The 52,005-nt window shown below is 59.8% G+C and carries 57 protein-coding genes and 2 tRNA genes; 20 read left to right on the forward strand and 39 right to left on the reverse strand.

The genetic code is table 11. The features are described 5' to 3' along the window. Window positions 1–234: 234 nt before the first annotated feature. From MF6394_RS29230 to MF6394_RS29250, 3 genes are all read right to left on the reverse strand, one after another. Window positions 235–471 (reverse strand): hypothetical protein, encoded by a 237-nt coding sequence (locus MF6394_RS29230; protein ID WP_003188310.1) that lies wholly within the window; start codon window positions 469–471, stop codon window positions 235–237. An 867-nt stretch (window positions 472–1,338) separates the two neighbouring features. Further along, entirely contained in the window at window positions 1,339–1,548 is a 210-nt protein-coding gene (locus MF6394_RS29240) for a hypothetical protein (protein ID WP_050516308.1), read from the reverse strand. A gap of 463 nt (window positions 1,549–2,011) precedes the next feature. After that, the gene (locus tag MF6394_RS29250) at window positions 2,012–2,821 is read right to left on the reverse strand and encodes an AraC family transcriptional regulator (protein ID WP_044271350.1); all 810 of its coding nucleotides are present in this window, start codon (window positions 2,819–2,821) and stop codon (window positions 2,012–2,014) included. A 162-nt stretch (window positions 2,822–2,983) separates the two neighbouring features. Here MF6394_RS29250 and ddlA point away from each other — a divergent pair, with 162 nt between their 5' ends. Continuing rightward, window positions 2,984–4,078, forward strand: a complete 1,095-nt coding sequence (gene ddlA / locus MF6394_RS29255; protein WP_078468081.1) for a D-alanine--D-alanine ligase — start codon at window positions 2,984–2,986, stop codon at window positions 4,076–4,078. An 85-nt stretch (window positions 4,079–4,163) separates the two neighbouring features. Here the strand turns inward: ddlA and MF6394_RS29260 are convergent, their stop codons facing one another. The 5 genes from MF6394_RS29260 to MF6394_RS29280 all read right to left on the reverse strand — a co-directional run bounded on the left by MF6394_RS29260 (window position 4,164) and on the right by MF6394_RS29280 (window position 8,547). After that, complete coding sequence (locus MF6394_RS29260) at window positions 4,164–4,880, reverse strand: polyphenol oxidase family protein (protein ID WP_047712529.1); 717 nt, start codon at window positions 4,878–4,880, stop codon at window positions 4,164–4,166. A gap of 27 nt (window positions 4,881–4,907) precedes the next feature. Beyond that, on the reverse strand, window positions 4,908–6,737 hold the full coding sequence (ggt, locus tag MF6394_RS29265; protein ID WP_078468082.1) for a gamma-glutamyltransferase: 1,830 nt from the start codon (window positions 6,735–6,737) through the stop codon (window positions 4,908–4,910). Between the two features lie 36 nt (window positions 6,738–6,773). After that, window positions 6,774–7,553: a PhzF family phenazine biosynthesis protein gene (locus MF6394_RS29270; RefSeq protein WP_078468083.1), complete on the reverse strand. Its 780-nt coding sequence runs from the start codon at window positions 7,551–7,553 to the stop codon at window positions 6,774–6,776. Window positions 7,554–7,681: 128 nt separating this feature from the next. Further along, a tRNA-Met gene (locus MF6394_RS29275) sits at window positions 7,682–7,758 on the reverse strand. Window positions 7,759–7,995: 237 nt separating this feature from the next. Further along, window positions 7,996–8,547 carry an RNA polymerase sigma factor gene (locus tag MF6394_RS29280; protein ID WP_047712531.1) on the reverse strand — a complete coding sequence of 184 codons (552 nt, stop codon included), beginning with the start codon at window positions 8,545–8,547 and terminating at the stop codon, window positions 7,996–7,998. Window positions 8,548–8,811: 264 nt separating this feature from the next. Between MF6394_RS29280 and sctW the strand changes: the two genes are divergently transcribed. From sctW to sctU, 11 genes are read left to right on the forward strand one after another with little or no spacing between them, the layout of a single operon-like run. Further along, on the forward strand, window positions 8,812–9,873 hold the full coding sequence (sctW, locus tag MF6394_RS29285; protein ID WP_078468084.1) for a type III secretion system gatekeeper subunit SctW: 1,062 nt from the start codon (window positions 8,812–8,814) through the stop codon (window positions 9,871–9,873). Then, entirely contained in the window at window positions 9,870–11,963 is a 2,094-nt protein-coding gene (sctV, locus tag MF6394_RS29290) for a type III secretion system export apparatus subunit SctV (RefSeq protein ID WP_078468085.1), read from the forward strand. The genes sctW and sctV overlap by 4 nt, the downstream gene beginning before the upstream one ends. 37 nt (window positions 11,964–12,000) lie before the next feature. Then, window positions 12,001–12,900, forward strand: coding sequence for an FHA domain-containing protein (locus MF6394_RS29295; RefSeq protein ID WP_047712744.1), 900 nt, complete (start codon window positions 12,001–12,003; stop codon window positions 12,898–12,900). Further along, a complete protein-coding gene (locus MF6394_RS29300; protein ID WP_044271367.1) occupies window positions 12,897–14,255 on the forward strand; it encodes a FliI/YscN family ATPase in 1,359 nt (452 codons plus the stop codon). Before MF6394_RS29295 ends, MF6394_RS29300 begins: the two co-directional genes overlap by 4 nt. After that, window positions 14,242–14,670 carry a type III secretion system stalk subunit SctO gene (gene sctO / locus MF6394_RS29305; protein WP_078468086.1) on the forward strand — a complete coding sequence of 143 codons (429 nt, stop codon included), beginning with the start codon at window positions 14,242–14,244 and terminating at the stop codon, window positions 14,668–14,670. The genes MF6394_RS29300 and sctO overlap by 14 nt, the downstream gene beginning before the upstream one ends. Continuing rightward, window positions 14,667–15,125, forward strand: coding sequence for a type III secretion system HrpP C-terminal domain-containing protein (locus MF6394_RS29310; RefSeq protein WP_047712535.1), 459 nt, complete (start codon window positions 14,667–14,669; stop codon window positions 15,123–15,125). Before sctO ends, MF6394_RS29310 begins: the two co-directional genes overlap by 4 nt. Continuing rightward, window positions 15,122–16,138: a FliM/FliN family flagellar motor switch protein gene (locus MF6394_RS29315; protein WP_078468087.1), complete on the forward strand. Its 1,017-nt coding sequence runs from the start codon at window positions 15,122–15,124 to the stop codon at window positions 16,136–16,138. The genes MF6394_RS29310 and MF6394_RS29315 overlap by 4 nt, the downstream gene beginning before the upstream one ends. Further along, complete coding sequence (gene sctR / locus MF6394_RS29320; RefSeq protein WP_044271371.1) at window positions 16,135–16,788, forward strand: type III secretion system export apparatus subunit SctR; 654 nt, start codon at window positions 16,135–16,137, stop codon at window positions 16,786–16,788. The genes MF6394_RS29315 and sctR overlap by 4 nt, the downstream gene beginning before the upstream one ends. Window positions 16,789–16,795: 7 nt before the next feature. After that, a complete protein-coding gene (gene sctS, locus MF6394_RS29325) occupies window positions 16,796–17,059 on the forward strand; it encodes a type III secretion system export apparatus subunit SctS (protein WP_014716816.1) in 264 nt (87 codons plus the stop codon). A 10-nt stretch (window positions 17,060–17,069) separates the two neighbouring features. After that, complete coding sequence (gene sctT / locus MF6394_RS29330) at window positions 17,070–17,858, forward strand: type III secretion system export apparatus subunit SctT (protein WP_044271374.1); 789 nt, start codon at window positions 17,070–17,072, stop codon at window positions 17,856–17,858. After that, entirely contained in the window at window positions 17,855–18,952 is a 1,098-nt protein-coding gene (sctU, locus tag MF6394_RS29335; RefSeq protein ID WP_047712537.1) for a type III secretion system export apparatus subunit SctU, read from the forward strand. The genes sctT and sctU overlap by 4 nt, the downstream gene beginning before the upstream one ends. On the opposite strand, the gene MF6394_RS29340 is transcribed toward sctU, so the two are convergent. The 19 genes from MF6394_RS29340 to MF6394_RS29430 form a co-directional block, all read right to left on the reverse strand. Next, window positions 18,953–19,303 (reverse strand): transcriptional regulator, encoded by a 351-nt coding sequence (locus MF6394_RS29340; RefSeq protein ID WP_078468101.1) that lies wholly within the window; start codon window positions 19,301–19,303, stop codon window positions 18,953–18,955. Between the two features lie 11 nt (window positions 19,304–19,314). After that, window positions 19,315–19,518 carry an HrpT family type III secretion system protein gene (hrpT, locus tag MF6394_RS29345; RefSeq protein ID WP_044271377.1) on the reverse strand — a complete coding sequence of 68 codons (204 nt, stop codon included), beginning with the start codon at window positions 19,516–19,518 and terminating at the stop codon, window positions 19,315–19,317. Next, window positions 19,515–21,656, reverse strand: a complete 2,142-nt coding sequence (sctC, locus tag MF6394_RS29350; protein ID WP_078468088.1) for a type III secretion system outer membrane ring subunit SctC — start codon at window positions 21,654–21,656, stop codon at window positions 19,515–19,517. The genes hrpT and sctC overlap by 4 nt, the downstream gene beginning before the upstream one ends. 14 nt (window positions 21,657–21,670) lie before the next feature. Continuing rightward, a complete protein-coding gene (locus tag MF6394_RS29355; RefSeq protein ID WP_078468089.1) occupies window positions 21,671–22,063 on the reverse strand; it encodes a type III secretion protein in 393 nt (130 codons plus the stop codon). Continuing rightward, a complete protein-coding gene (locus MF6394_RS29360; protein WP_044271382.1) occupies window positions 22,064–22,279 on the reverse strand; it encodes a hypothetical protein in 216 nt (71 codons plus the stop codon). A 59-nt stretch (window positions 22,280–22,338) separates the two neighbouring features. Continuing rightward, complete coding sequence (sctL, locus tag MF6394_RS29365) at window positions 22,339–22,932, reverse strand: type III secretion system stator protein SctL (RefSeq protein WP_069557894.1); 594 nt, start codon at window positions 22,930–22,932, stop codon at window positions 22,339–22,341. An 11-nt stretch (window positions 22,933–22,943) separates the two neighbouring features. After that, window positions 22,944–23,492: a hypothetical protein gene (locus tag MF6394_RS29370; RefSeq protein WP_047712540.1), complete on the reverse strand. Its 549-nt coding sequence runs from the start codon at window positions 23,490–23,492 to the stop codon at window positions 22,944–22,946. A 13-nt stretch (window positions 23,493–23,505) separates the two neighbouring features. After that, window positions 23,506–24,306, reverse strand: a complete 801-nt coding sequence (gene sctJ / locus MF6394_RS29375; RefSeq protein ID WP_078468090.1) for a type III secretion system inner membrane ring lipoprotein SctJ — start codon at window positions 24,304–24,306, stop codon at window positions 23,506–23,508. Window positions 24,307–24,311: 5 nt separating this feature from the next. Next, window positions 24,312–24,680 (reverse strand): EscI/YscI/HrpB family type III secretion system inner rod protein, encoded by a 369-nt coding sequence (locus MF6394_RS34845; RefSeq protein WP_047712541.1) that lies wholly within the window; start codon window positions 24,678–24,680, stop codon window positions 24,312–24,314. A gap of 115 nt (window positions 24,681–24,795) precedes the next feature. Then, complete coding sequence (locus MF6394_RS29385; protein WP_047712542.1) at window positions 24,796–24,999, reverse strand: hypothetical protein; 204 nt, start codon at window positions 24,997–24,999, stop codon at window positions 24,796–24,798. A 217-nt stretch (window positions 25,000–25,216) separates the two neighbouring features. Beyond that, a complete protein-coding gene (locus tag MF6394_RS29390; RefSeq protein ID WP_047712543.1) occupies window positions 25,217–26,140 on the reverse strand; it encodes a sigma 54-interacting transcriptional regulator in 924 nt (307 codons plus the stop codon). Between the two features lie 319 nt (window positions 26,141–26,459). After that, window positions 26,460–27,560, reverse strand: coding sequence for a redox-regulated ATPase YchF (gene ychF / locus MF6394_RS29395; RefSeq protein WP_044271395.1), 1,101 nt, complete (start codon window positions 27,558–27,560; stop codon window positions 26,460–26,462). A gap of 21 nt (window positions 27,561–27,581) precedes the next feature. Next, window positions 27,582–28,166 (reverse strand): aminoacyl-tRNA hydrolase, encoded by a 585-nt coding sequence (gene pth / locus MF6394_RS29400; protein ID WP_003188350.1) that lies wholly within the window; start codon window positions 28,164–28,166, stop codon window positions 27,582–27,584. A gap of 167 nt (window positions 28,167–28,333) precedes the next feature. Further along, complete coding sequence (locus MF6394_RS29405; RefSeq protein WP_003188351.1) at window positions 28,334–28,933, reverse strand: 50S ribosomal protein L25/general stress protein Ctc; 600 nt, start codon at window positions 28,931–28,933, stop codon at window positions 28,334–28,336. Between the two features lie 137 nt (window positions 28,934–29,070). After that, the gene (locus tag MF6394_RS29410; RefSeq protein ID WP_003171603.1) at window positions 29,071–30,012 is read right to left on the reverse strand and encodes a ribose-phosphate pyrophosphokinase; all 942 of its coding nucleotides are present in this window, start codon (window positions 30,010–30,012) and stop codon (window positions 29,071–29,073) included. Window positions 30,013–30,058: 46 nt separating this feature from the next. Beyond that, window positions 30,059–30,133 (reverse strand) — tRNA-Gln (locus MF6394_RS29415). 37 nt (window positions 30,134–30,170) lie between these two features. Then, the gene (gene ispE, locus MF6394_RS29420) at window positions 30,171–30,974 is read right to left on the reverse strand and encodes a 4-(cytidine 5'-diphospho)-2-C-methyl-D-erythritol kinase (protein WP_153475606.1); all 804 of its coding nucleotides are present in this window, start codon (window positions 30,972–30,974) and stop codon (window positions 30,171–30,173) included. Between the two features lie 49 nt (window positions 30,975–31,023). Continuing rightward, on the reverse strand, window positions 31,024–31,641 hold the full coding sequence (gene lolB / locus MF6394_RS29425) for a lipoprotein insertase outer membrane protein LolB (RefSeq protein ID WP_044271399.1): 618 nt from the start codon (window positions 31,639–31,641) through the stop codon (window positions 31,024–31,026). Window positions 31,642–31,645: 4 nt separating this feature from the next. Continuing rightward, the gene (locus tag MF6394_RS29430; RefSeq protein ID WP_044271401.1) at window positions 31,646–33,370 is read right to left on the reverse strand and encodes a tetratricopeptide repeat protein; all 1,725 of its coding nucleotides are present in this window, start codon (window positions 33,368–33,370) and stop codon (window positions 31,646–31,648) included. A 316-nt stretch (window positions 33,371–33,686) separates the two neighbouring features. On the opposite strand from MF6394_RS29430, the gene hemA reads away from it, so the two are divergent. From hemA to MF6394_RS29460, 6 genes are all read left to right on the forward strand, one after another. Next, window positions 33,687–34,976: a glutamyl-tRNA reductase gene (gene hemA, locus MF6394_RS29435; RefSeq protein ID WP_078468091.1), complete on the forward strand. Its 1,290-nt coding sequence runs from the start codon at window positions 33,687–33,689 to the stop codon at window positions 34,974–34,976. Next, window positions 34,973–36,055, forward strand: a complete 1,083-nt coding sequence (gene prfA, locus MF6394_RS29440) for a peptide chain release factor 1 (RefSeq protein WP_044271404.1) — start codon at window positions 34,973–34,975, stop codon at window positions 36,053–36,055. The genes hemA and prfA overlap by 4 nt, the downstream gene beginning before the upstream one ends. Next, window positions 36,056–36,886, forward strand: a complete 831-nt coding sequence (prmC, locus tag MF6394_RS29445) for a peptide chain release factor N(5)-glutamine methyltransferase (protein WP_078468092.1) — start codon at window positions 36,056–36,058, stop codon at window positions 36,884–36,886. Further along, on the forward strand, window positions 36,880–37,635 hold the full coding sequence (locus MF6394_RS29450) for a molybdopterin-synthase adenylyltransferase MoeB (protein WP_078468093.1): 756 nt from the start codon (window positions 36,880–36,882) through the stop codon (window positions 37,633–37,635). The genes prmC and MF6394_RS29450 overlap by 7 nt, the downstream gene beginning before the upstream one ends. Beyond that, entirely contained in the window at window positions 37,628–38,422 is a 795-nt protein-coding gene (murI, locus tag MF6394_RS29455) for a glutamate racemase (protein ID WP_044271411.1), read from the forward strand. Before MF6394_RS29450 ends, murI begins: the two co-directional genes overlap by 8 nt. 111 nt (window positions 38,423–38,533) lie before the next feature. Beyond that, entirely contained in the window at window positions 38,534–39,052 is a 519-nt protein-coding gene (locus MF6394_RS29460; protein ID WP_078468094.1) for an acyloxyacyl hydrolase, read from the forward strand. A 141-nt stretch (window positions 39,053–39,193) separates the two neighbouring features. On the opposite strand, the gene MF6394_RS29465 is transcribed toward MF6394_RS29460, so the two are convergent. From MF6394_RS29465 to MF6394_RS29520, 12 genes are all read right to left on the reverse strand, one after another. Continuing rightward, window positions 39,194–39,496, reverse strand: a complete 303-nt coding sequence (locus tag MF6394_RS29465; protein ID WP_078468095.1) for a YkgJ family cysteine cluster protein — start codon at window positions 39,494–39,496, stop codon at window positions 39,194–39,196. A gap of 54 nt (window positions 39,497–39,550) precedes the next feature. Further along, window positions 39,551–40,042: a DUF2878 domain-containing protein gene (locus tag MF6394_RS29470; RefSeq protein ID WP_078468096.1), complete on the reverse strand. Its 492-nt coding sequence runs from the start codon at window positions 40,040–40,042 to the stop codon at window positions 39,551–39,553. Next, the gene (locus tag MF6394_RS29475) at window positions 40,035–41,306 is read right to left on the reverse strand and encodes an SAM-dependent methyltransferase (RefSeq protein ID WP_020302482.1); all 1,272 of its coding nucleotides are present in this window, start codon (window positions 41,304–41,306) and stop codon (window positions 40,035–40,037) included. Before MF6394_RS29475 ends, MF6394_RS29470 begins: the two co-directional genes overlap by 8 nt. Continuing rightward, the gene (locus tag MF6394_RS29480; protein WP_047712549.1) at window positions 41,293–42,102 is read right to left on the reverse strand and encodes a DUF1365 domain-containing protein; all 810 of its coding nucleotides are present in this window, start codon (window positions 42,100–42,102) and stop codon (window positions 41,293–41,295) included. Before MF6394_RS29480 ends, MF6394_RS29475 begins: the two co-directional genes overlap by 14 nt. Then, window positions 42,099–43,346 carry an NAD(P)/FAD-dependent oxidoreductase gene (locus MF6394_RS29485; protein ID WP_078468097.1) on the reverse strand — a complete coding sequence of 416 codons (1,248 nt, stop codon included), beginning with the start codon at window positions 43,344–43,346 and terminating at the stop codon, window positions 42,099–42,101. Before MF6394_RS29485 ends, MF6394_RS29480 begins: the two co-directional genes overlap by 4 nt. Next, window positions 43,343–44,125 carry an SDR family NAD(P)-dependent oxidoreductase gene (locus MF6394_RS29490; RefSeq protein WP_032893651.1) on the reverse strand — a complete coding sequence of 261 codons (783 nt, stop codon included), beginning with the start codon at window positions 44,123–44,125 and terminating at the stop codon, window positions 43,343–43,345. The genes MF6394_RS29485 and MF6394_RS29490 overlap by 4 nt, the downstream gene beginning before the upstream one ends. Beyond that, window positions 44,122–44,544 carry a nuclear transport factor 2 family protein gene (locus MF6394_RS29495; protein WP_078468098.1) on the reverse strand — a complete coding sequence of 141 codons (423 nt, stop codon included), beginning with the start codon at window positions 44,542–44,544 and terminating at the stop codon, window positions 44,122–44,124. The genes MF6394_RS29490 and MF6394_RS29495 overlap by 4 nt, the downstream gene beginning before the upstream one ends. Beyond that, window positions 44,537–45,979, reverse strand: a complete 1,443-nt coding sequence (gene phrB / locus MF6394_RS29500) for a deoxyribodipyrimidine photo-lyase (protein WP_069557898.1) — start codon at window positions 45,977–45,979, stop codon at window positions 44,537–44,539. Before phrB ends, MF6394_RS29495 begins: the two co-directional genes overlap by 8 nt. Continuing rightward, window positions 45,980–46,909, reverse strand: a complete 930-nt coding sequence (locus tag MF6394_RS29505; RefSeq protein WP_047712553.1) for a MerR family transcriptional regulator — start codon at window positions 46,907–46,909, stop codon at window positions 45,980–45,982. Between the two features lie 3 nt (window positions 46,910–46,912). After that, window positions 46,913–47,872 (reverse strand): YbgA family protein, encoded by a 960-nt coding sequence (locus tag MF6394_RS29510; RefSeq protein WP_003188379.1) that lies wholly within the window; start codon window positions 47,870–47,872, stop codon window positions 46,913–46,915. Window positions 47,873–47,984: 112 nt separating this feature from the next. Continuing rightward, window positions 47,985–48,200 carry a TIGR02450 family Trp-rich protein gene (locus MF6394_RS29515; RefSeq protein ID WP_044271430.1) on the reverse strand — a complete coding sequence of 72 codons (216 nt, stop codon included), beginning with the start codon at window positions 48,198–48,200 and terminating at the stop codon, window positions 47,985–47,987. Beyond that, the gene (locus tag MF6394_RS29520; protein ID WP_044271431.1) at window positions 48,197–49,183 is read right to left on the reverse strand and encodes an NAD(P)/FAD-dependent oxidoreductase; all 987 of its coding nucleotides are present in this window, start codon (window positions 49,181–49,183) and stop codon (window positions 48,197–48,199) included. Before MF6394_RS29520 ends, MF6394_RS29515 begins: the two co-directional genes overlap by 4 nt. A gap of 212 nt (window positions 49,184–49,395) precedes the next feature. Here MF6394_RS29520 and MF6394_RS29525 point away from each other — a divergent pair, with 212 nt between their 5' ends. Together MF6394_RS29525 and hemH are read left to right on the forward strand one after the other, a co-directional pair. After that, complete coding sequence (locus MF6394_RS29525; RefSeq protein WP_078468099.1) at window positions 49,396–50,295, forward strand: TIGR01777 family oxidoreductase; 900 nt, start codon at window positions 49,396–49,398, stop codon at window positions 50,293–50,295. A gap of 14 nt (window positions 50,296–50,309) precedes the next feature. After that, on the forward strand, window positions 50,310–51,335 hold the full coding sequence (gene hemH, locus MF6394_RS29530) for a ferrochelatase (protein ID WP_078468100.1): 1,026 nt from the start codon (window positions 50,310–50,312) through the stop codon (window positions 51,333–51,335). Window positions 51,336–52,005: the final 670 nt, after the last annotated feature.

Below are 52,005 nucleotides of genomic sequence, written 5' to 3' on the forward strand. Positions count from 1 at the left end.
GCGGAAGCATCATTTTCAGCAGCGCAGCTTTACGTTCTTCTGAATAGAAAGGCATGACCATACTCTTGCCGCCCCCGGAATGCTTTTCAAAAAGCGGGGGACACGACAACTACCCTGACACCGGGGGGTGGTTTGACGGAGCGCTTGAGATCAAAAGCAGATCAAAATCAAGAGCGGCTCGCTTCGCATCGTGGTTACAGGCGAGCCAGCTCCCACATAGGGTTTGTGGGGTTTTCAGGTTCGCGGCATGCACTCGATGGTGCGGTTTACCACGGTTTTGGCCATCTCCAGCAAGTGCCATGCGGCATGGATTCGGGCGCGGTCGTGGGGTTGCAGGTGATCGCAACAGTCCCACACCGTGGCCGATGCGCTGTTGATCAGATGGGAAATGTAGAGTTGAGCGTCTTCGAAGCTGAGCTCTTCATTGACGACGAGGCAATCCATGGGTGGATCGGGAAGTGCTTTGGTCATGGTGTAACTCCTGATTAAGGCAGAAGCCGGCCCAGTCGCGACTAAACGAAGGGTGGCGGCTGTACGCAGGTTAGTCGACCGGCTAATCAGGAAAATCCGGCGCACCCGAGGGTGCCCTGCGCACAGCCACCATAAAACCTCATGGAGGACCATGCGCCTGATTAGAGTCCGGGCGACTAAACCCGATCACTGAAAAGGCAGTGACGGGCCGAAGACTAGCCATCGATTCCAACAGGCACAAGGTGGCAGGGATTGTCTCGGAAACGTCCTGCAATTTAAAGGGACACGGCTTGCTGGCCTTTTACAAACCATGACCAAATGCCAGTAACGCCACACTTCAACGGTGGGAGGGGCGCTTGCCTCCGTGACCACCTGTCAACCGCCTATCTACCTGACACACCGAGATCCAAATGTGGGAGCTGGCTTGCCTGCGAAGGCGGCCTGGCAGTCAACACAGTTGGATTGGGTACATATCCATTGCTGCGGTAACGGCCACTTAGGGTTCCGCCCTGACGGCGGCTCACTTTTGAACAGCGCAAAAGTAAGCAAAACGCTCTTGCCCCACCACTCGGCACCTCGCTTAGGCTCGGTGTGCCCGTAATCCGCCAGTGATTTGGGGGGCCGCCGCCACGCGCCATCCATGGCGCGGGGCGGCTAAGCCGGCATCCCTGCCGGTTTACCCCCCAAATCCCTGTCGAATTCCGGCCAGCGTGGTTTAACGGGGCGCCTAAGATCAAAAGCAGATCAAGATCAAGATCAAGAGCGGCTCGCTTCGCATCGTGGTTACCGTTGATTGCGACAGCGTTGTGTCGATATCTATGGCCATCGCAGGCAAGCCAGCACACACACATGGGTTTTGTAGTGTTTTCAGGTGCGCGGCATGCACTCGATGGTGCGGTTTACCACGGTTTTGGCCATCTCCAGCAAGTGCCATGCGGCATGGATTCGGGCGCGGTCGTGGGGTTGCAGATGATCGCAACAGTCCCACACCGTGGCCGATGCGCTGTTGATCAGATGGGAAATGTAGAGTTGAGCGTCTTCGAAGCTGAGCTCTTCATTGACGACGAGGCAATCCATGGGTGGATCGGGAAGTTGGTGTAACTCCTATTGTGCAAGGGAGCGACCACTCACGCTGCTAAACGCAAGGTGGCAGCTGTACGCGGGTTAGCAGACCGGTCAATAGGAAAACCGGCGCACCCGAAAGTGCCCCGCGCACAGCCACCATAAACGTATAGGTGAACCTGTGCCTATTGAGTTCGGGCTGCTAAACCCGATCACTGAAATCCAGCGACGGGCCGAAGACTAGCCATCGATTCCAACAGGCACAAGGCGGCGGGGATTGTCTCGGAAACGTCCTGCAATTTAAAGGGACACGGCTTGCTGGCCTTTTACAAACCATGACCAAATGCCAGTAACTGGGCAGCTTTTGTAGGAGCGAGCTTGCTCGCGAAAAACTTACCGGCGCCGCGTTCATTCAGGGAGCCCGCGTTATCGTTGACGCTTTTCGCGAGCAAGCTCGCTCCTACAGTCCCCACGCATTTCAGCGTCCGAGCATCTTCACCCAACGTGATGGCGGCATGCCGTAGGTGCTGCGAAATTGGCGGGTCATGTGGCTCTGGTCGGTGAAGCCTGCGGTCATGGCCGCATCCACCAACGATTGGCCCTGGGCCAATAAGTGGCGCACCAGGTCCAGCCGGCGCATGGTCAGGTAGCGGTAGGGGCTGGTGCCGAACAACACGCGAAAATCCCGCGATAACGCCCAGCGGTCGCGGCCGGCGTGGTCGGCTATTTCATCCAGGGTGATGCTGCGGCCCAGGGCGCTGTGGATGAACTCACGGGCGCGTTCGGCTGCGATGTAGTCAAAGGATTTACGGTGGATGATGGCCCCGGACGCAGCACTCAGCGCCTGGGCTAGGTCGAACAGGGCGTCTTGCTCTTGCATCGGGTCTATCGGGCAATCCAGGCTTTGCAACAAGACTTCGCTGGCGCGGTGCAGCCGTGGGTCGGTGGACAAGCCGCCAGGGATAAACGGCAACGGCTGGCCACCGAGGATCTGCTGGATCAGCGCCGGCTCCACATAAATCATCCGGTACTTGAAACCTTCGTCGCTGCCGGCGCGGCCGTCATGGGTTTCATCCGGGTGTATCACCATGGTGGTGCCGGGCAGGCTGTGGGTCGTGCCGCCGCGATAATGAAAGCTCTGCACGCCGAACAATGTGCGCCCAATGGCGTAGGTGTCATGGCGGTGGGGGTCGAAAGCGAAGCCGGCAAAGTACGCCTCGATACGGTCCAGGCCGCTGGCGTGGGGCGCGCGGTGCAGCCAGTCGAGGGAGTGGGTGGGGTTGCCCATGGTGACTTGTCACAAAAGGAGGTGGAAACACGTTAACTGAGTCTGCACCGGTTGTCTGCCGGGGTCTTGTACGATTGTGCAGGTGTTGGGCGAGGCACATCGGGTAGCGAATCGCTGACCGCCCGTGGTAAGAAGCCTTACTTTCAATAGTGAGGTCGGGTCATGAGCAAGGTGCGGGTAGGGATTATTTTTGGGGGCCGTTCGGCTGAGCATGAAGTCTCGCTGCAATCGGCGCGCAACATCGTCGACGCCCTCGACCGCTCGCGCTTTGAGCCCGTGCTGATCGGTATCGACAAGGCCGGTCACTGGCACCTCAATGACACCTCCAATTTCCTGCTCAACCAGGAAAACCCGGCGCTCATCGCCCTCAACCAGTCCAACCGTGAATTGGCGGTGGTGCCCGGCAAGGCCAGCCAGCAAGTGGTGGAAACCTCCGGCCAGGGCTTGCTGGAACACATCGATGTGATCTTCCCGATTGTCCACGGCACCCTCGGCGAAGACGGCTGCCTGCAAGGCTTGCTGCGTATGGCCGACTTGCCCTTCGTCGGCTCCGACGTGCTCGGCTCGGCCGTGTGCATGGACAAAGACATCAGCAAGCGCCTGCTGCGTGACGCGGGTATTGCCGTCACACCCTTCATCACCCTTACACGTCGCAACGCGGCGCGCACCTCCTTTGAAACGGCGGTGAACAAGCTCGGTTTGCCGATGTTCGTCAAACCCGCTAACCAGGGTTCCTCTGTGGGCGTGAGTAAAGTCGGCAACGAAGCCGAGTACCACGCTGCCGTTGAACTGGCGCTGGGCTTTGATGAAAAAGTGCTGGTGGAATCCGCCGTGCAGGGCCGTGAAATCGAATGCGCTGTGCTGGGTAATGACCAGCCCATCGCCAGCGGTTGTGGCGAGATCGTGGTGAGCGGCGGCTTCTACTCCTACGACAGCAAATACATCGACGCCCAGGCCGCCCAGGTCGTGGTGCCGGCGGCTATCAGTCATGAAGCCAGCGAGCGCATTCGCCGACTGGCCATCGAAGCGTTTGAGGTGTTGGGTTGCGCCGGGCTGGCGCGGGTGGATGTGTTCCTGACCCAAGACGGCGAAGTTTTGATCAACGAGATCAACTCACTGCCCGGTTTTACCCGCATCAGCATGTACCCCAAGCTGTGGCAGGCGGCGGGCATGAGCTACAGCGAGTTGGTGAGCCGGTTGATTGAGTTGGCGTTGGAGCGACATGCGAGTCGCAAGGGGTTGAAGAGCAATCGCTGATTGTTTGGGGGCGCTCGACTCAACGGCTTGTGAGCAGCTGTGGCAAGGGAGCGAGCTCCCTCGCCACAAGAGTAAGGTTTGATCGTTAGTTTGTACGAGCAATCCACGAATAGATCAACGTCTTCGGCTCCTCCAAGTGATGCGTCCTCCTGCGATAGCTGGCAAACGTCGGCGACGTGCAATAAGTGCACACGTCACTCACCTCGATCTGCTCGCGCTTGACCCCCGCCGCGTGCAGCAACAGCAGCCCATACCCGCTCAAATCAAACCAGGCACTTCCCGTTTGCCTGGCGTGGGGCGGTGGAATGCGCGGGGGCTGTAGAGGCGCCGGTTGCTCAACGCTCCAGGGTGCCTGGCCGTGCTGCCACAGGTGGCCTTGATCGACCTGGAGCTCGGCAATAAACGCTGCGCTCACCTCATAGCAGCACGGTTTGATCGACGGCCCGATCGCCACCCGCAATTGGTCCACAGTAATGCCGTCATCTATGAAGCGCTGCACGGCATTGCCGATGATCCCACGCTGCAAGCCCTTCCAGCCGCCATGAATGGCTGCTACCGACTCACCGCCCGCGATCAGAATGGGCAAACAATCGGCCGTGATGACCGCAATCGGCTGTCGGCTGCGGGTGAACACCCCGTCAGCCTCATTCGTGTTGGCCGGCTGACCCGGCTGCCACTCGATCACTGACGCGCTGTGCACCTGTTTGCAAATAAACACGCCATCGGGGCGCAGCGGATCGTCAATCGAGCAAAAACCGTGATCCACGCCGGGGAGGGCATTGAGGTTATGGGCTTTGTGCACCGTGCATTCTCCTTTGATCAAAACACCCTAGTCGCCCAACGCCTCGCCTTCACGCCGAGGGTCGGCGCCGCCGTCCAGCGACACCTTGCCCTGGGCATCCCGTGTGCGCACGATGGCTTGCACGCCGCTGGTCATCTCGATCTCGCTCAGGGCGTGGCCCTTGTCCTTGAGCGTCTGTTTCAGCGCCGGGCTGAACAGTCCAACTTCCAACTCGGTAGCACCATTGCGACTGCCAAAGTTGGGCAGGCTGATGGCCGCCTGCGGGTCGAGCTTCCAGTCGAGCATGGCCACCAGGGATTTACTCACGTATTCGATGATTTGCGAGCCGCCGGGGGAGCCGACGGTAGCCAGCAGTTCGCCTGTCTTGCGGTCGAATACCAGGGTCGGCGCCATGGCCGAGCGTGGGCGTTTGCCCGGTTGTACGCGGTTGGCCACAGGCTGGCCGTTTTCTGCGGGGATGAACGAGAAGTCGGTCATCTGGTTGTTGAGCAAAAAGCCCTGGACCATCACATGGGAGCCGAATGCCGCTTCCACCGTGGTGGTCATCGACACGGCGCCGCCCTGGTCGTCCACCGCCACCACCTGTGAGGTGGAGATGCGTAGCGGCGAGCGGTCTGGTGCGTACGCCACCTGAATACCGGCGGGGTGGCCGGGCTTGGCGATGCCCAGGCTGCGCTCGCCGATCAGCGTGGCGCGTTGTGCCAGGTAACTTGGCGCGACGAGGCCGGCGACCGGGACGGGGGTGAAGTCTGCATCGGCCACGTACAGCGCGCGATCGGCAAAGGCCAGGCGCCCGGCTTCGGCGAGCAGGTGCACGGCCTCGGGTGTCGGTTCAAGCCCGGCCGGCGAAGCGCTCTTGACCGGTGTCATGGGGGCGATGGCCAGGCGTGGGTCGCGGGTTTCCAGCGCCTGCAATGTCCCCAGGATCTGCGCCACGGCTATCCCGCCCGAGGACGGCGGTGGCATGCCGCAGACCTTCCATTGTTTGTAGTCGGTGCACAGCGGTGCGCGCTGCTTGGCGGTGTAGCCTTTGAGGTCGGCCTGGGACAGGCTGCCGGCATTGCGATGGCCCTGTACCTTGCGTGCGATCTCCTCGGCAATCGGGCCTTGGTACAGCGCGTCCGGCCCTTCCTTGGCGATGCGCTTGAACACCGCAGCCAGTGCCGGGTTTTTCAATCGTGTACCGGTGGCTTTTGGCGAGCCATCGGCATTCAGGAAGTACGCCGCCATGTCGGGCGATTGCGCGATAAAGCGGTCAGCCGCGATCAAGCTGTGCAAGCGTGGGGAAATGGCGAAGCCTTGCTCCGACAGGCGAATCGCCGGCTCGAACAGCTTGGCCCATTGCAGGTGGCCGCTCTTTTTGTGCGCCATCTCCAAGGCGCGCAGTACGCCCGGCGTGCCCACCGAGCGCCCGCCAATTTGCGCATCCGTAAACGCCATCGGCGTACCGTCGGCCTTCAGGAACAGACGCTCTGTCGCCCCGGCCGGTGCAGTTTCGCGGCCGTCGTAAGCCTGCACGTTGTGCCCATCCCACAGCATGATGAACGCACCGCCGCCGATGCCGGACGACTGCGGTTCCACCAGGGTCAATACCGCTTGCATGGCAATCGCCGCATCAATGGCCGAACCGCCTTGGCGCAGCATTTCACGCCCGGCTTCGGCGGCCAATGGGTTGGCGGCGGCAGCCATATGGCGCTCGGCGTGGCGGGTGCTCAGGTCGGTGCGATAGCCCGAGCCCAACTCCGGGGCCGGTGGCTGTTCATTGACCGGCGTGTGGCAGGCGGCGAGGGCCAGGGTGGCGGCGATGACTGTCAGGCTGCGGCGGGAAATCAAAAACACGCGCTGAACTCCGTTCATGGTGAGAAGGGGCTGTTGTCCTTGGGCGACTGCGTTTTACAGGTAAATCGTGCCTTGCATGTACAGCACGGCCTTGCCGGAAATAATCACCCGGTCACCCTGGAGCTCACAGCGCAACTGGCCTTTACGCTGGCCGCCTTGCTCGGCGCTCAATTGCGATTTGCCCAGGCGCTCGGCCCAGAACGGTGCCAGCGAGGTGTGCGCCGAGCCGGTAACCGGGTCTTCGTTGACCCCCACATTCGGGCCGAACCAGCGCGAGACAAAATCAAACCGCGTGCTTTTGGCGGTCACCGCAATCCCGCGTTTAGGCAGGCCCTTGAGCCGTGCGAAATCCGGTGTGAGGGCCGCTACCTGGGCTTCATCTTCCACCAGCACGATGTAGTCGTCGGTGCCAAACACCTCGGCGTTTTCAAGCCCCAGGGCGCTCAACATGCCGTGGGGCGGCTCGCAGCGTTCGGGTTTCTTGGCCGGAAAATCCATCGCCAGCTCATCGCCATTGCGCGTTACCCGCAACTCGCCGCTACGGGTCGCAAAGCGCAACACCTGGGGGGCGTCCGCCAACTTGTGCATCAATACCCACGCGGCTGCCAACGTGGCATGGCCGCACAGGTCCACCTCAACTTCCGGCGTGAGCCAGCGCAACTCATAGAAGTCGCCACGGGGTACAAAGAACGCGGTTTCCGAAAGATTGTTCTCGGCCGCAATCTGCTGCAGTTGCTCATCAGGCAGCCACTCAGTGAGTGGGCACACTGCTGCCGGGTTGCCGCCGAAGGGATGGTGGCTGAAAGCGTCGACTTGGTAGATGTCCAGTTGCATCGTGGCACTCCGTGTTGGGGGGAGGCTGGACACTAACAGTGGGGGTGGGGGGCGTCAAAATACAGTTGGGGAGTTTTTTTGCGCGCATAAAAAAACGGCCTACCTTTCGGTAAGCCGTTTTTAGTACTTGGTGGCTACACAGGGACTTGAACCCCGGACCCCAGCATTATGAATGCTATGCTCTAACCAACTGAGCTATGTAGCCAAGTGGCGCGCATTATTCGCTTGGAACGGCAATGCGTCAAGCGTTTTTGTTGAAAATTTTTCTACGCTTTCAACTGTTTAAGCCAAAGCGCTGATTTTGGCGACGGGCGGTGGCGAATGCACCGTGGATGAGGGGGAGTAGAAGAAGCTCGGTGTCTTTGAAGGTTTACTCGCGGGCCAAGTCCGACAGTGTTGGGCAGATATCCCTGTCGCCCAACGCTTGACCGGCTAATTCAACTTACGGGTGCAGTGAGGTGTGGGTGACGCGCTTGAGCTGTTCGCGTGCCCGTGACAGGCGCGAGCGCACGGTGCCGATAGGAATGTCCAGTACGTCGGCGGTGTCCTGGTAGCTGCCGTCGGTTTGCAGCGAGGCATACAACGTCCTACGCATTTCTGTGGGCAAGTGATCGATCGCACTCAGGGTATTTTCCAGTCGCCGGTTGACCTCGAATTCCCAGTCCAGGCTGTGGCTTTCTTCCTGTCCGTGCCACAGCGACTCATCGAATTCGCAATGTGCAGGCTTGGCATACAGGCGTCGAAAGTGGTTGCGGATCAGGTTTTGCGCGATGCCGCACATCCAGGTGCTGAGCGTGGCGTTACCACTGAAACGCTCGCGATTGCGCCAGGCTTCCAAGTAAGTCAGTTGCAAAAGATCATCCGCGTCTTCGGGATTGAGTACCCGTTTGTGAATGAAACGTCGGAGTTTTTTCTGTTGGTCGTCTGTCAGATGGAGCATGAATTGAGGCGAACTGCCACCAAGGTGAACTAAGGCTTCAATAGGGATATTCATGATTTTTTCCTTAAGGTAGACGCAGTCGAAACGTGTCGACAGAAACCCGATTGCACTGCATGTGCCAAAGAGAAAAAATCGTATAAATAGTTGATTTAAATAAATAAATATTTTGAATTGAGGTTCTTTTACGCAGGCTTTTGCACTTGGGAAATGGGCGTCTGTGCAAGTATTTTCAAACTCGCCTCAGCCTCAAATTTCAATGGAACTGTATGGGTAGGCCTGGCCACACAGGGAAAACACTCTTCCTGAACTGGCCTGTCCATGAAAGTCGAATCTCGCAACGATGTGCAAACGGTCCAACGTCCGGATCAACCTGTTATCAACACTGCCTCCGTGCCTGCACTTGCGAAGGGTGTCGACGAACTGGCCCATCGGTTCAATCAGGAGGTGGAGCTCAACAAGCTTCCGCTGGCCCATCGGCAGATGGGCGTGCGCGTGCCTGCGGCTGAAAAGCTGGCGGAGCTTTATGACCAATTGGGTCACCCGGCCCAGGCGAGCATGGCTGCGGTTTCGCGCCGACTCAGGATGCACTTGCTGCAAAGCGCCAGTGTCGAAAAGCTGCTCGACATTGCGGGCGGCGACCCGGCGCGTGCGTTCGTGGTGCTCAAGCACCTGGCCAACGAGGCCGATACTGAAATCCGTAAATCCGAGGCTGCCTTGGCGCGTTCAGCGATTGCCAAGCTGGAGGCTCGTTTCAAGGGGCAAATCCAGGCCGGCCTAAATATCGCTGTGGCATTGCAAGCGGCCTGCGCGGACGCCGAGGAGCGCCAGGCCCTACGTGCGCTCTACTACGCCAGCGTGGTCACGCGCCAATCCCTCGCGACGATGATGCAAGCCCTGTTGGGTGTATACGGCGGCGACCGGTTTCAAGACGGGCTTACCGTGATGCGTAAAGCCCTGGCGGACGATATAGCCGCGTTGGTGTCCTCAATGCCTACGCCAATGTTGCGCACCTTGTTGGTGGGACTGCGAAGCTGCGGGCAATTGAGCGCAGTGCTGGCTGGTTGCGTGGCGTGCAAGCAGCGCCTGTGTATGGAGGATGAGGCGGTTACGCTGCTGCAGCGTCTGTTGGGTTACGCCGGCAGCGGTATAACCGCCGGCGAAATCCTGCGGCTGGGGGATGATCTGGGGGGAGGGCCGCTCGCCCGGCAACTCATTGCGCTCAACGCGCTTTATCCCCTCATCCAGCAATTGCCCCTGGCCCTGTGGCCTGACAATAGAGGCCGTCAGGAAACCTTGGCCAGCTTTGTGGTGGTGATGGATGAGCTGAATCGAATTCATGGCGGAACCAAGCGCGCCGGTCTGTCGGGGGTAATGACGTGACCGTACTGTCGACCATCAACGGCTTGCTGCTTAAAGCGGCACAACGTGCCGAAGTGCTGGGCGCCGTGGTGGTCATGGGCATTATCTTTATCTTTATCGTGCCACTGCCCACCTGGCTGGTGGATATTCTGATTGCTTTGAATATCTGTATTTCGTGCCTCTTGATCGTGCTGGCGCTCTACTTGCCGGGCCCCCTGGCGTTTTCGTCATTCCCCTCGATTTTGTTGCTGACGACCATGTTTCGACTGGCGTTGTCGATTGCGACCACTCGCTTGATCCTGCTGGAGCAGGACGCTGGTGACATCGTAGAGGCCTTCGGTAATTTTGTGGTTGGAGGAAACCTGGCGGTCGGGATGGTGATCTTCCTGATCCTGACCCTGGTCAACTTCCTGGTGATCACCAAGGGCTCGGAGCGGGTCGCCGAGGTGGCGGCGAGGTTCAGCCTGGATGCGATGCCGGGTAAACAGATGTCCATCGACAGCGACCTGCGAGCCGGGTTGATTGACGGCGTGCAAGCGCGCGACAAACGCGATCAGCTGTCGCGTGAAAGCCAGCTGTTCGGGGCCATGGATGGCGCCATGAAGTTCGTCAAAGGCGACGCCATCGCTGGTTTGATCATCGTCGTGGTCAACCTGTTGGGCGGCTTTTCCACGGGGATGTTCCAGCACGGCCTGAGCGCTGCCGATTCCATTTCGCTGTATTCGGTACTGACCATCGGCGATGGCCTGATAGCGCAAATTCCAGCGCTGCTGATCTCTCTGACTGCGGGCATGATCATCACCCGTGTAGCGCCGGATGGACGCAAAGGCGTCAGTAACATGGGTGTCGAAATTGCCCGGCAAATGACCAGCGAACCCAAGAGCTGGGTGATTGCCTCGGTGGGCATGCTTGCGTTTGCCTTGGTGCCTGGCATGCCTACCCTGGTGTTTATTTTTATCGCGATGATCACCGGGAGTGTGGGGTACTACCTGGTACGTCAGCGTCAGCGACAGGCAGAACCCGCCAACGAGGCCGCTGAAGTCGTCCGCCCTGAAGAGAACGGTAAAGAGGACTTGCGCGGTTTTGACCCTTCGCGTCCTTACCTGCTGCAGTTTTCCCCCGTTCTGCGCGGAACGCCTGAGGTGACGGATCTGATCCATGGGATTCGCCAGTCGCGAAACTCACTGGTGGCCAATATTGGCCTGACGTTGCCGCCGTTCGAAGTCGAACTCGATGACTCCCTGGCCGTCGATGAAATGCGCTTCTGTGTGCATGAGGTGCCCATGGTCAGGGCGTCAGTGGTCAATCATGTGGCCGTTGAGCGCAAGGCGCTGACAGTTGAGCCAGAGCACGCCATACCGGGGCTGGCGGAGCGGGATGAACAGGATTGGCTCTGGTTGCCCCCTGATGATCCGTTGCTCGATGACCCGCAATTGGAGCGCTTCACGGCCACGCAACTGATCCTGGAACGCATGAGGCAGGCGATGATGCTCAGCGGGCCACAGTTCCTGGGGATTCAGGAGAGCAAGTCGATCTTGAGTTGGCTTGAGCATAACCAGCCGGAACTGGTGCAGGAACTGCAGCGCATCATGCCGCTGTCACGTTTTTCCGCGGTGTTGCAACGCCTGGCCAGTGAAGGCGTACCGTTGCGGGCGGTACGACTGATTGTCGAGTCGCTGATCGAGTACGGGCAACACGAGCGTGAACCCGAAGCCCTGGCCGACTATGCGCGCATTGCCCTCAAGGCACAGATCTACCACCAGTACAGCGAGGTCGATGGCCTGCATGCCTGGCTGTTGTCTCCGCAGAGCGAAAACATCCTGCGCGAGGCGCTGCGCCAGACCCAGACCGGCGTGTTCTTTGCGCTGGACGAGAACAACAGCGCGGCCTTTATCAGCCTGCTCAACCAAGCCTTTGTTCTAAGGGCCAAGAGCAAAAGTGTGATGTTGGTGGCGCAAGACTTGCGCAGCCCATTGCGGACCTTGCTGCTGGAAGAGTTCAACCATGTCCCGGTGCTGTCTTTCGCTGAGTTGGGAAGCACATCCAAGGTCAAGGTCCTGGGGCGCATAGACCTGGGCCAGGAAACCTTGGTGCGGGGGGCGGCGGCATGAGCCCCCAGCCATGGTCAATACAGAGGAGGGCTCGATGATGTATGAGTTACGGGTGCTTGATGGCCAGCGCCAGGGCGCTGCGTTGCCGTTGTTCGGTGAACAATGGAGCATCGGCGCCCAGGCAGACGCTGACTTGGTGCTGAACGATCCGGGGGTTGCCGAGCATCATGCGTTGCTGCGCTTTTCTGAGGCTAACTGGTCGGTGCAGGCCGAGGCTGAGCTGTTGTACGGGGCTTCTGGACAGGCCATGGCGCAGATCCCGGATCTGGCGTTGAACGTGCCCTTTTTAGTGGGCAGCGTAAGGTTGTGCGTCACCCTGGCGGATCACCCGTGGCCCGAGCCTGTGGCGCCGGCAGCCGCAGCGGTGCCATCGGCGGATGAACCTGCGCAGTCAATGAAGTTGTCCTCCATTGCGCCCTCGCAGCAAAAGCGCTTGATCAGCCTGGTGTTGGTAATGGCGATCATCATCGCGGTAGTGGGCACGGTCTCGACCGGGGAGCATGAGGCCCAGGCTTCGCTGATGCCTGTGGTGGCTGGCAAACAGGAACTGGCCTCACCAACTGATGTGCGCCAACAGTTGGTGAAGATGCTTGGCGAGCGTGAGTTGATCCCGCGCATCGGCTTGCAGGTGATCAACGGCCAAGTCGTGCTCAGCGGGGACGTTTCCCAAGAGGATGTGGAGTTGGTGTCGCGGATGCTCAGCCGTTTTGGTGAGCAATTCGACAGTGCGGTGCCGGTGATCAGTCGTGTACGTGTGCGTGATGAGGCCTTGCCGTTCAGAATTGTGCAGATAGTGGGCGGACCGAACGGCCACGTGGTGCTGGAAGAGGGCAGCCGGCTTTTTCTGGGGGATCAGGTAGACGGCCTGCGCCTGGTGCTGATCGACAACAGCAAAGTGGTTTTTGACGGCGCGCAGCGTTATGAGGTGCTTTGGTGAGTACGCAACTGCAAGCGCGTCTCGACGCTTGGCAACAGCGCCAGGCCCAGGCGCTAAGTAGCTTTGCGCCAGTGGCGATGCGTGGTCGCATCCAGCGCGTCAATGGCATGCTGCTGCAGTGCCGACTGCCTCAGGCGCGCATCGGCGACTTGTGTCAGGTAGAAAAAGGCCCGGGTGATTTCATGCTCGCCGAAATCATCGGCTTTGATCAGCAAGATGCGGTGCTCAGTGCCCTGGGCAACCTCGAAGGCGTGCGAGTGGGCGCCGGTGTTGAGCGCCTGGGCGTTTCGCACCGAGTGCAGGTCAGCGAGGCGCTGTTGGGCCAGGTACTGGACGGTTTCGGGCGGCCGATCACGGGCCAGGGTGCCAGCGCGTTTGTGGAGTCTGAACTGCCGGACACCAGTGCGGTGCTGTGTGAAGCGCCTTTGCCCACCGACCGGCCGCGTATCAACCGCGCGCTGGCCACCGGTGTACGGTCCATTGATGGCTTGATGACGCTAGGCGAAGGCCAGCGTGTCGGTCTGTTCGCTGGAGCCGGTTGTGGCAAGACGACCTTGTTGGCCGAGATCGCCCGTAACGTCGAATGCGACGTCATCGTGTTCGGCCTGATCGGCGAGCGAGGGCGCGAACTGCGTGAGTTTCTCGACCATGAGCTGGATGAGCAACTGCGCTCTAAAGCGGTACTGGTGTGTGCCACGTCTGATCGCTCCAGCATGGAGCGCGCCCGCGCCGCGTTTACCGCCACGGCATTGGCCGAAGGCTTTCGGCGCAAGGGCCAACGCGTGCTGCTGCTGATTGACTCCCTGACCCGTTTCGCCAGGGCCCAGCGCGAAATCGGCCTGGCGGCTGGCGAACCCCTGGGGCGCGGTGGCCTGCCCCCTTCGGTGTACAGCTTGCTGCCGCGCCTGGTGGAGCGCGCCGGGTTGACCCGTGACGGTGTGATCACCGCGATCTACACGGTGCTGATCGAGCAGGACTCCATGAACGACCCGGTGGCCGATGAAGTGCGTTCGCTGCTCGACGGCCATATCGTGCTGTCGCGCAAATTGGCCGAGCGCGGGCACTATCCGGCGGTGGATGTGCTGGCAAGCCTTTCTCGAATATTGAGCAACGTTGCAGAACCTGAGGATATCCGCGCAGGCACGGCGTTGCGACGTTTACTGTCGGCGTACCAACAGATCGAGCTGATGCTCAAGTTGGGGGAGTACCAGCCTGGCAGCGATGCCCTGACGGACCTGGCCGTAAACAGCCGGCAAGCGGTGGATGGTTTCCTGCGCCAGGATTTGCGTGAACCCTCGCCGATGGCCGTCACGCTGGAGCAACTCAAGGAGCTGACCACCCATGTCCCATTCTGACGTGCTGCTCGGTGAAGTGGAGACGCTTCGTCGTCTGCGCAGGCACCGGGCCGATCGGGCCGAACGTGCCCTGCGCGAGGCCAAGCGTGCGCAGCAGTCCCTGTTGGCGCATATCCAGCAGGCCCAGGATGCGCTTGAACACACTCGGCAGGAGGAGGCCCGGCAAAGTGAGCTGTTGCTCAGTCAGCACCAGGGCCAGGTCTTGACCTTGCAAGGTCTTAAATCCTGGAGTGCACAGGAGCGCTCTTTATCTGCAAACACCCAGCGTGGTGAGGGGCAGCTTGAGGCATTGCGCAACCAACGACACGAGAAAGAAAGCCGCGTTGGCAGCGCCCAGAGGCAAGCCACCGAATGCCTGCGGCAGGTGGAAAAGCTTCAGGAGCTATCCCTTTTACTGGCACAGGAGCCGATATGACCCAGGTTGCAAATAAGCCCGTTGAGCGCCCGCGTTTGCGCGAGCCGAGGGAGGAACGTGAGCCAGGCACTGTGGGTGTGGTGCCATGGGAGCAAGGGCGATTGTTTGCGCAGCTGTTTGCTCATGATGGGGAGGATGCCGGGACGGGAGCTTCCTTGTCGGGGAAAAAAGCCGTGGCCGGCATCGCCATGATCGAGGCGCTGGCCGAACAGCTGGCGCCTCGGGTGTTGGCCGGTTCGCAGTGGCCGTTGCAGGCGGTACTGTACTTGCCACGCCTGGGGCGGATAAACGCCAGTGTACGTCGAGAACAGAGCGCCTGGGCGATTGAACTGGAAGCGGAACACGATGCCACGGCGCGCTGGCTCGGTGGTGTACGGCAACAATGTGAGGACCGATTTACGCAGGCGTTGGGGCTTCCAGTGAGCCTCAGCCTGCCTAACGTCGGCTGCGCGTGATAGTGCCGATACTGACATTACCTAAGCTGCGACACGACACCGTTGCCGCACGCCGTCGATTGGGGCGCGGGCTGCGCCTTGCGTTTCAGGTCGCAGGTCAGCGCGGTGAGCTGCGGCTCGAACCTGGGCGTTCTCCTACCCGGGTCGATTCTCTAGGTCTGGATACGGCGTGTGGCGCGCTGGTGCTCGCTGAGGCGGGACCGTTGCTCAGCCTGCTCGGAGAGTGCCCGGTGCCGTTGGCGCAGTTTGGCAATGACCCGGACTCCTGGTTCTGGGACCTGTTCCATTATCACCTGAGCCCCCAGGTCAAGGCGTTGCTGGGCAGTGTGCGCCTCTTGGAGGAAGTGGACCGAGCCACGGGTTTTGGCTGTCGCCTCAGCGCAACTCTGGGCACGTCTCGGGTGGATGGTTATGTGTGGCTGGCCCCCGAAACCTTCCTGGCTTTGTGTGAGGCTGGGCCTTGGCGTGTCACGGCTGCGCCGCTGCCGGCATCGTTTGAACTGGCAATTGCCGTGACCCTTGGGCGCGTGCAGCTATCGGTTGCACAAGCACGCAGCCTGCGCGCGGGTGATGTCGTGGTGCTTGAGCAGACCTGCTTTCAAGCCCAGGGCAGCGGTTATGTACAGGTTGGCAAACAGCGGCTGCATGGTTGCATTGACGATGCCACCGGGGCGCTTTGTCTGACCTTAACTTCTATCGAGGACACATCCATGGACGAAAATTTTGCAGTCCCCCATTACGCTGGGAGTGAGGAAGATATGCCGGTGGTGGATGTCTTCGGCAGTGAGCCATTCGATGAGTTGAGCATGGCACTGAGCGTACGCTGCGGAACACTCAACCTTACGCTGGGTGAACTGCGCAACCTGGCGGCCGGCTCGGTGCTGGGTATTGCCGGTTACGGTCCCGGTATGGCTGGCCTCTATTATGGCGATCGACCTATTGCCCAAGGGCAGTTGGTGGAAGTCGACGGGCGCCTGGGCCTGCAGCTGTCCCGCGTGATGTTCGCTCGATGACAATCCAGGGGCTGGACCCTCTTGTTCTGGCAGTCTTTCTTGGGGCATTGTCATTGATGCCCATGCTGTTGGTGGTCTGTACAGCGTTTTTGAAGATCGTGATTGTGCTGATGATCACCCGCAACGCCATCGGGGTGCAGCAGGTTCCGCCTGGCATGGCCATCAACGGTATCGCACTGGCGGCAACGCTGTTCATCATGGCACCGGTAGGTTACGAGATCGCCGAGAACGTCAAGGCATCGCCCCTGGACATGAGCAACGTGCACACGTTCCTGCAGACCGGCAATGAGGCCATCCAACCCTTGCGTGCCTTCATGCTGCGCAACATCGACCCCGATGTACTGACTCATCTGCTGGAAAACACTTCGCGCCTGTGGCCTGTGAAAATGGCCCAGGAGGTGCAGCGCGAAGACTTGATTCTGCTGATTCCGGCGTTCGTACTGTCGCAGTTGCAGGCGGGGTTCGAGATCGGCTTTTTGATCTACATTCCCTTCATTGTGATTGACCTGATTGTGTCCAACCTGCTGCTGGCGCTGGGGATGCAAATGGTCTCGCCCATGACGATTTCCCTGCCGCTCAAACTGTTGTTGTTCGTGCTGGTGTCCGGCTGGTCGCGATTGCTCGACAGCCTGTTCCTTTCCTATCTCTGAGTCGCCTATGGAACCGATCGTGCTGTTCAAGCAGGGGATGTTGCTGGTGGTCGTGCTGTCGGCGCCGCCGTTGATTGTGGCGGTGGTGGTCGGTGTGCTGACGTCCCTGGTGCAAGCGCTGATGCAGATACAAGACCAGACGCTGCCCTTTGGCATCAAGCTGGTCGCCGTGGGGGTCACGTTGATCCTGACAGGACGCTGGATTGGCGTGGAGTTGATCCAGCTGATCAACCTGACCTTTGAAATGATCGGCCGTTCGGCCCTGAACTGAGATCCTGCCTGTGCTGCTGTATCTCGATTTTCTGCCCAGCCTGGTGCTCGGTATGGCGCGTATATACCCCTGTGGCATCCTGGTGGCGGCGTTCTGTTTTCAGCATATACGCGGCATGCCTCGGCATACCTTGGTGATGGTCATGGCATTGATGCCCGCGCCGGCCATCCATGCGGCATTGCAAGGCCAGGAGCTCTCGGGGCTCATGCTCGCCGGCCTGGCGCTGAAAGAGGTGGCCCTTGGGGTGCTGCTGGGGGTGTTGTTGTCCATGCCGTTCTGGCTTTTCGAGTCGGTGGGAGCGCTGCTGGATAACCAGCGCGGCGCCTTGGCCGGTGGCCAGCTCAACCCCTCCCTGGGGCCAGACGCGACGCCGATCGGGCATCTGTTCAAGCAACTGGCGATTTTCTTGCTGATGGCTGTGCTGGGGCTGGGCGCGCTGACCCAGGTGATCTGGGACAGCTACCTGATTTGGCCGCCTACTGTGTGGTTCCCGCTCCCGGCAGAGAATGGTATGAGTCTGTTTGTCGACCTGCTGGGAGATACGTTTACGCACATGATGCTATACGCCGCTCCCTTCATCGCAGTGCTGTTGTTGCTGGAGTTCGGTGTCGCGCTGCTGGGCGTGTACAGCCAGCAGTTACAGGTGAGTACGCTGGCGCCACCGCTCAAGTGCCTGGCGGGTATCGGCATTTTGTTGTTGTACTTTGCATTACTGCAAGACCTGATCGTCGGGCGCCTGAGCCAGCTGGGTGATCTTAAGCATGTATTGGGGCTGTTGTTCCAGGGCTCGCAGCCATGAGCGACTCGGGGGAAAAGAAGCATCCCGCGTCAGCCAAGAAGCTGCGCGATCAACGTAAGAAAGGCCAGGTCGCCCAAAGCCAGGACGTGGGCAAGTTGCTGGCGCTGGCGGCCATCAGCGAGATTGCGCTGTTTACCGCCGAGACCAGCATGCAGCGCTTCCAGCAAATGATGGTGTTGCCGATGTCTCGCGTGGGCCAGCCGTTTGCACGATCGCTGGAAGAAGTACTGGTGGACGGACTGACCGTGTTTTTTTCGTTCTCCCTGCTGATGGCTACCCTGGCGATTGCCACGAAACTGATCAGCAGCTGGATGCAGTTCGGGTTGCTGTTTGCCCCAGAGACCCTGAAGCTGGATTTCAACCGCCTCAACCCCCTGAGCCAAATCAAGCAAATGTTTTCTGCCCAGTCGGTGATCAATCTGTTGATGAGCATCGCCAAGGCGTTTCTTTTAGGAATGATTGTGTACGTGGTGGTCTGGCCCTCCGTGGGGACGCTGATCAACCTGGCAAACAGTGACCTGCAAAGTTACATCCTGGCGCTGATTGCCCTGTTTCGCTATTTGCTGCACGCCTGCCTTGGGCTGTTGCTGGTACTGGCGCTTATCGACATGACTATGCAGAAGTATTTCTTTGCCAAGCGCATGCGGATGACGCAAGTCGAGGTCGTCAAAGAGTACAAGGACATGGAAGGCGACCCCCATGTGAAAGGCCAGCGCCGTCAGTTGGCGCAGCAATTGGCCCAGGAGGAACCGAAGGTCAAACTGCCCAAGCTGGAAGAGGCTGATATGCTGGTGGTCAACCCGACGCACTTTGCGGTCGCCCTGTACTACCGTCCTGGCAAGACGCCTCTGCCCCTGCTGATCAGCAAAGGCATGGATGACGAAGCGCGAAAACTGATCGCGCGCGCGAAGGCCGCCGAAGTGCCCGTGATTCAGTGCGTGTGGTTGGCACGTACGATTTACACCAAAAAGCTGGGAGCCAGCATTCCTCGCGAAACCCTGCAGGCCGTGGCGTTGATCTATCGCACCTTGCGCGAGCTGGATGATGACGCCAAACGCGAGACGCTGGAGCTCCCGGAGCTTGAGCAGCGCTGATCAGTGACTGAATCCTGGGTCCAGGACGCTGAGACCGGCCAGCGAGAGCATCCGGCTCAGCGCCCTGTCCAGATTGCCGGGCGGTGTTGGCAGCGCATGCCAGATCACCATGGCTCCCTGGGCATCGAGGTAGACAAAACACCCGTCAAATACCAGGTCCTGCTCGAAGCGGCGCTGTAATATCCGTTGCAATTGCCCAGCTTGCAACGCTTCGCGAGCGACATGCAGTGCCAGCCCCGAATGGTTACCCGCCGTCAACGTGCACAGCTTGATACCAGGGGCGAGCAGCTGGTGAGTGGCGGTGCCACTCATCAGTTCGCTCAGAAATACCTGGCGTTGATCGTCTGGCATTTCTGTCATGCTCAGCGCTCCAGCGATATCGTCTGGTAATCCGCACGCTCCCCGGACGGGCCAGGCTGGACGCGCATGTGCGAGGGCCACCAGATCACCATCTTCTGCTCGGTGGACTGCGGGCGTGAGCACGAGTCGCCTTTGCATGTTGGGGTACAAGCGCTGACGAGCAGCGCCGCGCCGATCAGGGTTACGCACAACAATTGATGTCTCATGGTCGAACCTTGTGAAAAGGAGTAATTAAGGTGGGGCGGGGCACGCTGAGGTGTTCATCCTTCACCACCGGACGCATGGCGATAAAAACCTCGGCTTCCTCTCCAGGTTTCAACCAGGCGCGTGGCCACACGGTGACGGCGAGCGTTTGCGAGTTGCTGCACTCTTTTTCATCGACGCGCACATTGCGGTTGAACTGGTTGCGCATCACGACGACCGCGACGTTGTACTCAGGGCCTGCATACCATTGGCTGCGCTCGGTGTTCAGCGCCAGCAAGTCGCGGGGGCTGCACAGCGTGTTCAACCCGAGGGGCATGGGCGCCAACTTGAAGGCCTTGGGCACTTCCCCCGTCACCAGATGCGCCAACGTGCTAATGATGTCGCTACGCTTGATCTCAGGCTGGTGAGGAGCGTTGCGCCTGGCCAATGGTGCAAGAGCCGTCTGCAACTCGGCCTGGTCTGCCTGAGGCAAATAGCGGGACGGATCGGCCTGGTCGCCGATGACGCGTGGGGTGATGATGAACAGGCGTTCACGTCGATTGTTCTGCCGTTCGCTTGAAGAGAACAACGCCTTGCCCAGCAGTGGGATATCGCCCAGCAGCGGCACTTTGTTGTGCCTGTCGGCGCTTTCCGTGACGTGGAATCCGCCCACCACCATTGAGCGCTTTTCCGCCATGACCGCCTGGGTGCTGACGTTACCGCGGCGCACATCGAGGTCTTTGAGGTCACGATTGGGGCTGGACTCGTCGAACATGCCGTCCTCGATATCCACGACCAAGTGAATCTGATGGCTGCCTCGGCTGGTGATGACGCGCGGCACGACCTGTACGCTGGTACCTACGGTGACCGGCAGGATGGTTGCGTTCTGACGACCGGGTGTCAGGTACTGAGTGCGGTTGAAGTCGATCACCGCCGGTTGGTTTTCCAAGGTCAGCACGGAGGGGTTGGACACCATGGTCGCCAGCCCCTTGGCTTCCAGTGCGCGTATATCGGCATAAAAACGGTCGCGGTTTTCGATCGACAATTGTTGCGATGTGCCCGGCGCCAGGCTCGCGCCGCCACGGAAGCGGCTGTTCTGAAACCCCCAGTTCACGCCGAACTCACGCAACTGCGTGCGCTCGATATCCAGAATGATCGTATCGATTTCCACCAATTTTCGCGCCACATCGAGTTGCGCGATCAACTCGCGGTACATGGCTTGGCGCTCTGGTAGGTCATAGATCAGCACCGCGTTATTGCGAATGTCGGCTTCGACACGAATCCGGCTGGTCGGCGCCGGCGCGCGCGGGGTGAGTGTGGCGCCAATATCCATTGGCATGGGCGTGCTGTTGGTACCGAGCGTCTGCCCCAGCAACGGGTTGCTCAAGCGAGGAACATTGGGCACGAGAGGGGCGGGCTGTGAGGCGGGGCGCTGGGCCAACGCCGGGGTTGTCGCGTTGGAGCGTGGCTCCAGTAAGCCCCGCACAATGCTGGAAACACCCGCAATGGTGATCTTCTGGCCGCGGTAATCTACGTGGCGATCCGCTGCATTGGCAAACTTCAGCGGGAAACTCAGCACGCTCTGTTTTTCGTCCACCGAGCGGCGTTGACTGCTGAATTGCTTGATCTGTTCGATATAGCGTCGAGGGCCCGAGACCAGCACGACGCCATCTTCGGGCAACTCACCCCAACCGAAACGGCTATCGAGCAGGCCAATATCGGTGAGGGCCTGCTTGAGGTCGGCAATGGTTTCGGAGGAGACCTCCAGGCGCGCAGACTCCTGTTGGTCCAGAGTACTGATGTAGAGCGTGTTGTTGTACAGGTACCATTGGAAGCGATGTTCTACCCCCAGGCGGTCGAGCAATGACTGCGGGGTGTTAGCGCGTATCTTGCCATTGACGATGCCCTCCAGCAGGCCCTCGATCTGCAATTGTGTACCGAAGGTCCGGGCGAAGTCTTCGAGTACGTCCTGCACAGGCTTGTGCTCGGCTTCATACGCATAGGCAGTGTTTTTCCATTCGGACGGAATGGCGGCCAGCGCGCTGTGCGTTGAAACCAGCAGCCAGGAAAACAGGAGCACGTTCCGCCACTGGGCTCTTTTGGATGAAACACCAGGCGAGTCAAGGCACAAGCGGTTGCCCTTATGGGTCTTGTTAGGCATAGACAGATCTCTGATTAATACGAGCGTGAACGCAGCGGGGTGGGTTTGAGGTTCTGGCCTGGACGAGTAAGGCGCGCAGCGATGGCGCGCCATGTATCGCGTTGGTTGAGCAGAGCCTCGAGGCAACCGAGCACGTGGGCTTCTCCACGATCGGTGTGCAGGCTTTGAATCAACCACAGCGCGCCCGTGTCAGCTTTTTGAGCCAGCGCACCCTGGAAATGGTTCAAGCTGGCGGCGCCCAGACGCATCCACTGCTCCAAGCCTGGGTGCTCTGGTGTAAGGAAACTCAGATGTGCCCCCAGTAATAAGGTGTCGCCCTGGGATCTCAGAGTGATTTCGTCATCGCCTTCAAACAACGAGAGCGGCTCTTGACGGTTTTTCCACCATTTACTGATGAGCACTTTCATTTAAGGAACACTCTCAAATACAGTCTTGAGCAACATGTGGTGAGTTCGGTTGTGTTCCAGATACGCCATCTGGGCAGTTGTAGCCTTGACGGCCAGTTCATAGAACAAATAGGGGTCTTCGCTATTGTCAACTTCCTTGGTTGTTTGTTGGTAAGCCTTACTGGCGGTGTTGCTGTTCTTTAAAAGTTGACGTGAGAGGTCGCTATAAACATCCATGGCGGTTCCTTTTGGATTTTTGAATGTTGGAGAAATCCGATGTATTGAGACGGGTGGGGTTAGATGTCAATCCTGCGTTCTTTGTTGTGGTTGAAAAAAATATCGAGCATCGAGTGCCAACTGATACGAAAGTCTCCTTCGTCTGTTTTCAGTACGAGTGTCTGGAGCTCGAGTGCTTCGTCAGCCTGGAGTTTCCAGAACGGGCTCTTGTGATGGTCGAGATGTTGTTTTATCGCCTCAAGGTCAAGTGGGTGACAAAACAGCGTCGCTTCGATTTCCTGGACTTGGTTGGCCAGCAACTGCTTGAGCAACGCGGCCAGCCGTTGAGGGGGTACTGTCTCGTCAAGCAGACAGCGAATAGCTTGGTTGGTGATTGCTGTCGCGTAGTATTCCAGGTTGTCGCACATTGCCTGGCGATCGCGCTCCCAGCGTTTGAGTTGAGCATCTGCGCGTAGCCAGACCTCCTGCGAGGCATTTTCCAGTAGCGCTTCGCATTTCTTTTCCGCCTGCCGTATCCGCTCATCGGCCTGGGCACTGGCGCGGCTCAATAGCTCCTCGGCTTGTACCCAATTGGCAAGTTCTTCCCGGGGAATCAGGGGGTGCCGCAGCCCTGGTGCGTCCTTGAGTAACTCAATGGCGTATCGGCATAACATCGCTGGTCTCCTTACTCATTCGCGTCAAGCGGCAGGTGGTCACTTGCCAGCGTCGTAACGCGCCAGACGACGGCTTGCCATAGCGTGTTCAGTCGGTTGTTGGTGGTATCGAGCGAAAGGCTATTTTTTTCAACCTCCAGTACGCGTGCACGGGAGAAGCGCAGCCGAAGGCGTTGCCAGATAGCGGGTTCTACCCAGCTATGGAGCAACTGCAATGGCTCTGCGCCAGAGGAGAGCATGTCTGGGGGCAGCGCCTTGGAGAGACGTATGCACCACAGGTGATCGTTGTCGCTCAAAAGGCCTGGGGCTTGAGGATTGAACGTGTCGTGAACCAACGCAAGCGTCATGTTCAGTTGTTCGGTCGAAGCGAGGGCCATGTGAAGTACGGCAGGCTGGGGGCGCGCGGGCAAGCATGTCACCACACCAGTAAGCCCGCTCGGCACCAACCTGCGGCTACGATAAAGCGCGTTAATGGCTTGGTACTTGTCATCCTTCCAGTCTTCATGGGCATAGTCCCAGGGGAACGCCCACCACTGTGCCCAGGCCAGATTTTCGCGCATGGGAGGATTGGGCTCAGGCGTCATGGGCTGGGCCGACCGGTTTGCCTGCCACCGCCGGTTCTTGTACGTGGCGCCGGCGGCGATTGTTCAGGAACAGCGTGGCTGCCACAGCCGCCACCAACCCGAGCAGTGAAATGGTCACGCTGTTTCGCCAAAAACCAAGTTCGCTGTTTGGCACCAAGAAGGGGCCGAAGTACGCCAGGCGCTGTTGTTCCTGATAGGCGGCTGCAGGCACGAAGATCACCGTGAGTTTCTGCGAGTTGTCCACTGCTGTCGTCATGCCCGGGATGCTGCTGGACACCATCCTTCGAACGCGCGCACGGATTTTGTCGGGATCCAGGCGTGGATCATGTTTGATGAATACTGACGCGGATGCGGGTTGGACTGGCTCGCCTGGTGCGATGCGTTCTGGCAGTACCACATGCACACGGGCAACGATAACGCCGTCAATGTTGGATAACGTGGCCTCAAGCTCCTGGGATAAGGCGTAGATGTAGCGTGCCCGTTCTTCCAGCGGCGTTGAAATGACCCCCTCCTTGCGAAAGGTATCGCCCAGCGTGGTCCGCGCTACTCGTGGTAAGCCTGCGGCCTCCAGAGTACGTACTGCGCGTCCAATGTCGGCGGCTTGCACGGCCACGACAACGCCGTCTTTGGCTGGGATTTTTTGGGCGCGAATATGTTTATCTGCCAACTCCGCTACCACTTCATTGGCTTCTTGCTCAGAAAGTTGCCGATGAAGTTCAACGCGGTCGCTGCAACCGTTTAACGTGAATACGAGTAACAGAAGCAGGGCGGCAGACAGAGATTTAATCATGTTCACTATTGCAGGTTACAAATTTTGTCGATGCATTGGCTTGTCTTGCCAACGCTCTTTACCAACAGTTGGGTCGTGAGTGCCACATTAGAGAGTTCGCGCGGGTATTCTCTGAATGCGTCAGCATCCATGCCTTTACTTGAAGATTTCAGCGCACGTGCGAGGCGGTCTTTCATATCTGCGATATGTTTTGATGGTTCCGTGAGCAGGGTCAAACCAGCAGGGATGGCGGCGGTAGGCCTGATGGCTGTCGGGCCATCGAGCATTGACGTGAAAAAACTCGCATCCGCACTAGGTGCTGAAGTGTGCGGTATGACATCCGTGCCATTGCGGGGGGTATTCAGCGTTGAAAATTCAAATTTTTCTATCTGCATATAGGGCCTGCGGTGAGAGTGTTTGAAGCAGGTTCTTGAAAATGGCAGATGCTGCATTGACTACTTGAGTTCATATGACACCCTCCCCGGCTAATGAGCCGGGGAGGTGGTCCTGTTACGAACGAATTTCTTTAGCCGCGGTATACAAGCCCGCGATCAGCCTTGCCTTCATGGTTTCTGCGAAAGTTTTCTCGGCGACTGCTTCTGCGCGTGCAGCCGCAGAGCTACTACCGCCAACATCTCCCGCCGTTTTGGCGATGTCCTCCATGGCTTTGGTGTATATGGTTGCGTTCGAGTTGACACCGGATATACCACTCATAATAAGACTCCCGTTTCGATATTTTGAAAGTTGACTCATTTGTCGCGAGCCACTACCCGCTGAAGTCTGGAACTTTTTGTAACTTGAGCCAGGCTTTGAATACGTGGTTCACGGGGCTCAATCGTTCCAAATATGTCTGTAACAAGATTTTTTATGGTCGGCTTTTCGGAGGCTGGATGCTTAAGTTTTACTGAGTGTTTAGGCGCGCCCTGTGTCATCACGTCAGTGATATGCCCAGTTGTTTCATCCTGTAGTACAGCGTGCGCTTTGCGAGCCCCAGTTCGACCGCGACGGTGTCCACACAATGTTGGTGGCGGTACATTGACTCCTCAATCAGCGCTTTTTCAATTTGTTGAAGACGTGCTTTCAGGCTCATCTGCGTAGGTTGTTTGCTGCATGCAGGCATCGAGAGCGGCGGCAAGCCCAGTACGAACCGTTTCGCCGTCGAGCGTAGCTCCCGCACATTACCCCGCCAGGAGTGGCAGAGCAGCTCATGCAACAGGCCGTCAGACGGCGTTGGCGGAGTACATTTGAACTGGTCCGCCTCTTCCTGAATCATTTGCCGAAACAACGGGATGATCCGTTCGCGCCGATCTCGCAGGGCCGGGAGTTCAATGCTCACGACATTCAGTCGAAAGTAGAGATCACGCCTGAAGGCACCTTGTTCGACCATGATTTGTAGAGATTGCTGGGCCGATGCAATGACGCGCATGTCCACGGAAATCAACCGAGTCGAGCCAAGGCGCTCCACCCCACGGCACTCCAGCACACGCAGCAGCTTGGCTTGCAGGCTCAAGGGCATGCTGTCGATTTCATCGAGGTACAGGGTGCCCAGGTGGGCTGCCTCGACGAAGCCAGCCCTTGATTGTATTGCCCCGGTATAGGCACCGCTGTTGACACCGAACAACTGGCTTTCCGCAAGGCTTTCCGGGATGGCCGCACAGTTCACGGCAACAAAATTACCTCGTCGGCCCGATAAGCGATGAATCCGTTGTGCAAGCGTATCTTTGCCGGTACCCGTCTCTCCTAACAGCAGGATATCAACGTTAAGCGCGGCGGTGTTATTAAGCGTGGTTTCAAGTTCCTGACCCTCGATGAGTGAAACGTCTGTTTTATTATCCTTCTGGACGTAGGCCGACATCGATTGATACTCCCTGTTCGCTATGACTTCACTGTTGGAAGACGGTGTGAAAGCGCCAGCTCAGTAGAGCGCAGATTATAAAAGTTGTCACCCGGTGCAGGGGTAGTTATAGGCCGGAATACTGTAGGAAAATGATTGTAAGTTTGGATTTTAAAAGGTTCTGGTTTTGTGGGTGTAATGTGTTGGGAGGTAAATAGGAAGTTTCTGAGAGGTCGGAGTGTTTTGAGGTAAGTTGGCGGTGGTTTATTAAGCGTGCGGCCACAAAAAAGCCGATGCAATGCATCGGCTTTTAGTCTGGAACTAAGTTTACAGGTGGCGATTACACATTAAAGCGGAAGTGCATCACATCGCCATCTTTAACAATGTAGTCCTTGCCTTCCAGGCGCCATTTACCGGCTTCCTTGGCACCGGCTTCACCCTTGAACTGGATGAAGTCGTTGTAGGCGATCACTTCGGCGCGGATGAAGCCTTTTTCGAAGTCAGTGTGGATCACGCCGGCGGCCTGTGGCGCAGTGGCACCAACCTTGACGGTCCAGGCGCGGACTTCTTCGACACCGGCGGTGAAGTAGGTCTGCAGGTTGAGCATTTCGTAGCCGGCGCGGATCACACGGTTCAGGCCAGGCTCTTCCAGGCCCAGGGCCTCGAGGAACATGTCCTTTTCTTCGCCGTCATCGAGCTCGGCGATTTCCGCTTCGATCTTGTTGCACACCGGAACAACGATGGCGCCTTCTTCGTCGGCAATGGCCTTGACCACGTCGAGCAGCGGGTTGTTCTCGAAGCCGTCTTCGGCAACGTTGGCGATGTACATCACAGGCTTGGTGGTCAGCAGGTGGAAGCCCTTGATCACGGCCTTCTCGTCTGCGCCCATGTTCTTCATCAGGCTGCGCGCTGGCTTGCCTTCGGTGAAGTGCGCGATCAGTTGCTCCAGCAGGCCCTTCTGGACCACTGCATCCTTGTCGCCGCCCTTGGCGTTACGCGCGACTTTCTGCAGTTGCTTCTCGCAGCTGTCGAGGTCGGCGAAGATCAGTTCCAGGTCGATGATCTCGATGTCGCGTTTCGGGTCGACGCTGTTGGAGACGTGAATCACGTTCTCGTCTTCAAAGCAGCGGACCACATGGGCGATGGCATCGGTTTCGCGGATGTTGGCCAGGAACTTGTTGCCCAGGCCTTCACCTTTCGAGGCGCCGGCGACGAGGCCTGCGATGTCGACGAACTCCATGGTGGTCGGCAGGACGCGCTTGGGATTGACGATGGCCGACAGTGCGTCAAGACGCGGGTCCGGCATCGGCACAATGCCGCTGTTGGGTTCGATGGTGCAGAAGGGGAAGTTCTCCGCCGCAATACCGGACTTGGTCAGGGCGTTGAACAGGGTGGATTTGCCGACGTTGGGCAGGCCGACGATGCCGCAATTGAATCCCATGGTGTTTCCCCTCGGTAAGAGTCAGGCCTTCTGGCTGTGCAGGTTTTTCATCGCACGGTTCCATTCACCGGCGAAGATATCCGGCAGCACGCCGAGGGCAAAATCGATGCTGGCATCGAGTTTTTCCTGTTCGGCGCGTGGCGCACGACCCAGGACGAAATTTGAAACCATACTGGCAACGCCTGGGTGGCCAATGCCGAGCCGCAGACGGTAAAAATTATTCTGATTGCCCAACTGCGCGATGATGTCGCGCAGGCCATTGTGCCCACCATGCCCGCCGCCGAGCTTGAGCTTGGCTACGCCGGGTGGCAGGTCCAGTTCGTCATGGGCCACCAGGATTTCTTCGGGTTTGATCCGGAAGAAGCCCGCAAGCGCCGCGACAGCCTGGCCGCTGCGGTTCATGTAGGTGGTGGGAATCAGTAGACGAACATCCTGACCCTGGTGCGAGAAGCGCCCGGTCAGGCCAAAATATTTGCGATCGGCCACCAGATTGATGCCTTGGGCGTGGGCGATACGCTCAACAAAAAGGGCCCCCGCGTTATGCCGGGTCTGTTCGTATTCGGCGCCTGGATTTCCCAGGCCAACGATCAGTTTAATGGCAGTCACGACAGGGGCCCTTCCTTTGGAGTTGTGGATAACATCGCCGTACCCGTGTGCGGCGAAAGTGGACGACACTACATCATTTACTCAAGAGTAAACGCCGCGTTATCGCCCGCTTTCTCGCTACGTTTCGGTCCGCGATGTTTCCTCAAGCTCCGGCAATACAGAGTGAATTACTCTGCAGCGCCTTCTTCAGCTTCTTCTGGAGCAACGCGTGGAGCGTGAACGTTGGCAACCGCTTTGTCATCACCGTGAGCCAGTGCGACAAACTCAACGCCTTTAGGAGCCTTGAGGTCGGACAGGTGAACGATGGCGCCGATTTCCAGAGCCGACAGGTCGACTTCGATGAACTCAGGCAGGTCTTTCGGCAGGCAGGTCACTTCGATTTCGTTCAGGACGTGAGAGATCTCGCCGCCTTTCTTGACCGGAGCTTCTTCACCCACAAAGTGCACAGGCACGATGGCGGTCAGTTTCTGGCCAGCTACAACGCGAACGAAGTCAGCGTGCATGATGAACTGCTTGGAAGGGTGACGCTGCATCGCTTTAACGATGACGTTCTGCTTGGCGCCGTCGACGTTCAGCTCGATAACGTGGCTGTAGGCAGCTTCGTTTTCGAACAGCTTGGCGATTTCCTTGGCCAGGATGGTCACGGATTCAGCAGGCTTGTTACCACCGTAGACAACGGCTGGGATGTTGGCGGCGTGACGCAGGCGGCGGCTCGCACCTTTCCCCAGGTCAGTACGCGCTTGGGCGTTCAGAGTAAATTCGTTCATGTTGTATCTCCAAAATAGCCATCATCGAGGGGCGTTTGCGACCAGCGCCGAACTCGATATGGGCAAAAAAGCCCCGCCCCAGCGGAATGCTGGGGCGGGGCGCTTTTCGTCAGTGAGGTGATCCGTTGGTTTGACCCTTAACGGAACATCGCGCTGATCGATTCTTCATTGCTGATGCGGCGAACCGCTTCGGCAACGACCGGTGCAATATCCAGTTGGCGGATACGTGCACAGGCTTGAGCTGCGGCGGACAACGGGATGGTGTTGGTCACCACCAGTTCGTCCAGCACGGAGTTCTCGATGTTCTCGATCGCTCGGCCCGACAGCACAGGGTGTGTGCAGTAGGCGAAGACTTTTGCCGCACCGTGCTCTTTCAAGGCTTTCGCCGCGTGGCACAGGGTGCCGGCGGTGTCGACCATGTCATCAACCAGAATACAGGTACGCCCTTCGACATCACCGATGATATGCATCACTTCAGAGTGATTGGCTTTCTCACGGCGTTTGTCGATGATCCCGAGGTCCACGCCCAGGGATTTGGCAACAGCCCGTGCACGCACGACGCCACCAATGTCCGGGGACACGATCATCAGGTTTTCAAAGCGCTGGTCTTCGATGTCATCCACCAGAACGGGGGAGCCGTAGATGTTATCTACCGGAATATCGAAGAACCCCTGGATTTGGTCAGCGTGCAGGTCAACCGTGAGCACACGGTCGATACCTACCACGGTCAGCATGTCAGCAACGACTTTCGCGCTGATAGCCACACGTGCGGAACGCGGACGGCGATCCTGACGGGCATAACCAAAGTAAGGGATTACAGCTGTGATTCGAGTCGCTGAGGAGCGGCGGAAGGCATCAGCCATCACGACGAGTTCCATCAGGTTATCGTTGGTCGGAGCGCAGGTCGGCTGAATAATGAAGACGTCTTTACCGCGGACATTTTCATTGATCTCGGCTGTAATTTCACCGTCGGAGAATTTACCGACAGAGATGTCACCGAGAGGGATATGCAGCTGACGTACGACACGCCGAGCCAGATCGGGGTTGGCATTCCCCGTAAAGACCATCATCTTGGACACGCGCAGTACCTAGAGGCTGAGGGTAACCTGGATGAGTATTAGAAAATGGCAGGGGCGGCTGGATTCGAACCAACGCATGGCAGGATCAAAACCTGCTGCCTTACCGCTTGGCGACGCCCCTGTATCTGTTGCAACGAGTGCCTAACACTCGGTTCCTTTTAGAGCAGACTTTGCAGCTTGCGATGCAACATCGAAACGTTGCTTCCCTTTGCTACAAACCCTGTAAGGGTCTCTGTAAGAAGGGCCGAGACTTTATCAGCTTCAGCTTTGCTTGGGAAGCCCCCAAACACACAACTTCCAGTTCCGGTTAATTTTGCTTCGGTAAATTTACCTAACAAATTCAAAGCGTTACGTACCTCTGGATAACGCCTTGCTACAACCGGTAAGCAGTCATTTCGACTGTTTCCCTTGGGAACGGGGCGCACTTTAATGGGAGAAGAGTTACGTGTCAACAACGGATCTGAAAAAATTTCTGCTGTACTTACAGATACTTGCGGCACCAGCACGACATACCAAGGTTCTTCGGGCTCTACAGGGGTGAGTTTCTCCCCAACGCCTTCAGCAAATGCGGCGTGCCCCCGCACGAAAACCGGGACGTCGGCGCCCAGCGTAAGGCCCAGCGCAGCAAGGCGGTCATGGTCCCAGCCCAGTTGCCATAGGTGATTGAGGCCCAGCAAGGTGGTGGCGGCATTTGAGCTGCCACCACCGATACCACCGCCCATGGGCAGGATTTTGTCGATCCAGATATCGATGCCGAGTGTGCAGCCAGAGTGTTCCTGAAGTTTTTTTGCCGCCCGCACAATCAGATTGCTGTCGTGGGGCACGCCGTCGAATTCGGTGTGCAGCTGGATCACGCCATCGTCACGCACCGCAAAGGTCAGCTCATCGCCGTAGTCGAGAAATTGAAACAGCGTCTGCAATTCGTGATAGCCATCTTCACGGCGACCAAGGATGTGCAGCATCAGGTTGAGCTTGGCCGGGGAGGGCAGGGTCAATTTTTGTGCGGACACGTTATTGCCCCAGCTTGCGCGGTTGCCAGTCCTTGATCACCAGTGTGACGTCAAGGTCGGTGCCATGCAGCTTGATACGTTCTGGAAGCCAGTAGCCGCCTTGTTCCACATAGCTCAAATATTCGACCTGCCAGCCATCCTGCTCCAGGGTGGCGAGGCGGCTGTCGCCATTGAGGCTCAGACGGCTCTTGCTGTCCGGCGCCGGCAGGCCGCGCACCCACCAGACCAGATGCGAGACGGGCAACTTCCAGCCGATCTGCTGCTCTAGCAGTTCTTCCGGGGAGGTTGCCTCGTAGCGGCCCTGGTTGGCCACTTCCAGGCTCACTTGCCCCGGCCGGCCAGTCAGGCGGGCTGCGCCACGGCCCAGGGGGCCCGAGAGGCGAATGTCGTAATAGTCCTGGCGTTGCAGCCAGAACAGGGTGCCGCTGCCGGAGTCTTTCGGCGCGCGCACCCCGACCTTGCCCTCGATCTGCCAGCCATCAATGCTGCTGAGCTGGTCCTTGTGTTGTTTCCATTGGGCCGGGTTGCCCTGGCCTTCAACGGATTCACGGCTGCCGATACCCGCGCAACCGGCGAGCAGGGCGATGAAGCTGAAAACAATAACGTGGCGCAAGAACATAAATTTAAAGGGTCTCGGATCCGGTCAGGCGCTTGATGGTGCTGCGCAGGATGGGGCTGTCGGGTTGTTCCTTGAGGAATTTTTCCCAGATTTGTCGGGCTTCGCGCTGCTTGCCATTGGCCCAGAGCACTTCGCCCAGGTGTGCGGCGACTTCCTGGTCCGGGAAACGCTCCAGGGCCTGGCGCAGCAAGCGCTCGGCCTCGTCGAGGTTGCCCAGGCGGTAATTCACCCAGCCCAGGCTGTCGAGCACGGCCGGGTCTTCCGGGTTGAGCTGGTGGGCTTGTTCGATCAGCGCCTTGGCTTCGGCGTAGCGCGTGGTGCGGTCGGACAAGGTATAGCCCAAAGCGTTAAGGGCCATGGCGTTGTCCGGGTCACGCTTGATGATCAGGCGCAGGTCTTTTTCCAGCTGTGCCAGGTCATTGCGTTTTTCCGCCTGCATGGCGCGGGTGTACAGCAGGTTCAAATCGTCGGGGTATTGCAGCAACGCCTGTTGCAATAACTTCCAGGCGCGTTCGCCCTGCTTGTTGGCCGATAAGGTCTCGGCCTGGATCAGGTACAGCTGGATGGCATAGTCCGGCTCGGCATCGCGGGCCGCGGCCAGGCGTTTTTCCGCTTCGTCGGTGCGGCCGTTGCTCATCAGGATATCGGCCTGGCGCAACTGGGCGGGCAGATAATCATTGCCGGGGCCGACCTGGGCGTATTCAAGCAGGGCCGCCTGCGGGTCGTTGCGCTCTTCAGCGATGCGGCCCAGGTTCAGGTGCGCCGAGTCCACGTGGCTGTCACGCTCGATCAGCTCTTGCAGGTAGCCCTTGGCCTCGTCCCAGGCCTTGGCTTCCAGGCATACCAATGCCAGGGAATAACGCAGTTCGTCGTCGTCCGGGTATTGCTGGACGAGGTTGGCGAACTGCACTTTGGCGTCTTCCATACGGTCCTGCTCAACCAGCATGCGTGCATAGGTCAGGAGCAGGCGCTTGTCGCCGGGGTATTTCTTGATGCTTTTTTCCAGCAGCGGAATCGCTTCCTTGCCGCGGTTAAGGCTTTGCAGCAGGCGTGCACGCAACAGGATCGGCGCGATTTCGCCTTCTTCCGGCGGGTTCTGTTCCAGGAGTTTGAGCGCGGCGTCGGCTTCATCGTCCTGTTGCAGCAGCAGGGCCTTGCCGAAAATCAACTGGCTGTTCTTCGGGTGCTTTTGCAGCAGGCGATCAAAACTCTTCATCAGGCCATTGCGCGTGTCCTGGTCGGTGTCGGCGGCCGATAGGGCAAGAAAGTCAAAATGCGTGTCGCCCTTGCCCTGCAAAACCTTCTCCATATAGACCATGGAGTCGTCATAGCGCCCGGCACGCGCCAGTTGCACGGCTGCGGCGCGCTGGGCTTCCAGGTCATCCGGGGCGTTTTTGGCCCAGATCAGCGAGGTGTCCAGCGCTGCCTGGTCGGCGCCCAGGTACTCGGCGATGCGAAACGCTCGCTCGGAAATCCCCGGGTCCTGGGTGTTGATGGCCTGGGTCACGTAATTATCCAGCGCAATATCGAAGCGATTGCGCTGGCCGGCCAGTTCAGCGGTCAGCAGGCTGTAGATCGTTTCTTCACTGAACGAGGAATAAACCTTGGGCTTTTCAGGGGCGGGAGTGCTGTCTTCCACCGGCGACGTAGCGTCCGGCGACACGGGGGCCATGGCCTGGCAGCCGCTGAGGAAGACAAAAGCGAGGAGCAACGCGGAAGATCTATTCATATAGGAAGAGGACGACTAACCTGCGGTCGGATCATCATGACACAAGCCTTCGGCCAAACATAACCGGGGCACTCGGAATACGACTATTGCTGCCTTTTGCCTTTCCTTTGTAGGAGCGAGCCTGCTCGCGAAAATCGTCAACGATAACGCGGGACGCCTGGCGCTCAGCGGCGCTCTCAGGTTTTTCGCGAGCAAGCTCGCTCCTACAAAAGTGCATTGATAGGCACAAGGTATAGGGACAATAGACGACGGTGGTTGTTCTGGATCTTTCGAAGTAGGACAATTGTCGGCTTCCCGACATCATCAGCGATATTGAATGGCCTTCCTCGCACTCGGTATTAACCACAAGACTGCCTCCGTAGACGTGCGCGAGCGCGTGGCGTTTACGCCAGAGCAGTTGGTTGAGGCCCTGCAGCAGCTCTGCCGGCTCACCGACAGCCGCGAAGCTGCGATCCTTTCGACCTGCAATCGCAGCGAGCTCTATATAGAGCAGGAACATCTTTCAGCGGATGTCGTGCTGCGCTGGCTGGCCGATTATCACCATTTGAGCCTCGATGACCTGCGCGCCAGCGCTTATGTGCATGAAGAGGATGCGGCAGTTCGTCACATGATGCGCGTGGCGGCCGGTCTCGACTCGCTGGTGTTGGGCGAACCGCAGATCCTCGGCCAGATGAAGTCCGCCTACGCCGTAGCGCGCGAGGCCGGCACCGTCGGCCCGTTGCTGGGCCGCCTGTTCCAGGCCACCTTCAATTCCGCCAAGCAAGTGCGCACCGACACGGCCATCGGCGAAAACCCGGTGTCCGTGGCCTTTGCCGCCGTGAGCCTGGCCAAGCAGATCTTCAGCGACTTGCAGCGCAGCCAGGCCCTGCTGATCGGCGCCGGGGAAACCATCACCCTGGTGGCCCGTCACCTGCACGACCTTGGCGTGAAGCGTATTGTGGTCGCCAACCGCACCCTGGAGCGCGCCAGCATTCTGGCCGAGCAGTTCGGTGCCCATGCGGTGCTGCTGTCGGACATTCCCGCTGAGCTGGTACGCAGTGACATCGTCATCAGTTCCACCGCCAGCCAATTGCCGATTCTGGGCAAGGGCGCGGTCGAGAGTGCGTTGAAGCTGCGCAAGCACAAGCCGATCTTCATGGTAGATATCGCCGTTCCGCGGGATATCGAGCCCGAAGTCGGCGAGTTGGACGACGTTTACCTCTATAGCGTCGATGATCTGCACGAAGTCGTCGCGGAAAACCTCAAGAGCCGTCAGGGCGCCGCCCAGGCCGCCGAGGAAATGGTCAGCACCGGCGCTGAAGATTTCATGGTGCGCCTGCGTGAACTGGCGGCAGTGGATGTGCTCAGGGCGTATCGTCAGCAGGGCGAACGCCTGCGCGATGAAGAGTTGCTCAAGGCCCAGCGCATGCTGGCCAACGGCAGCGGCGCCGAGGAGGTGCTGATGCAGTTGGCCCGTGGCCTGACCAACAAACTGCTGCACGCCCCTAGCGTCCAGTTGAAAAAGCTTACCGCCGAAGGCCGCCTCGATGCCCTGGCCATGGCCCAGGAACTCTTTGCCCTCGGTGAGGGCGCGTCAGACAGCTCTTCGGATAAAAAACCGCAATGAAAGCGTCACTGCTCAATAAACTGGATGTGCTCCAGGACCGTTTCGAAGAACTGACCGCCTTGCTCGGCGATGGCGAGGTCATTTCCGATCAAACCAAGTTCCGCGCTTATTCCAAGGAATACGCCGAAGTTGAGCCCATTGTGGCCACCTATAAAAACCTGCTGAAAGTTCAGGCCGACCTTGAAGGCGCCCAGGCCCTGCTCAAGGACAACGACCCGGACATGCGCGAAATGGCCGTGGAAGAAGTCCGCGAAGCCAAGGAAAAACTCGCCGAGCTTGAGGGTGACTTGCAACGCATGTTGCTGCCCAAGGACCCTAACGACGGGCGCAACGTGTTCCTCGAAATCCGCGCCGGTACCGGTGGCGACGAGGCAGCGATTTTTTCCGGCGACCTGTTCCGCATGTATTCGCGTTATGCCGAGCGTCGCGGCTGGCGCGTGGAGATCCTCTCTGAGAACGAGGGCGAGCACGGCGGCTATAAAGAAGTCATCGCCCGGGTCGAAGGCGACAACGTCTACGGCAAGCTGAAGTTCGAATCCGGTGCGCACCGCGTGCAGCGTGTGCCGGCCACCGAATCCCAAGGCCGTATCCACACCTCGGCGTGCACCGTCGCCGTGTTGCCTGAGCCGGACGAACAGGAAGCCATCGAGATCAACCCGGCGGACTTGCGCGTCGACACCTACCGCTCATCCGGTGCGGGTGGCCAGCACGTTAACAAGACCGACTCGGCGATCCGTATCACTCACTTGCCGTCGGGCATTGTGGTGGAGTGCCAGGAAGAACGCTCCCAGCACAAGAACCGTGCGCGGGCCATGTCCTGGTTGTCAGCCAAGTTGAACGACCAGCAGACCAGCGCCGCGGCCAATGCGATTGCCAGCGAACGCAAGCTGCTGGTGGGCTCCGGCGACCGCTCCGAGCGTATCCGCACCTACAACTTTGCCCAGGGCCGGGTTACCGACCATCGGGTCAACCTCACCCTGTACTCCCTTGACGAAATCCTCGCCGGTGGCGTGGATGCGGTGATCGAGCCGCTGCTCGCCGAATACCAGGCCGATCAACTGGCGGCGATAGGTGACTAAATGACCATCATTGCCAGCTTGCTGCGCGCCGCTGACATGCCCGACTCGCCGACAGCGCGCCTGGACGTGGAGTTACTGCTGGCCGCTGCCCTGGGCAAATCGCGCAGCTACCTGCATACCTGGCCGGAAAAAATCGTCAGCAGCGAAGATGCCCTGACGTTTGCCAGCTACCTGCAGCGCCGCCGCAGCGGCGAGCCGGTGGCGTATATCCTCGGCCAGCAAGGCTTCTGGAAACTCGACCTTGAAGTGGCTCCGCATACGCTGATCCCGCGCCCGGAAACCGAGCTGCTGGTGGAGGCTGCCCTGGAATTGCTGCCCGCCACGCCCGCCCAGGTCCTGGACCTGGGCACCGGCACCGGCGCCATCGCCTTGGCCTTGGCCAGCGAACGCCCGGCCTGGCAGGTCATGGCGGTCGACCGCGTGCTGGAGGCCGTGGCCCTGGCCGAGCGCAATCGCCAACGCCTGCACCTCCATAACGCCACGGTGCTGAGCAGCCATTGGTTCAGCGCCCTGCAAGGTCATCGCTTCGACCTGATTATCAGCAACCCGCCCTACATTGCCGACAATGACCCGCACCTGGTGGCCGGTGATGTGCGTTTCGAACCGGCCAGTGCGCTGGTGGCGGGGCACGATGGCCTGGACGATTTGCGCCTGATCATTGCAGAGTCTCCTGCTCACCTGAACGACGGCGGCTGGCTGTTGCTCGAACACGGTTACGACCAGGCCCAGGCCGTGCGCGACTTGTTGCTGAACCAGGGCTTTGACGGCGTACACAGCCGCATCGACCTCGGCGGTCACGAGCGCATCACCTTGGGGCGCCACCCGTGCTGACCGACCAGGAGCTGTTGCGCTATAGCCGGCAGATTCTGTTGCAGCATGTCGACATCGATGGCCAATTACGCCTGAAACAGAGCCGCGCGTTGATCGTCGGCCTGGGTGGCCTGGGCGCTCCGGTGGCGCTTTACCTGGCCGCTGCTGGGGTGGGCGAATTGCACTTGGCGGATTTCGATACGGTCGATTTGACCAACCTGCAACGCCAGATCATCCATGACACTAATAGCGTGGGGCAGACCAAGGTCGATTCGGCCATGGGGCGCCTGAAGGCGATCAACCCTGAAGTCACCCTGGTCGCCCATCGTGCTGCGCTGGATGCCGACTCGCTGGCCGCTGCGGTCAACGCAGTGGACCTGGTGCTCGATTGCAGCGACAACTTCTCTACCCGCGAGGCGGTCAACGCGGCCTGCGTAACCGCTGGCAAGCCGTTGATCAGTGGCGCGGCCATTCGCCTTGAGGGGCAATTGTCGGTATTCGATTCCCGTCGCGCCGACAGCCCCTGTTACCACTGTTTGTATGGGCACGGCAGCGACACTGAACTGACCTGCAGCGAAGCCGGCGTCGTCGGGCCGTTGGTGGGAGTGGTTGGCAGCCTGCAAGCGCTGGAAGCCTTGAAGCTGCTGGCCGGTTTTGGTGAGCCGTTGGTGGGACGCTTGTTGTTGATCGATGCGCTGACCACGCGTTTTCGCGAGTTGCGCGTCAAGCGCGACCCTGCCTGCAGCGTCTGCGGGACACAACATGGTTAAGGGCGCGCCTATCGGTGTGTTCGATTCCGGCATCGGCGGCCTGACGGTGCTGGAAGAAATCCAGCAGTTGTTGCCCCACGAGTCACTGCTGTACGTGGCGGACTGCGGGCACATCCCCTATGGCGAGAAAACCCCGGCGTTCATTCTTGAGCGTTCTCGCTCGGTCGCTGAGTTTTTCCGCGAGCGTGGCGCCAAGGCGTTCGTGATTGCCTGTAACACGGCAACCGTCGCCGCCGTCGCCGATTTGCGCCAGGACTACCCCGACTGGCCGTTGGTCGGCATGGAACCTGCGGTCAAACCTGCTGCGGCTGCCACGCGCAGCGGTGTGGTGGGTGTGCTTGCCACCACCGGCACCCTGCAAAGCGCCAAGTTCGCCGCCTTGCTCGATCGCTTCGCCACCGATGTGCGAGTGATTACCCAGCCGTGCCCAGGCCTGGTGGAGTTGATTGAAGCTGGCGACCTGAATAGCCCCGCCTTGAGCGCCCTGCTGCAAGGCTATATCGAGCCGCTGCTCAGCGCTGGTTGCGACACCATCATCCTGGGTTGTACTCACTATCCTTTCCTCAAGCCACTCCTGGCGCAGATGCTGCCCCCCAGCATCATCCTCATTGATACCGGCGCCGCCGTGGCGCGCCAGCTCAAGCGCTTGCTCGGTGAGCGCGACCTGCTGGCCGCTGGCGAACCTGAACCTGCACAGTTCTGGACCAGCGGCGACTTGTATCACCTAAGAAATATCCTACCGACACTTTGGAAACATCCTGGAGTTGTGCGAAGCTTTGGCTCGTGAAAATTTCGTGAAATAACACTGAAAAAAGCTGAACTTCTGGCTATGCGTCGGCTTCTATAGCCCGTTAGCCTGTACATAACCCAATTATTCCGTTTGCAAAGGACGTTTCACATGAAGCGCTTGTTCTGTTTGGCTGCGATTGCGGCCGCTATGTTGGGACACTCTGTTTCAGCCCAGGCCGCCGGCCTGGAGTTCGGCTTGGGCAGCACCAGCGATTCGACGCTGACCTACCGCCTGGGCCTGACCTCCGATTGGGAAAAAAGCTGGATGCAGAGCAATGTCGGCCGACTGACCGGCTACTGGAGCGGCGCCTATACCTATTGGGAAGGGGATGACCGTGCGGGCGCCAGCAGCCTGTCGTTCTCGCCGGTATTTGTGTATGAGTTTGCCGGCGAGTCGGTCAAGCCCTACATCGAAGCCGGTATCGGCGTGGCGTTGTTCTCCCGCACTCGGCTGGAAGACAACAACATTGGCCAGTCCTTCCAGTTCGAAGATCGCCTGGGTTTCGGCCTGCGGTTCAACGGCGGGCATGAAGTGGGCATTCGTGCCACGCATTATTCCAACGCCGGCATCAGCAGCAATAACGATGGGGTAGAGAGCTACTCGCTGCACTACACCATGCCGCTCTAACCTCAAGAACACTTGGGCCCCCTGTGGGAACGGGCTTGCTCGCGAAAGCGGTGTATCAGCTAGCACATACCTAGACTGACCCACCGCCTTCGCGAGCAAGCCCGCTCCCACACAAGCCCGTGATCATCACGCCATTCGGGGTCAGCGGTAGGCCGTGGTAATGCCTTCACGCTCTTCAAGGCATTCCGGTGCCCCCATCTCGAACTCCCGGCAAATCAGCGGCCGCCGCTCATAGATCGTGCACATCATCGTGTCGCGGTCCAACGCTGCGCACCAGCCGTCGTCCAGGCGCAGCATCACCTCACCGCCCCAATCGTCGGTATCGATAAAACGTTGCGGCACGCCAGTGTCGGTGATCAGCATGACTTCCAGCTGGCAGCAACAGGCCGCGCACGTCGAGCAGGTGACGGGTTCGGTGATTTGAATGTGAGGGATGTTGGTCATAGGCGCGCAGTGTAAGGCAAGTGCGCTAGACGCGTATGAATGCTCGGACGGGCGTCAATGCTTCAGCCTCTGCGCAATCCTGTGCAACAGCGGAAAGAGCATGGCCCATAACAGCGCCAGGCCGATCAGTGTTGGGATGGTGGCGTACCCAAAACTCACTCCCGCCAATTGGCTGCCGGCGTAATAAGACAACGGCCCGCCCACTGCGCCCAGCAGGCTGGCCAGCCACCAGGGCTGTGCGCTCCAGGCCAGGCAATGGCGCAAGGTGGTGGCCAGCAAGGCCCATAACAGTATCAGCCACAGCGGAATCAGTGGCCCCGGCGTATTGAACTCAAACACGCCAAGCCCACGTAATGCCGTATCGACCAGTGTGCCCAGCGTCGTTACGGCCAGAATCACTCGCCCCTCCCTGGCCCAGGAACTTATCCACAGCAGGTGCGCGCCCAGCGCCGCGATGCCGATCAACACCCAACGGCTGTCGCCGCCGAGCACGCAGGCGAACCAGCCGCACTGAAACAGCACGGCGTTGGCCAGGGATTTAAGCACTGAAACGTCCGAGCAGCGGTGGATTGATCGCCGCCGGTTTGGCCAGCAGCAACTGTGCGGTGCCGATGGTGCGCTCCATGAAGCCGCCTTCGCAGTAGCACAGGTAAAACTCCCACAGGCGCAGGAAGTATTCGTCATAACCCAGCTCCGCAAGACGGCCATGGGCGCGGCGAAAGTTTTCATGCCACAGGCGTAGGGTGCGGGCGTAGTGCAGGCCGAAGTCTTCCATGTGCAGCAGGTTCATGTCGGTGTCGCGGCTGACGATCTGCAGCATGTTTTGTACACAGGGCAGCGCGCCGCCGGGGAAGATGTAGCGCTGGATAAAGTCGACGCTACGCTTGGCCTGTTCAAAGCGCTGTTCACGAATGGTGATGGCTTGCAGCAGCATCAAGCCGTCGGGCTTGAGCAACTGGGCACATTGTTTGAAATAGGTGGGCAGGAAACGATGGCCCACCGCTTCAATCATTTCGATCGACACCAGTTTGTCGTACTCACCGGTGAGGTCGCGATAATCGCTCAGCAGCACCGTCACTTGGTCTTGTAGGCCCAGCGCCTCAATACGCTGCGCGGTGTAGGCGAACTGTTCCTTGGACAAGGTCGTAGTGGTGACCCGGCAACCGTAGTGCTGCGCGGCATACAACGCCATGCTGCCCCAGCCGGTGCCGATTTCCAGCAGATGGTCGCTGGGCTTGAGCGCCAGTTTCTGGCAGATGCGCGCCAACTTGTTCAGTTGGGCTTGCTCAAGGGTGTCATCAGGCGTGAGGAACTGCGCCGCCGAGTACATCATGGTGGGGTCGAGAAATTCTTCGAACAGGTCGTTGCCCAGGTCGTAATGGGCGGCGATATTTTTTTGCGAGCCTTTGCGCGTGTTGCGGTTGAGCCAGTGCAGGCCCTGGGTGAACGGCCGGGCCAGGCGAGCGAGGCCACCCTCCATGGCGTCGAGCACCTCCAGGTTGCTGACCATCACCCGCACCACGGCGGTGAGGTCGGGGCTGGTCCAGTAACCGTGGATAAACGCTTCGCCAGCGCCGATCGAGCCATTGGCGGCCACCAGGCCCCAAACCGCCGCGTCGAGAATCTGGATCTCGCCCAGCAGGTGCGCTTCCCGTGCGCCGAAGACTTGCCGCTCGCCATCCTCGATGATCACCAGTTGGCCATGGCGTAATTGGCTGAGCTGGCGCAACACGCCTTTGCGCAGCAGCGCAGCGGTCATGCCGTTGACGTTCAGGCGGTTAGCCTTGACCGATAAGCTAGGGGATTTCATGGTGGCGATCCTTGGTATACCCGACTGCGGTGCGAGAGGCGCCATCGGCGGCCTGATGGGAAAAAATCGGTGTGCGTTTGAGCAGCAAGCGCAAGGCTTGCCAGTAGATCGCAAGGCCGGTCTTGGCGGTCATCCAGGGAAAGCGCCACAAATAGCGATGCAGGCTGGCGCGGCTCAGTGCCTGTTTTTCCAGGCTCAAGGTGGCGTCGAAGACTTTTTGCGTGCCCTGCCAATCGGCCATATGCACGCCGAGCCTGGCGGCGGGTGGGCTGAAACTCATGCGGTATTCCAGGTCGCGAGGTAAAAACGGCGACACATGGAAGGCCTTGGCCACGGCGAAATGCTGGTGCTCGTCGGCGCCCAGTGCCTGGGCGGGCAGCACGTAGTGATAGCGCTCGCGCCATGGGGTGTTGGTCACTTCACACAGGATCGCGGCCAGTTGCCCGTCAGCCTCGAAGCAGTAGAAGAAACTCACCGGGTTAAAAGCCAGGCCCCAACTGCGGGCCTGGGTCAGCAGGCAGATAGCGCCCTGGGGTGTATGCCCCAGAGCCTTGCCGACTTCGTGGCGCACGGCATCGCTTAAGCTCATTCCGTGGCGCGTGAATTCACGCAGGTAATCCTGCTGGCGGAAACCGAAAGGCGCCAGGCGACCCGTGCCAGCCAGCGGCGAGAGCCCCAGTACTTCATCCTCTTCGCTGAGGTCCAGGTACAGCAGGCCGATGCGGTAGCGAAAGGCGTGGGCCTTGGGTGTAAACCGGCGATGGGCTATCCAGCCGCTGTACAGGGCGCTGTTCACAGGGTTTCCCCAAACGCCTGGGCCACGCGCAGGGCACTGACCACGCCATCTTCGTGAAAGCCGTTGGCCCAGTAGGCCCCGCAGTAAAAGGTATTGCGCACGCCGTTCACTTCTTCCCAGCGTGCCTGCGCCGCCACTGCGGCCAGGCTGTATTGCGGATGCGCGTAGGTGTAGCGCGCCAGGATCTTCAGCGGGTTGATCATCGGCGTCTGGTTGAGGCTGACGCAGAAGGTAGTGGCGCTGTCGATGCCTTGCAGGATGTTCATGTCATAGGTGACGGCGGCCTGTTGTTGCGTGTTGCCTGCCAGCCGGTAGTTCCAGCTGGCCCAGGCCAGTTTGCGGTCGGGCAGCAGGCGCGTGTCGGTGTGCAGCACCACGTCGTTGTCGGCGTAGGGCAGGGCACCGAGGATCTGTTGTTCGGCTTGGCTGGGGTCGTCGAGCAAGGCCAGGGCCTGATCGCTGTGGCAGGCGAACACCACGCGGTCGAAGGTTTCGCTGCCGGCCGGGCTGTGGATAACTACACCTTCGTCGCTGCGTTGCACTTTATGCACAGGGCAATTGAGCCGTATCTGTTCGCGAAAGTTGCGGGTCAGCGGCTCGATATAACGGCTGGAGCCGCCTTCGATCACGCACCATTGCGGGCGGTTGCTCACCGAGAGCAAGCCGTGGTTCTTGAAGAAGCGCACAAAAAATTGCAGGGGGAACTTGAGCATATCGGCCAGGGACATCGACCAGATAGCCGCGCCCATCGGCACGATGTAATGCCGGATAAACCTTGGGCCATAGCCGCCAGCGGTGAGGTAATCGCCCAGGGTCATGTCGGCGCTGATGCGCTGCTCCTGCAAGTCCAGCGGCGCCTGGCGATTGAAGCGCAGGATATCGCGCAGCATGCCCCAGAACCCCGGCGACAGAATATTGCGGCGCTGGGCAAACAGACTGTTGAGGTTGTTGCCGTTGTACTCAAAGCCGGTGCTTTGGTCGCACACCGAAAAGCTCATCTCGGTGGGTTTGAACCTGACCCCGATTTGCGCCAGCAAGCGGATGAAATTCGGGTAGGTCCAGTCGTTGAACACAATGAAGCCCGTGTCCACCGCATAGCTTTTGCCGTCGACCGTCACGTTGGCCGTGTGGGTATGCCCGCCAATGCAGTCACTGGCTTCAAACAGCGTAATGTCGTGGCGACGGCTGAGCAGGTAGGCGCTGGTCAGCCCGGCGATGCCGCTGCCGATAATGGCGATCTTCACAGGTCGTCCTTCTTCGGTGGCGGGCTGCGCAGCATGCGTTTGCCGATGATCAGTTGCGCGCGGTTGGGCAGCTTCGACAGCGGCCACAAGGTGGCAATGAACATGGCCGGAAAGGCGATTTCCAGCGGGCGTTTTTCCAGCTTGGCGAAGATGTGTTTCGCCGCTTTGTCGGCCGGCCAGCTCAAGGGCATGGGGAAATCATTGCGTTCGGTCAGCGGCGTGTCGACAAAGCCTGGGCTGATCACGGTGACATCGATGTTTTCCGGCGACAGGCCGATACGCAGGGATTCGAACAAGTAACGCAGGCCGGCCTTTGACGCGCCGTAGGCTTCGGCACGGGGCATGGGCAGGTAGGTCACGGCGCTGGCCACGCCCACCAGATGCGGGGTACGCCCGGCGCGCAACAGCGGCAGCGCGGCCTCGATGCAATAACTGCTGGCCAGCAGGTTGGTGCGCACCACGTGCTCGATGATCGAGGCGTCAAATTGCCGGGCGTCCACGTATTCGCAGGTGCCGGCGTTGAGGATCACGGTGTCCAGTGAACCCCAGACCTCGCTGATACGCTCACCGATCTCGCGCACGGTCTGGCTGTTGGTCAGGTCGCCGGCCACCACCAGCACCTGGCCTGGATAACGAAGGGCGAGGGCATCCAGCGGGCCTTGGGTGCGGGAACTGAGGGCCACGTGGGCGCCGCTGTCGAGCAACTCCACGGCCAGCGCGGCACCGATACCACTGCTGGCGCCGGTCAGCCAGTAACGACGGGGCGGTGTAAGGCTCATCCCATTCTCCTTTTCAGCCAACGAATAACGCGACCCAGTAGGGGGGCATGTTCATAGAGCAGGGCGCCGGCATCGAAATAGTCGCGATGGCGGTAAACCTTGTCGTGCCACATCAAATGGGAACAGCCTGGCACCTCGATCACCTGGCCGCCGGCCAGGCGTGGGTGACGAAAGCGCATAGTCCAGCGCAGGTAGCCTTCGCCTTCGGCCACGGTATCGAAGCCGTGGAAGTCAAAATCCAGCTGGCTGACGTTGCTGTACAAGTCGGCAAAGTAGCGCCGCAATGCGGGCAGGCCCTGGACTTCATGCAGGGGATCGGCAAAGGCGATGTCCTCGCTGTACAGGCTGCCAAGCAGGTGCAGGTTGTGCTTGTCCAGCGTGGCGAAGGTGTGGGCGAACTGGCGCAGGAAGTCACTCATGTTCGGCCATCTCCTGGCGCGAAGGCAGCCGGCGAAAAGCGGCCAAGGCACGCTCGCGGGACTGTTTCAAATCGACGATGGCACGCGGGTAATCCGCCACCCCGAACAGGCCGCCAGCCGCTTCGGGGTTGTGCACTTGTTTTTTATTCAGCGCGGCCAGCTCCGGTAGCCAGCGTTTGATGAACACGCCGTCGCCGTCGAATTTTTCCGATTGGCTCAGTGGGCTGAATATCCGGAAATACGGCGCCGAGTCGGTGCCGGTGGACGAACTCCACTGCCAACCGCCGTTGTTGGCTGCCAGGTCGCCATCGATGAGGTGGCGCATAAAGAAGCGCTCACCTTCGCGCCAGTCGATCAGCAGGTTCTTGGTCAGGAACATCGCCACCACCATGCGCAGGCGGTTGTGCATCCAGCCGGTTTCCAGCAGTTGGCGCATGGCCGCGTCGATGATCGGCAAACCGGTGCGCGCCTGTTGCCAGGCGGCCAAGTCTTCGGGCGCCTTGCGCCAAGCCAGCGCTTCGGTTTCCGGGCGAAACGCGCGGTGGCGGGAAACCCGTGGGTAGCCGACCAGGATGTGTTTGTAGAACTCGCGCCACAGCAGCTCGTTGATCCAGGTGATGGCGCCGATGTCGCCGCTTTCGAACTCGCCCTGGTTGGTTTGCAGCGCGGCGTGCAAGCACTGGCGCGGCGAAACCACACCGGCGGCCAGGTAGGCAGAAAGCTGACTGGTGCCGGGCTTGGCTGGGAAGTCGCGTTCGTCCTTGTAATAGCTGATCTGCTGATCGGCGAAAGCATCGAGGCGACGGCGCGCTTCGTCTTCGCCTGCGGGCCAGAGCGCACGCAAGGTTTCGCTGGGTGTTTGGAAACCTTCGACTGTCGTCGGCACAGGGTCGCTCTTCACGCCAAGTTCGGCCTGGGCCTTTGGCGTCGGCACCACGCGGGGCAGGGCGCTGTGCAGGCGGCTGTAGCAGACCTTGCGGAACTGGCTGAACACCTGGAAGTAGGTGCCGGTCTTGGTCAGCACGCTGCCCGGCTGGAAAAACAGCTGGTCCAGGTAGCTGTGGAAGGTCACGCCGTCCGCTTCCAGGGCCTGGGCCACGGCGCGGTCGCGGCGGCTTTCGTGAATGCCGTATTCCTCGTTGACGTGTACCGACTCCACCGACAGCTCGCGGCACAGTTGGCTCAACACCGTCGGCGCCTGGTCCCAGGTCGCTGCGTGGCGGATTAACAGCGGGATGTTGAGGTTGCCCAGTGCCTGGCTCAGGTGTTGCAGGTTGCGCAGCCAGAAATCGACTTTGCACGGTGCGTCATCGTGGGCCAGCCATTGCTCGGGTGTGATCAGGTAAACAGCCGCGACGGGGCCGCGCTGGCTCGCGGCAGCCAGGGCAGTGTTGTCGTGCAGGCGCAAGTCGGTGCGCAGCCAGATCAAATGCATTTAGACAATTCCACGCTGGATCAATAATTGATGGGCCGACAACAGGTCCTCGGCCACGGACAACTCAGGGATGTCTTGGGTTAATACGCCCAACTCGGCGTGGTGGATGCACACCGTTGGTCCGGCAATCACCGTGGGGCAACTAATGCCGCCCAACAGTTTGCTGAGTGCCGGCACCTGCAGGGCCTTGCTCGAATACAGCAGCACCGCACGCGGTTGCAGGTGTTCCACCGCCAAGGCCAGTTCGCCGACCGGCAGCGGCCAATCGAACACTTCCACCGGGCAATCGGCACTGCTGGCCAACCAGGCGCTGAGCCACAGGTGCGGTTCCAGGGGTAGGTCGGAATGATTGACCAGCAACAGCGGCGCGCCGTGGAGTTGGCGATTGTTGTGATAGATCCGTGCACCGAACTTGCTGCGCAACCAGGACAGGAAAAACACCCGCTCCATCTGCGCGCCGAACTGGCCTTGCCAGCGTTGTTCCAGCTCGTTGAGCAGCGGCAGCATCAGTTGCTCGCACAGGGTGCGCGGCGGGTACAGCGCCATGGCCTGGTTGAACGCGTCATCGACCCGGCGCTCGGCCAGTTCACTGATAGCACTCACCAAGTGCTGGCGCAGACTCTGCCACTCGTTTTCCATCGGCTCCGGGCTGCCTTGGGCGGAGTCGATCAGCCCCTTGACCTGGCTGACCGGCACGCCGCGATTGAGCCAGGTGAGGATGGCCTGGATGCGTTGCACATGTTCGGCGCTGAACAACCGATGCCCTTTGGGGGTGCGCTGGGGCACGATGAGGCCATAGCGGCGCTCCCACGCGCGCAGCGTCACCGCGTTCACGCCGGTCTGGCGCGCCACCTCGCGGATCGGCAGCCAGCCGTTTTCCAGGGCGTGGGCGAGGTCTTCGCCGGGTTCGTCGAGCAGGGCAGGTTTCATGGGTTAGATCGCATTACGCAGGCTGAGGTTTTCCGGGTGCGGTTGCAGGTAGGCCTGCTGCGCGATGTAGCGGTCCGGGTGTTGGCGAAAGTGGTGCTTGAGCAGGGTCAGCGGCACCACCAGCGGCACGATGCCGTGGCGGTATTGGCCGATAACGGTCTGCATTTCCTGTTTGTCATCGGCACTGATGGCCTGCTTGAGGTAGCCACTGATGTGTTGCAGCACATTGGTATGGGTGCCGCGCGTCGCGCATTTTTTCAGGCCCGCCATCAGTTCGCTGAAATAGCCGTCGGCCAACGCTGGCAGGTCAATGCCTTTGCCCATGCTGCCGAGCAAGTGGCCCAGGCTTTTGTAATGCGCCGGGCTGTGGGCCATCAGCAGGTACTTGTAGCGCGAGTGAAACGTCAGCAAGCGGTGACGGGTAAGCCCGTCGGCCATTAGTTGCTGCCAACTGGCGTACACGAATACGCGGGTGAGGAAGTTTTCCCGCAGCACCGGGTCGTTCAGGCGACCGTCTTCTTCCACCGGCAGGTTGGGGTGGCGAGCACAAAACGCCTGGGCGTAAATGCCGCGCCCGCCACCGTCAACAGGCGTGCCGTTGTCGCGGTACACCTTGACGCGCTCCAGGCCGCAGGACGGTGACTTTTGCATGAAGATGTAGCCGCACAGATCGGTGTGTTCCCGGGCCATTTGCTGGCCATAGTCGTCCAGTGGCTGCGTGACATTGAGCGCAGGGTTTACGCTGCCCACGGCCTGCGGATGGTCGGGGTCCCCGACCAGGCGGATCGCTTGCCGAGGAATGCCCAGGCCGATGGCAACTTCAGGGCACAGTGGGACAAAATCGAAATAGTCACTGAGGGTCTGGCTGCACAGCAGGGACTGTTTATGCCCGCCATTGAAGCGCACGTTCTCACCCAGAAGGCAGGCGCTGATGGCGATCTTCGGTTTCACATGGCTGGACATAAGCAAACCTCTGCAAGAATCCTGTACAAGCTAAAAATCTTGTACAACTAAATCTCATCATAGGCTCGATGTTGTACAAGTCAAATAATTTGTACAGGTTTGTGCGGGTGCGTTATTTCCAGCCGATTTTCCAGTCTTCAGCGTTTTTCAACGTCTCCCAGGGCAGGCGTTCGGCGCGCCGGGTGAGGACGGCCTGCAGTTCGATGTCCAGCACCGTGCCCTCGTCGTCACGGAACAACTCGGTGACCAAGAAGTGTTTTTCCTTGTGGCGCGGATGGGCTGCCGTCCATTTTGACAGCAGCAGTTTGGCGGGGTTGATGCGGTTCATTGCAGGTGCTCGATCAAGCGTCGCGCCGCTTCCTGGCCACTCAACCAGGCACCTTCCACCCGACCGGACAGGCACCAGTCGCCGCAGACGAACAAGCCCAGGTCGGCGTCGGCCAGCACACCGAACTCATGGCTGCTGGAGGGGCGTGCGTAGAGCCAGCGATGCGCCAGGCTGAACGACGGCGCGGGCATGGCGCTGTGCAGCAATTCGGCAAAGGCGCCGTGCAGGTGTTCGATCACCGCTTCCTTGGACAGGTCCAGATGGGCCTTGCTCCAGGCGCTGGTGGCGTGCAGCACCCAGGTGTCGAGGGTGGTGTCGCGCCCAGGCTTGCTGCGGTTGCGCGCCAGCCAGTCGAGGGGGCTGTCTTGCACGAAGCAGCCCTCCATCGGCGTATCCAGGGGCTTGTCGAATGCCAGGGCGATGGCCCAGGTCGGGTCCATCTTCACCCCGGCGGCGGCACTCGCCAGCTTGGGCGCGGCGGCCAGCAGGGCGGTGGCTTGGGGCGCCGGCGTGGCAATGATCACATGGCTGAAAGGGCCGTGATTGCCGCCGTCCGCGTCGAGCAGGTTCCAGTGCTGCGTGCCCTGGAAGACTTCGGTGATGCGGCAACCGAACTCCACTGGCAAGTCGTCGAGCAGGGCGCGAGTGATGGCGCTCATGCGCGGCGTGCCCACCCAGCGGATCTGCTCATCGGGGGAGGGCGTCAGTTGCCCGGACTTGAAGTTATACAACTGCGGCTTCCACTGCTCGGCCCAGCCGTTGCTCTGCCAGCGCTGCACTTCGTTGACGAAGCGGCGGTCGCGGGCGGTGAAGTATTGCGCGCCCATGTCCAGCGCGCCGGCGTCGCTGCGCTTGCTGGACATGCGGCCACCGCTGCCGCGGCTTTTATCGAAAAGTTGTACTGCGTGCCCGGCGTCTTGTAACGCTCGGGCGGCGGAGAGACCGGCGATGCCGGTACCAATGATCGCGATGGGAACAGTCATGGGAGGCCTCGTTCTACCGTTGGGTACAGACTACGCCGACACCAATAGCTGTACAATATTGTTTTTTGGTATAAGTTTTGGCGTGCCTGATTGTGTGGCGTGACCTATGGTTAAGCTAAGGCTTAAACCCCCGTCACGCTCCATTATCAAATTGATCCCTGCTTATAAAATAGACCAGTGAGCGGCGGCGAACGTTACATGAGGAGAGTCCCATGCATATTTTGCTGACCGGCGGTACCGGCTTGATCGGTCGCCAACTCTGCAAGCACTGGCTCGCACAAGGGCATCGCCTGACCGTATGGAGCCGGCAACCGGAAACGGTCGCCCAGGTGTGTGGTGCACAGGTGCTTGGGGTGGCGCGTTTGCAAGAGGTGATTGGCGCGGTGGACGCGGTGGTCAACCTGGCAGGCGCGCCTATTGCCGACCGGCCTTGGACCCACAAGCGCAAGGCGTTGTTGTGGAACAGTCGCATTCACCTCACCGAAACCTTGCTGGCCTGGATGGAAAGCCTGGAGCAGAAACCGGCGGTGCTGATCTCCGGTTCTGCGGTGGGTTGGTACGGCGATGGCGGCGAGCGCGAACTGACCGAAGCCAACGGCCCGGTGCAGGATGATTTCCCCAGCCAGTTGTGTATCGCCTGGGAGGAAACCGCCCAGCGTGCCGAAGCCCTGGGCATTCGCGTGGTGCTGGTGCGTACGGGGTTGGTGCTGTCTGCCGAGGGCGGCTTTTTGTCGCGCCTGCTGCTGCCGTTCAAACTGGCGCTGGGCGGGCCGATTGGCAATGGGCGGCAGTGGATGCCCTGGGTGCATATCAAGGATCAAATCGCCCTGATTGATTTTCTTCTGCACAAGCAAGACGCCAACGGTCCTTATAATGCCTGCGCGCCACACCCGGTGCGTAACCGCGAGTTTGCCAAGACCCTGGGCCAGGTGCTGCACCGCCCGGCGTTCATGCCGATGCCGGCATTTGCGTTGAAGGTTGGCCTGGGTGAGTTGTCCGGCTTGTTGCTGGGCGGGCAAAAGGCTTTGCCTGAACGGCTGCAGGCCGCAGGTTTCACTTTCCAGTTCACTGAGTTGCGTGCGGCTCTGGACGACTTGTCCAGCCGCCTCTAAAGATAGGATGTTGCATGACCGATCACGCGTTGTTACTGGTCAACCTGGGTTCGCCAAAGTCCACCTCCGTGGCCGATGTGCGCAGCTACCTCAATCAGTTCCTGATGGACCCTTATGTGATCGACCTGCCGTGGCCGGTGCGGCGCTTGCTGGTGTCGCTGATCCTGATCAAGCGCCCCGAGCAATCGGCCCATGCCTATGCGTCGATCTGGTGGGACGAGGGTTCGCCGCTGGTGGTTTTAAGCCGCCGCCTGCAACAGCAAATGACCGCGCAGTGGACCCAGGGCCCGGTGGAACTGGCGATGCGTTATGGCGAGCCGTCCCTGGAAACGGTCCTGACGCGCCTGGCCGCCCAGGGTATTCAAAAAATCACACTGGCGCCGTTGTACCCGCAGTTTGCCGACAGCACCGTGACTACGGTGGTAGAGGAAGCCAAGCGAGTGGTGCGCGACAAGCAACTGAATGTGCAGTTTTCGATCCTGCAACCGTTCTACGATCAGCCTGAGTACCTGGATGCGCTGGCGGCGAGTGTGCGCGCTTATGTGGAGCAGGATTACGATCACTTGCTGCTCAGTTTCCATGGTTTGCCTGAGCGTCACCTGACCAAGCTCGACCCCACGGGCCAGCACTGCTTCAAGGACGCCGATTGCTGCAAGAATGCATCCCCCGAGGTGCTTGCCACTTGTTATCGCGCGCAGTGCTTCAGCGTGGCGCGGGACGTGGCCGCGCGGTTGGGTTTGCCGGAGGGTAAGTGGTCGGTGGCGTTCCAGTCCCGCCTGGGGCGGGCCAAGTGGATCGAACCCTACACCGAGGCGCGCCTTGAGGCATTGGCGCAGCAAGGCGTGAAGAAGCTGTTGGTGATGTGCCCGGCGTTTGTCGCCGATTGCATTGAGACGTTGGAGGAAATTGGTGATCGCGGTCGCGACCAATTTCGTGAAGCGGGGGGCGAGGAGTTGGTGTTGGTGCCTTGTCTGAATGATGAGCCGCAGTGGGCGGCGGCGCTTAATACACTGTGCGAACGGGCGCCGGTTTCATTGTAATCGAGCCCTGCGGTGAGCCAGTTGTGGGAGCTGGCTTGCCTGCGATGGCGGCCTGACAGCCGACGCCCAGCTACCTGACACCCCAACGATCCTAGTGTGGGAGCTGGCTTGCCTGCGATGGCGGCCTGCCAGCCGACGCCCAGCTACCTGACCCCCAACGATCCTAGTGTGGGAGCTGGCTTGCCTGCGATGGCGGCCTGCCAGCCGACGCCCAGCTACCTGACACCCCAACGATCCTAGTGTGGGAGCTGGCTTGCCTGCGATGGCGGCCTGCCAGCCGACGCCCAGCTACCTGACCCCCAACGATCCTAGTGTGGGAGCTGGCTTGCCTGCGATGGCGGCCTGCCAGCCGACGCCCAGCTACCTGACACCCCAACGATCCTAGTGTGGGAGCTGGCTTGCCTGCGATGGCGGCCTGACAGCCGACGCCCAGCTACCTGACACGACAACGATCCTACTGTGGGAGCGGGCTTGCTCGCGAAGGCGGCCTGGCAGGCGACACTGTTATCCGTGTACATATCCATTCCTGCGGTAACGGCCACTTAGGGTTCCGCTCTGACAGCGGGTCACTTTTGGAAGGACCCAAAAGTAACCAAAAGGTCCTCGCCCCACCACTCGGCACCTCGCTTAGGCTCGGTGTGCCCGTAATCCGCCAGTGATTTGGGGGGCC

The organism is Pseudomonas sp. MF6394, from assembly GCF_002018845.1.
Classification (GTDB): Bacteria; Pseudomonadota; Gammaproteobacteria; order Pseudomonadales; family Pseudomonadaceae; genus Aquipseudomonas; species Aquipseudomonas lactis.

Coding starts and splice junctions, on each gene's coding strand:
- MF6394_RS29230 (WP_003188310.1), bottom strand. CDS start 471: ATGACCAAAGCACTTCCCGATCCACCCATGGATTGCCTCGTCGTCAAT.
- MF6394_RS29240 (WP_050516308.1), bottom strand. CDS start 1,548: ATGGATTGCCTCGTCGTCAATGAAGAGCTCAGCTTCGAAGACGCTCAA.
- MF6394_RS29250 (WP_044271350.1), bottom strand. CDS start 2,821: ATGGGCAACCCCACCCACTCCCTCGACTGGCTGCACCGCGCGCCCCAC.
- ddlA (WP_078468081.1), top strand. CDS start 2,984: ATGAGCAAGGTGCGGGTAGGGATTATTTTTGGGGGCCGTTCGGCTGAG.
- ggt (WP_078468082.1), bottom strand. CDS start 6,737: ATGAACGGAGTTCAGCGCGTGTTTTTGATTTCCCGCCGCAGCCTGACA.
- MF6394_RS29270 (WP_078468083.1), bottom strand. CDS start 7,553: ATGCAACTGGACATCTACCAAGTCGACGCTTTCAGCCACCATCCCTTC.
- MF6394_RS29280 (WP_047712531.1), bottom strand. CDS start 8,547: ATGAATATCCCTATTGAAGCCTTAGTTCACCTTGGTGGCAGTTCGCCT.
- sctW (WP_078468084.1), top strand. CDS start 8,812: ATGAAAGTCGAATCTCGCAACGATGTGCAAACGGTCCAACGTCCGGAT.
- MF6394_RS29295 (WP_047712744.1), top strand. CDS start 12,001: ATGTATGAGTTACGGGTGCTTGATGGCCAGCGCCAGGGCGCTGCGTTG.
- sctO (WP_078468086.1), top strand. CDS start 14,242: ATGTCCCATTCTGACGTGCTGCTCGGTGAAGTGGAGACGCTTCGTCGT.
- MF6394_RS29310 (WP_047712535.1), top strand. CDS start 14,667: ATGACCCAGGTTGCAAATAAGCCCGTTGAGCGCCCGCGTTTGCGCGAG.
- sctR (WP_044271371.1), top strand. CDS start 16,135: ATGACAATCCAGGGGCTGGACCCTCTTGTTCTGGCAGTCTTTCTTGGG.
- sctS (WP_014716816.1), top strand. CDS start 16,796: ATGGAACCGATCGTGCTGTTCAAGCAGGGGATGTTGCTGGTGGTCGTG.
- sctU (WP_047712537.1), top strand. CDS start 17,855: ATGAGCGACTCGGGGGAAAAGAAGCATCCCGCGTCAGCCAAGAAGCTG.
- MF6394_RS29340 (WP_078468101.1), bottom strand. CDS start 19,303: ATGCCAGACGATCAACGCCAGGTATTTCTGAGCGAACTGATGAGTGGC.
- hrpT (WP_044271377.1), bottom strand. CDS start 19,518: ATGAGACATCAATTGTTGTGCGTAACCCTGATCGGCGCGGCGCTGCTC.
- sctC (WP_078468088.1), bottom strand. CDS start 21,656: ATGCCTAACAAGACCCATAAGGGCAACCGCTTGTGCCTTGACTCGCCT.
- MF6394_RS29355 (WP_078468089.1), bottom strand. CDS start 22,063: ATGAAAGTGCTCATCAGTAAATGGTGGAAAAACCGTCAAGAGCCGCTC.
- MF6394_RS29360 (WP_044271382.1), bottom strand. CDS start 22,279: ATGGATGTTTATAGCGACCTCTCACGTCAACTTTTAAAGAACAGCAAC.
- sctL (WP_069557894.1), bottom strand. CDS start 22,932: ATGTTATGCCGATACGCCATTGAGTTACTCAAGGACGCACCAGGGCTG.
- MF6394_RS29370 (WP_047712540.1), bottom strand. CDS start 23,492: ATGCGCGAAAATCTGGCCTGGGCACAGTGGTGGGCGTTCCCCTGGGAC.
- sctJ (WP_078468090.1), bottom strand. CDS start 24,306: ATGATTAAATCTCTGTCTGCCGCCCTGCTTCTGTTACTCGTATTCACG.
- MF6394_RS34845 (WP_047712541.1), bottom strand. CDS start 24,680: ATGCAGATAGAAAAATTTGAATTTTCAACGCTGAATACCCCCCGCAAT.
- MF6394_RS29385 (WP_047712542.1), bottom strand. CDS start 24,999: ATGAGTGGTATATCCGGTGTCAACTCGAACGCAACCATATACACCAAA.
- MF6394_RS29390 (WP_047712543.1), bottom strand. CDS start 26,140: ATGTCGGCCTACGTCCAGAAGGATAATAAAACAGACGTTTCACTCATC.
- ychF (WP_044271395.1), bottom strand. CDS start 27,560: ATGGGATTCAATTGCGGCATCGTCGGCCTGCCCAACGTCGGCAAATCC.
- MF6394_RS29405 (WP_003188351.1), bottom strand. CDS start 28,933: ATGAACGAATTTACTCTGAACGCCCAAGCGCGTACTGACCTGGGGAAA.
- ispE (WP_153475606.1), bottom strand. CDS start 30,974: ATGCTGCACATCCTTGGTCGCCGTGAAGATGGCTATCACGAATTGCAG.
- lolB (WP_044271399.1), bottom strand. CDS start 31,641: ATGTTCTTGCGCCACGTTATTGTTTTCAGCTTCATCGCCCTGCTCGCC.
- MF6394_RS29430 (WP_044271401.1), bottom strand. CDS start 33,370: ATGAATAGATCTTCCGCGTTGCTCCTCGCTTTTGTCTTCCTCAGCGGC.
- hemA (WP_078468091.1), top strand. CDS start 33,687: ATGGCCTTCCTCGCACTCGGTATTAACCACAAGACTGCCTCCGTAGAC.
- prfA (WP_044271404.1), top strand. CDS start 34,973: ATGAAAGCGTCACTGCTCAATAAACTGGATGTGCTCCAGGACCGTTTC.
- prmC (WP_078468092.1), top strand. CDS start 36,056: ATGACCATCATTGCCAGCTTGCTGCGCGCCGCTGACATGCCCGACTCG.
- murI (WP_044271411.1), top strand. CDS start 37,628: ATGGTTAAGGGCGCGCCTATCGGTGTGTTCGATTCCGGCATCGGCGGC.
- MF6394_RS29460 (WP_078468094.1), top strand. CDS start 38,534: ATGAAGCGCTTGTTCTGTTTGGCTGCGATTGCGGCCGCTATGTTGGGA.
- MF6394_RS29465 (WP_078468095.1), bottom strand. CDS start 39,496: ATGACCAACATCCCTCACATTCAAATCACCGAACCCGTCACCTGCTCG.
- MF6394_RS29475 (WP_020302482.1), bottom strand. CDS start 41,306: ATGAAATCCCCTAGCTTATCGGTCAAGGCTAACCGCCTGAACGTCAAC.
- MF6394_RS29490 (WP_032893651.1), bottom strand. CDS start 44,125: ATGAGCCTTACACCGCCCCGTCGTTACTGGCTGACCGGCGCCAGCAGT.
- MF6394_RS29495 (WP_078468098.1), bottom strand. CDS start 44,544: ATGAGTGACTTCCTGCGCCAGTTCGCCCACACCTTCGCCACGCTGGAC.
- phrB (WP_069557898.1), bottom strand. CDS start 45,979: ATGCATTTGATCTGGCTGCGCACCGACTTGCGCCTGCACGACAACACT.
- MF6394_RS29505 (WP_047712553.1), bottom strand. CDS start 46,909: ATGAAACCTGCCCTGCTCGACGAACCCGGCGAAGACCTCGCCCACGCC.
- MF6394_RS29510 (WP_003188379.1), bottom strand. CDS start 47,872: ATGTCCAGCCATGTGAAACCGAAGATCGCCATCAGCGCCTGCCTTCTG.
- MF6394_RS29515 (WP_044271430.1), bottom strand. CDS start 48,200: ATGAACCGCATCAACCCCGCCAAACTGCTGCTGTCAAAATGGACGGCA.
- MF6394_RS29520 (WP_044271431.1), bottom strand. CDS start 49,183: ATGACTGTTCCCATCGCGATCATTGGTACCGGCATCGCCGGTCTCTCC.
- MF6394_RS29525 (WP_078468099.1), top strand. CDS start 49,396: ATGCATATTTTGCTGACCGGCGGTACCGGCTTGATCGGTCGCCAACTC.
- hemH (WP_078468100.1), top strand. CDS start 50,310: ATGACCGATCACGCGTTGTTACTGGTCAACCTGGGTTCGCCAAAGTCC.